Genomic DNA, 56,840 nt, shown 5'->3' with positions numbered 1-56,840 from the left:
TCCGGCGAGCTGCCCGCCGGCCCGGTCGTGGCGGTGGTGTCCGGCGGCAACATCGAGCCCGACCTGCTCGTCAAGCTGCTCGGCTCCTGACGTACGCTGCCAACGTCGTGCGTACCTTCCTCGTCTACACGCTGCTCCGGCTCGTCGTCTTCCTGGCGTGCTTCGGAGTGCTGTACCTGCTGTTCGGCGCCCATGTGTCGGCGTGGCTGATCGCGTTGCCCGCCGTGCTCCTCACGTCCGGTCTGTCCTGGTTGCTGCTGCGTCAGCGCGGCGTCGAGGCCGGTGCGGCGCTCACCTCCGGGCTGCGGTCCGTGCGGGGGCGCCTGGACACGTCCACCCGCCGGGAGGACGTCGACGGCTGACCGGGCCGATCCGATCCGATCTGGTCCCGGCCCGCGCGCGTTCGATCGTTCCTGCCCCGCGTTCACGTGTTCACAATCCTGGTCACTTCGCACCCCGTCCGCTTCGCAAACGTGTACTCTCGTCCAAGTAAAGTTGCACGAACGTACAGATTCGACGTGAGTCCCGGGGAGAGTGTGCGATGGCGTGGCTGGTGCTGGTCGGATCGGGGTTTCTCGAAGCGGGCTGGGCGATCTCGCTGAAGTTGTCCAACGGCTTCACCCGACTGGTGCCGTCGGTGGTGTTCGCCGTCTGCGCGGTAGCCAGCCTGGGTGGACTCGCCTGGGCGATGAAGCAGATCCCGGTCGGTCCGGCGTACGCCGCCTGGACCGGCATCGGCGCGTCGGCGACCGCCGTGATCGGCATGGTGTTCCTGGGTGACGGCTTCTCCGTCCTGAAGCTCGTCTCGCTGGTGCTGATCATCGCCGGGGTGGTCGGGCTCAACCTGTCCGGGGCGGGGCACTGACCGCCCGGCAGGAGCCGCGCCAGCAGCCCCGGCAGGAGCGTGGCCAGCGGCGCCGGGACGCCCTGATCGCCGCGGCCGCCGACCTGCTCCAGGACGCCGGGGTGGACGCGGTGAGCCATCGCGCGGTGGCCCGCCGGGCCGGCGTACCCCTCGGCTCGACGACCTACTACTTCGCCTCGCTGGACGACCTGCGGGCGGCCGCGGCCGGCGCCCTCGCGCAGCGCTGGGTACGCCGGGCCGCCCGCTCCGCCGCCTCCGTCCCGAAGGGAAGTTACAGCGAACGCGAGGCCGCCCGCCGGCTGGCCCGCGCGGTGCTGCCGGGCGGGCGCGCCGCGGTCCTCGCGCAGTACGAGCAACTGCTCGCCGCTGCTCGCCATCCCGCCGTCGCCGCGGTCCTGCGGGGGATGCGGCCGGCGTTCCTCGAGGTGATCGACGACCTGCTCGCCCGCACCGGCCGGTCCGGCCTGGTGAGCGCCGACGTGGTGCTCGCGGTCGTCGACGGCGCCGCGGTGAGCGCGCTGTCGGAGGGCCGCGGTGACGCCCGCGACGTCGCCACCGACCTGCTCGCGCCGCTCCTCGGCGACCGATGACCGGCGGTCTCGTACACGCCGAGTTCCCGTCCGGTCACCTTCTGCTGACCTAGCATCGTCGCCATGGCGGAGGGAAACCGGAGCTCGCCCTACCTCACGGCGGCGGGCCTGGTGGTTCTCATCGCCGCGGCGGCGGGCTTCTTCGCCTGGTCCTACACCTACGCGTTCGCCAACCCCGGCCCGCAGGAGGTTCCGGTCGCCGTCGTCGGCTGGGAAGGGACGCAGCACCGCGCCTTCGTGGCCGGGATGGACCACGCGCTGAACGGTGCGCTGGTGCCCCACTCCTTCGCCACGACCGCGTGGGCCCAGTACGCGATCGAGGAGCAGACGGTCTTCGCGATCTTCGACCTTCGGCAGGAACGGCGGGTGACGGTGGAGGTGTCGTCGGCGTCCGGTGCGTCCGTGGCCCAACTCCTCGAGCAGGCGGCGCCGGCCGTCGGCAGGGCGGTCGGCGTGGAGGTCGTCGTACGCGACCTCAACCCGACCCAGCAGGGCGATCCGCGCGGCCTGGTGATCTTCTACGTCACCCTGGCGGCGGTCGTGGTCGGCTTCGTCGGGGCGACCCAGCTCTGGATGCACGCGAGCGACCTCGGTCCCGGCGTGCGGATCGCGTTCACCGCGGCGTACTCGCTCCTCGGCGCGTTCGCCATCGTGGCGGTCGTGGACTGGCTCCTCGGCGCGCTCCACCTGCCGTTCGTGCCGGTCTGGCTGACGCTGGCGCTCGCGATGTACGTCGCCGGCGCGCTGTTCCTCATGTTCCTGGTCCTGATCGGGCCGTGGGCGATCATCCCGACCTGGGCGATCATCGTCCTGCTCGGAAACCCCGCCTCCGGCGGCGTGGTCTCCTGGCCGCTGCTCCCGTTGTTCCTGCGGGTCATCGGGCCCTGGCTCCCGTCCGGCGCCGCGATCGCGGCGATCCACACCGAGGTCTACTTTCCCGGGCACCTGCACGTCCTGCCGTTCCTCGTGCTGGGCGGGTGGGCGGCGCTGTCGACGCTCGTCTTCTGGCTCGTACGGCGGCGGCAAGGGTGGGTTGACAGGACGTCGACGGCGGATCCTCCGCCGAGACGGGGTTAGGGTGCGGCCATGTCAGCGCCGTCCGACCTGCCCACGCCGCCCGGACTGCCGGTACCGCCGGCACCGCCGGTACTGCCCGTCCCGCCCCGGCCGATGCCCGACCGCGACTGGGTGGCCGAGGCCGTCCGCCGGGTGGAGGCCGACGCCAACCGCAGCGCCGACACCCACCTGCACGTGTTCCCGCTGCCGGCGCGATGGGGCATCGACCTCTACCTCAAGGACGAGTCGGTGCACCCGACCGGCAGCCTCAAGCACCGGCTGGCGCGGTCGCTGTTCCTGTACGCGCTGACCAGCGGCTGGCTGGGCCCGGACACGCCGGTGATCGAGGCGTCCAGCGGCTCCACCGCGGTCAGCGAGGCGTACTTCGCGCGACTGCTCGGGCTGCCGTTCGTGGCGGTGATGCCGGCGTGTACGAGCCCGGAGAAGATCGCGCTGATCGAGTTCTACGGCGGCCGCTGTCACCTGATCGACGACCCGCGCGGGATCTACGCGGAGTCGCACCGGCTCGCCGAGGAGACCGGCGGCCATTTCATGGACCAGTTCACCTACGCCGAGCGCGCCACCGACTGGCGAGGCAACAACAACATCGCCGAGAGCATCTTCGAGCAGCTCCGGCTGGAACGTCACCCGGTGCCCAGGTGGGTCGTGGTCGGCGCCGGGACCGGCGGCACCAGCGCCACCATCGGCCGGTACGTCCGCTACCGCCGGCACGAGACCAGGCTGTGCGTCGTCGACCCGGACGGCTCGGCGTTCTTCGAGGGCTGGACGCGCGGCGACGCCGAGGTGACCGCGGTCGGATCCCGGATCGAGGGCATCGGCCGCCCGCGGGTCGAACCCTCGTTCGTCCCCAGCGTCGTCGACACCATGCTGCGGGTGCCGGACGCGGCGTCGGTGGCGGCGATGCGGCACCTGCTCGGGGTGACCGGCCAGCGCGCCGGCGGCTCCACCGGCACCAACCTGTGGGGTGCACTCACCCTGGTCGGGCGGATGCGCGCGGCAGGGGAGCGGGGGAGCGTGGTGACGCTGATCTGCGACGGCGGCGACCGGTACGCCCACACCTACTACGACGACGCCTGGGTGGCCGCGCAGGGGCTGGACCTCGCGCCGTACGCCCGCCGGCTGGCGGCCTTCACCTCGGCCGGAACGCTCGAGTCCGGCGACGCTCGGTAGCCGCGGCTGGACGGTCGGCCACGCGGCGACTCCGCGTGGGCGGCCCCGGCGTTTCCGGGCGGTGCACCTGGGTAGCGGGCAGTTATGACCGACGAACCGCGCCGCGACTCGCAGGACAAGTCTCGCTGGGCCAAGGAAGGCGCCACGCCAGGCGAGGATCCGCGTGACATCGACGAGGAACAGATCACCCCGGAGTACGTCCGGCGGCTCCAGGAGCGCCGGCAGGTGACCCATCCTCAGCCGGAGTCCGAGGACGAGATGGGTACGTCGTCCAGTACGAACGACCCCACCGAGCGCACCTGACGGCGAGGTCGGAGGCCTGGCGGCCTCAGGCGAGGACGAGCCCGACCGCGAGCAGTACGGCGTAGGCGAGTTCGGCCACTCCGTTGTCGCGGAGTACCGGGATGAGCGCCCGGCCGGTGGTCCCGCGAAGCACCGTGGCCACCGGCCGGATCGCCAGCGGCAGCGAGAGCAGGGCCAGCAGCGTCCACGGCGTCACCGTCACCGCGAGCAGCACCACCACGACGTACGCCACGACCTGCAGCCCGGCGTACAGCAGGCGGGACCCGCGGTCTCCCATCACCACCGCGAGGGTGCGCTTGCCGCTCTCCCGGTCGGTCGGGATGTCGCGCAGGTTGTTGGCCACCAGCAGCGCGCAGGTGAGCGCGCCGACGCCGAACGCGCACGCGACGGCGGGCCAGGTCACCCGGCCGGTCTGGACGTACGTCGTGCCGATCACCGCGACCAGGCCGAAGAACACGAACACGCTGATCTCGCCGAGCGCGTAGTAGCCGTAGGGCCTGCTGCCTCCGGTGTAGAACCACGCGGCGGCCACCGCGGCCACGCCGACCAGCAGCAGCCACCAGGCGGTGGTGAGCGCGAGGACCAGGCCGCAGACCGCGGCGACCGCGAAGCAGCCGAACGCGACGGCCTTCACCGTCTTCGGCCGGGCGGCACCGGAACCGACCAGGCGCTGCGGGCCGACGCGGTTGTCGTCGGTGCCGCGGATGCCGTCGGAGTAGTCGTTGGCGTAGTTGGAGCCGACCTGCAGGGCCACCGCCACGACGAGCGCGAGCACGGCCTTCCAGGCGACGAACGAGCCGGCCGCTGCGGCCGCGCCGGAGCCCACGACGACCGGTGCGATCGACGCGGACAGCGTGCGCGGACGGGCGCCGTCCCACCACTGTGCGGTAGTTGCCACGGCCGGATTCTTTCAACGGCGGTGTGGTTCACCGCGCCCGGGTCGGTCCGGGTTGGTCCGGGTCGGCGGCGCGCAGGGCCGAGCGGTCGACCTTGCCCGAGGGCAGCAGCGGCAGCGCGTCGACCACCACGAGTTCGCGCGGTGCGTAGGCGCGGGGATGCGCCGCGCTCACGTGGTCGCGGACGTCGGCCAGCCCGGGCGCGCCCGCCCCCGGCCGGAGTACGACGTACGCCCGGACCCGGGAACCCCACTCGGCGTCCGGGATCCCCACCGCCGCCGCCTCGGCCACCCCGGGACAGGACGCGACCGCGCGCTCCACCGCGAGCAAGGGCACGTTGACACCGCCGGAGACCACCACGTCGTCGGCCCGGCCGAGGATCTCCAGCGTCCCGTCGGGGCGCAGCCGGCCGAGGTCGCTGGTCACGTGCCGACCGTCCACCAGGGCCTGCGCGGTGAGGTCGGGCCGGCGGCGGTAGCCGGCGAACACGGTCGCGCCGCCGATCCGCACCAGGCCGCTCGCCTCGTCGATGTCCAGGTCCACCCCGGCCAGCGGCCGCCCGTCGTAGACGCACCCGCCGCACGTCTCGGTCATGCCGTACGTCGTGACCACCCGTACCCCGGCCGACCGGGCCCGCTCCAGCAGCGCCGCCGAACTCGCCCCGCCGCCGGCCAGCACCGCGTCGTAGGACCGGAGCGCGTCCACCGCCGCCGGTCCGGCGTCCAGCAGCCGGCCGAGCTGGGTCGGCACCAGCGCGGTGTACCGGCGACCGGACGAGCCCGACGAGCCGGATCCCAGCCGTGACGTCGCCGCCGTGAACGCCTCCACCGTGAACCGGCCCGGCATCACCACTGGCGTCGTACCGGCGACCAGCGACCGGACCAGCACCTGCAGGCCGGCCACCCGGGTCGGCGGCAACGCCAGCAGCCACCGGCCGGGACCGCCGAGAGCGTCCAGCGTCGCCCGGGCCGAGTGCAGCAGCGCCGCCGCGGGCAGCAGCGCGCCCTTCGGCTCTCCGGTGGATCCGGACGTGGGCAGCACGACGGCGATGTCGTCGCGTTCCAGCGGAAGATCGGTGCGGAGTAGGGTCAGGATCTGTTCGCGCTCGGGTCCCGGCGCGAGCGGCGCCAGCGCAGGACCCTCGCCGTCGAGCCGGTCCGCGAGCAGCGCGAGCAGTCCGCCGACACCGGCCCGCACGACGCCGTGGTCGGCATGATCGACTAGGGCCCCAGGTGAGCTGCCGCCCGGATCGGGAGGGGGCTCGTCCACGAGTTCGACGGCGACCAGTCGGCGGTGGGAGTCGGTGGGCACGTGACTAGGCTACGAGCCCGGTCTCGTGACACTGTGTCACCGTGAAGTTCGGGACCTTACCGGGACGCCCTGACGGGGGGACGCGGAAGTTGAGACGGAGGATGCGGCCATGATCATCCGGGCGGACGGCGATCTCCACGTCTTCGCGGTGGCCATGCGCAACCGCTTCCGCCGCATCACCGTCCGCGAGGGGATCCTGGTTCGCGGCCCGGCCGGCTGGGCGGAGTTCAGCCCGTTCCTCGACTACGACGACGCCACCTGCGTCCCCTGGCTGCGCGCGGCCCGCGAGGCCGCCTACGACGTGTGGCCCACCCCCGTCCGCGACGCGATCCCGGTCAACTGCACCGTCCCCGCCGTCGGCCCCGAGCAGGCGCACGCGGTGGTGTGCCGCGGCGCCGGCTGCCGTACCGCCAAGGTGAAGGTCGCCGAACCCGGCCAACCCGAGTCCGACGACCTGGCACGGGTGGAGGCGGTCCGCGACGCCCTCGGCCCCGACGGCCGGATCCGGGTGGACGCCAACGGCGGCTGGGACGTCGACACCGCGGTCCGGATGATCAGCTGGCTGGACAAGGCCGCCGGCGGTCTGGAGTACGCCGAGCAGCCCTGCGCCACGGTCGAGGAGCTCGCCCAGGTACGCCGCCGGGTCGAGGTGCCCATCGCCGCCGACGAGTCGATCCGGCAGGCGGCCGACCCCTACCGCGTGGTCCGGCACGAGGCCGCCGACATCGCCGTGTTGAAGGCCCAGCCGCTCGGCGGGGTGCTCGCCTCGCTGCGGATCGCCGAGCAGATCGGCCTCCCGGTGGTGGTGTCGAGCGCGCTGGAGACCTCGGTCGGGATCGCTGCCGGGGTCGCACTGGCCGCCGCTCTGCCGGAGCTGCCGTACGCCTGCGGCCTGGCCACCGTCTCGATGCTGACCGCCGACGTGGTGGCCGACCCGCTCGTCCCCGTGGACGGCGCGTTGCCCGTCGTACGCCCCGAACCCGAACCCGCCCGGCTGGCAGCGGCGGCCGCCGACGAGGCGACCCGGCAGCGCTGGCTGGAGCGCCTGGACCGGGTGGAGGGCCTGGCGTGAACCCGTCCACCGCACTGGCCCGGGTGATCGTCGACGAGCTGTGGCGGTGTGGCGTACGCGAGGCGGTGCTCGCGCCCGGATCGCGCAACGCCGCGCTCGCGTTCGCCCTGCACGCCGCCGACGCCCAGGGCCGGATCCGGCTGCACGTACGCGTCGACGAGCGGACCGCCGGGTTCCTCGCGCTCGGCCTGGCCAAGGCCGGCCGCCGCCCGGTCCCGGTGGTGTGCACGTCCGGCACCGCCGCGGCCAACCTGCACCCGGCGGTGCTCGAGGCCCACCACGCGGGCGTGGCCCTGCTGGTGCTCACCGCCGACCGGCCGCCGGACCTGCGCGGCGTGGGCGCCAGCCAGACGACGGACCAGATCAAGCTGTACGGCGACGCGGTGCGGCTCTTCCACGAGGTCGGCGTACCCGAGGCCCGGCCCGGCCAGAACGCCTACTGGCGCGAGCTCGTCGGCCGTGCGACCTCGGTGGCCCGCGGGTTCCGCGACCGCAACCCCGGCCCGGTGCACCTCAATCTCGCGTTCCGCGACCCGCTGGTGCCCGACCCGGCCGACCCGGTGGACCTCGACGATCCCCGCCTGCGCGACGTCTGGCCGGAGTCCCTCTCCGGTCGGTCCGGGAACGCCCGGTGGACCCGGATCGAGCGGCTGTCCACCGACCATGTCGCCTGGCTGGAGGAGGGGCCGCGCACGGTGGTGGTCGCCGGCGACGGCGCCGACGCGCAGGCCCGCTGGCTGGCCGAGACGGCCGGCTGGCCGCTGCTCGCCGAGCCCTCCAGCGGCGCGCGGTCCGGCCCGAACGCGCTCGGCCCCTACCGCCTGCTGCTGGACACCCGGCCCGACCTCGAGGCCGGCATCGAACGCGTGGTCGTGCACGGCTGGCCCACCCTGTCCCGTCCGGTGACCCGGCTGCTGGCCCGCCCGGACGTCGAGGTGGTCGTGGTGTCCCGACGGCCGTCCTGGCCCGACGCCGGTCACCAGGCGTACCGCGTCACCACGACCGCGGCGCTGGACGGCACGGTAGAGGGCGCCGGCCGGCGCGAGCCGGACGAGTGGCTGGCCGCCTGGCTGGCCGCGGACCGGGCCGCTCGTGCCGCCGTCGACGATGTCCTGGCAGCTGAGCCCGGGTTCACCGGGCTGCACGTCGCCTGCGAGGTCGCCGGCGTCCTGCCGGGCGGAGGCCTGCTGGTGGCCGGGTCCTCCAACCCGATCCGCGACCTCGACCTCGCCGGCGCGCCGTGGAGCAACCGGCTGGTCGACGAGTCCGGCCGGATCGACCCGCGCGACCACCGGCGGGTGCTGAGCAACCGCGGCCTGGCCGGCATCGACGGCACCCTGTCCACCGCGATCGGGGCGGCGCTGGTGCACCGGTCCGGTCCGGCGTACGCACTGGTCGGCGACCTCACGTTCCTGCACGACGCGAACGCGCTCGTCCGCGGCCCGTACGAAGCCCGGCCCGACCTCACGATCGTGGTCGTCAACGACGACGGCGGCGGCATCTTCTGCACCCTCGAACAGGGCGGGCCCGACCACGCCGACGCGTTCGAGCGGATCTTCGGTACGCCGCACGGCGTCGACCTCGGCTCCCTCGTCGCGGCCACCCACACGCCCTTCGTCCGGGCCACGACGCGGGAGGAACTGCGGGGCGCGCTGTCCCGGTCGCGCGGCCTGCGGGTGGTCGAGGTCCCGGTCGACCGGACGCGGACCCGGGACCTGCACGCCCGGGTACGCGAGGCGGTTTCGGTGGGATGATCGGCCGGTGCACGGCGAACTCACCGACGACCCAGCCACCTTCCTGACCTCGGCCGCGGACTTCCTCGCGGCCGATCCGGTGGTCAACAACGTGCTGGTCACCAACGTCACCGGCCGGGCGGCCGGAGTGATCATCGACCCCGCGCCGGCGACGTACCTCACGGTGCGAACCGACGACGACGAGCGTGGCGCCGACGAGCGTGGCGACGGTGGCGGTGCGGGCGGTGAGGTGGCGGCCGTCGCCATGCGGACCCCACCGCAGCGGGTGTGGCTGTCCGCGGAGTCCGGCCCGGCCGCCGAACTCGCCGCGAAACTCCTGGCCGGCGCCTGCCCGGACGCGGCCGGCGTGGTCGGCACGCATCCGTACGTCGCCGACTTCGTTCGCACCTGGGAACACCTCACCGGTGCGACGGCCGTGCCGGAGATGGCCGAACGCCTGCACGCACTGGACGCGGTGACACCGCCGGCGGCGGCGGTTCCGGGCGAGGCGAGGCCGGCCACCACCGCCGACCGGGACACGCTGCTGGCCTGGTGCCTCGCCTTCGAGGCGGATGCCGCCGACGCCGCCGGACGGCCGGTGAACGCGCTGACCGAGGTGGAGCGCCACCGCGTGACCGAGGCGGTCGACCTGCGGCTGGCCGAACGGCGTTCGTGGGTGTGGGACCACGACGGAGCGGTGTCGCACCTCGGCGTCACCACGCCGGTGCACGGCGTCGTCCGGATCGGCCCCGTCTACACCCCTCGCGACCGGCGCGGTCGTGGGTACGCCAGCGCGCTGGTCGCCGCGGTGAGCCGGCACGAGCTGGCTGCCGGCGCCAGGACGTGCGCGCTGTTCACCGACCTGGCCAACCCGACGTCGAACAAGATCTACGCCGCGGTCGGCTACCGGCCGGTGCGCGACGTCACGGCGTACCGCTTCGAACCGGCAGCCCGGTGAGGCTCCGCGCGAGGGAGACCGGTGTGAGGGCGACCGGTGTGCGGCCACCCGGTGCGGGGCGCGACTGTGGGCGCACGGTGCGATGGCTCAGCGTGTGCTGGCAGGCTGACCCGTCATGACGACGGCGTACGGCGGCCGGACCCGGTTCCCGGTCGTACTCCTCCTGGCTCCGCTCCTCGCGGGGCTGGTGCTGGCCGCCCTCGGCCCGGCCCATCCGGCGCCCGCCCACGCGGCCGCAGCCGGGACCGCCAAGGCAGCCGACGCCACCGAGGGCGACCGCATCCCGGCGTACGACCTCACCGCACGGGTCGGCACCGACGGGTCGGTCACCGTCCGTGAACGGTTCACCTACGACCTGGCGGCAGCCCGGGCCACGCCGCTGAACTGGGCGGTGCCGATCCGGTTCACCTCCGCCGGCGACAGCGCGGACGCCCGCGACCAGGCGACCGGCCAGGTGGTGTCGGTGCAGGACCTGGCGGTACGCATGGACGGCCGTCCGGTGCGTACGTACCACGACCATCAGGCCTGGTGGTACTCCGTGTGGATCGGACCGGACGGCACCACGCCGGCCGGGCGGCACAGCTACGAGGTCAGCTACGTCCTGCGCGGACTGGTCACCGCACCGAATCCCCAGCTGCGCGGCACCAACGTCCCCCGCAGCGCGGAGATGTGGTGGAACGCGATCAGCTCCCACGAGGAGCCGATCGACCGGATGCGGCTGACGCTGACCGCGCCGCAGGAGCCGGCCCGGGCGTCCTGCACCGTCGGCGACAACACCACGCCGTGCAGGGCCAGGGTCAGCGGTTCGACGGTCACCTTCACCGCCGCCGACCTGCCGGGCAGGAGCCCGGTGACCACCTACACCGCACTCCCCGGGGTGCACGCCGAGAACGCCACCGCGATCCTGCCGGGCGTGAGGGCGACGATGCGCAGCAATCTCGCCGGCCCCGGCGCGACGGCCGGCCTGCCCGCCGGTGTCGTGTGGGCGGTTGCAGCGCTGTTGATGGCGGCGGTGGTCGTGGGCCTGGTACTCCTCGCCCGCCGGCCGCGCCTGCCGAGGCCGGCGGTGCGTGACATCGGCGCCCTGGTCGCGATCGGCGGGCTGGTCCTGGCGTACTTCCTGGCGGGGTACGACCTGGTGTGGTGGGCGCTGCCGGTGGTCTGCCTCGGCGCAGCCCTGGCCGTGATGAGCCTGACCCTGCCCTCCCACGAGCCGAGCCGACCGAGCCGGACGAGCCGACCGAGCCGGACGGACCCGGAACCACGCGCACCCAAACCGGTTGCCCCGCCCGGGTAGGGTTGGCCCGTCCCCTCGATCCGGGAGTGATCCGACCGATGCGCAGCTGATCCGCGGGCTTCGTCCGTTGAGTGGAACGCCTTCGTTCCACCCGGGAGTCCGCCGACGTTCGGCCCTCGCGCGCGCTTTCTGCTGAACAGCCCTGCTGAACAGCCGCGCACCATGCCGGCCAGATCTCTGGCCACGTCGCCCCCGGAGCAGCCATGTCCGCCGTGTCGGCTATGTCCACCCTCGTCGTTCGCGACGTTGCGCTTCACCTCGGTCCCCAGCTCGTTCTCGGGGGCATCTCCGCCACCGTCACGCCCGGTGACCGGTACGCCGTCGTCGGGCCCAACGGCGTCGGCAAGACCACGCTGCTGCAGGTGATGCTCGGCGCACTCGCCCCCGACCAGGGGTCGGTCGAACGCCAGCCCGCCGCGGCCACCGTCGGGCTGCTGCCGCAGGAGCGGGACGCCCGCGCGGGTGAGACGCTCGCCGGCTACCTCGGGCGGCGCACCGGCGTCACCGCGGCCGAGGCCGAGCTCACCGGCGCGACCACGGCGCTGGCCGAGGGCGCGAAGGGTGCGGACGACCGGTACGCGCTCGCCCTGGACCGCTACCTCGCCCTCGGCGCCGCGGACCTCGACACCCGCGCGCCCGCCGTCCTCGCCGACCTGGGCCTGCCGCCGGAGCGGCTCGGCGACCCGGTGCTGTCCCTGTCGGGCGGGCAGCTCGCCCGGCTGGCGCTGGCGTCGGTGCTGCTGGCGAAATTCGACGTACTCCTGCTCGACGAACCCACCAACGACCTCGACCTCGCCGGGCTGGCCAGGCTGGAGGAGTTCCTCACCGGCCGGTCCGGTGCGCTGGTGGTGGTCTCCCACGACCGCACGTTCCTGGAGCGGGTGGCGACCGACGTACTGGAGATCGACGAGTTCGCCCGGCTGGGTCGCACGTACGGTGGCGGGTTCGGCTCCTACCTGGCCGAACGCGAGCGCGCTCACGCCGCCGCGCAGGAGGCGTACGACACCTACTCCTCCCAGCGGGACGCCCTGCTGGAACAGGCGAAACGCAAACAGGAATGGGCCCGTTCGGGTGCCCAGCGGTCGGCCCGCAAGCCCGCCGACAACGACAAGTTCGTCCGGCACTTCCACATCCAGAAGGCCCAGGGCACCGGCGCCGGCGCGGCCCGCGCGCAGCGGGCGGCCGACCGGCTGGCCGAGGTCGAGGAGCCGCGCACTCCGTGGGAGCTGCGGCTGAAGCTGGACCAGGGGTCCCGCAGCGGCGCGCGGGTCGCCGGGCTCGCCGGAGTGGTGGTGGAACGGGGGGCGTTCCGGCTGGGGCCGGTCGACCTCGACCTGCGCTACGCCGACCGGATGGTGGTGGTCGGGCCGAACGGCGCCGGCAAGTCCAGCCTGATCTCGGTGCTGCTCGGCCAGTTGGAGCCGACGGCGGGGGAGCGGTGGATCGGGCACGGCGTGGTGCTCGGCCAGATCGACCAGGTGCGCCGGGGTGTGGCCGCCGACGTCGTGCTGCTGGACGCCTTCCGGCAGTCGTCCGGGCAGGACGAGACCGAGGCGCGGACCCTGCTGGCGAAGTTCGGACTCGGCGCGGACGACGTCGTACGGCAGACCGGGTCGCTCTCGCCCGGGGAGCGGACCCGCGCTGACCTGGCACTCCTCGTCGCGCGGCAGGCCAACCTGCTGGTGCTGGACGAGCCGACCAACCACCTCGACCTGCCGGCGGTCGAACAGCTCGAACAGGCGCTCGCGGACTACGACGGTACGCTCGTGCTCGCCAGCCACGACCGGAAGCTGGTCGAAGCCGTCCACCCGACGCACATAGTTCATGTGCTGGACGGGCACATCAGCGTCGAATGCCCGTAAGACTAGAGTTGGTTACTCACCCGTAGCATTTGGACCGGACTTGATCCACCATCGGATCCGCACCGTGGAGGGCCCATGCACGCTCCAGACCTCGGAAGCTCCGTGCAGGAGGCAGTCCACGACGTCGCCCAGACCGTCAAGCCGAAGTTGCGGGGCTGGCTGCATGCCGGGACCTTCCCGCTGTCGGTGGTGGCGGGCATCGTCATCGTCGTCCTGGCGCCGAGCACCGAGGCCAAGATCGCGACCGGGATCTTCGCCCTCACGGCCAGCCTGCTGTTCGGGGTGAGCGCGCTCTATCACCGCGGGCACTGGTCGCCGCGCGCGGCGGGAGTGCTGCGCCGGCTGGACCACGCCAACATCTTCCTGATCATCGCCGGCACCTACACGCCGTTCACCCTGCTGTTGCTGGACAAGCAGAACGCGAAGGTGCTGCTCGCCATCGTGTGGGGCGGCGCCCTGCTCGGGGTGGCGTTCCGGGTGCTGTGGCTGGGCGCACCGCGCTGGCTGTACGTCCCGGTGTACATCGCGGTCGGCTGGGCGGCGGCGTTCTGGCTGCCGGACTTCTTCGACCACGGGCGGGGCGTGGTCTTCGCGATGATCCTCACCGGCGGGCTGCTCTACTCCGCGGGCGCGATCGTGTACGCCACCAAGAGGCCGAACCCGTCGCCGCGCTGGTTCGGGTTCCACGAGGTCTTCCACGCCTTCACGGTGCTGGCGTTCATCGCCCACTACGTCGGTGTGTCACTGACCGTGTACTCCTGAGGGTTTGGCGTACGGTCGCTCGCTGCCGCCGACCCTCCCGGTCGCGACCGGGAGTTTTCGCGAGACGTCAGGCCATCCTGGCGTAGGCATCTCTCACCAGGTCGGACAGGACCCTGGTGTCCACGTCCGCCGGTGTTTTGACGTACAGGCAGCCCTTGCCGGTCTTGTGTTTGCCGAGCTGCTCTGTCGCCGGATCTTCAGGGTCGATTCCGTACACCGCCGGTGCCTGCTTGCGGGCCGAGAACCCCACGCGCAGGCTGTCGCCCTCGCGCCCGGACTCGTACCTGTAGTGGTACCGGCCGAACCCGACGATGCTCGGTCCCCACATCACCGGTGGTTCGCCCGTTGCGCTTCGCATCAGGTCGCACAGTGCCGCCGCGTCCCGGCGCCGGCCGTCGTCGGCGATGCCGGCCAGGTAGTCGCCCACGTCGCTCGCGGTCGGAACGGTCTTCGGCTTGCTCATGGCGGGATCGTATCTTCGGGCACCCGCCCTGACGGCGCACTCGCGACGGCCTCGCTGCGGGCTGAGGAGCCGAGTCACTCACGCACATGGCGAGCTGGGAAGACTCTTGGGTGCTCTAGGCCCTGTAAGTCTTCCCAGCTCGCGGCGTTTGGGTTTCCCGGGCCCGTGCGGGACGCGATTCTTCCGCGGAAGAATCGCTCAGTCGTCGAAAGTCTGCGACCGGACGAGCCACTTCCCGTTGCTCTTCGCGAACTCGATGCGCCCCTTCGCGGACCGGGGGCGGTGTGCTGGTGGGCGTCGGCCTGCCGGACCGGGTCAGCCCGGCTTGACAGCCCGCGTCGCGAAGTAGGCCGACAGGTATTGAGCGGATGCGTCGGAGTGGTGCGGCGCTTCCGCGAAGCCGGTGAGGACGAACCCGGCCGCGAGTTGCCCGCCGATCTGGTCGGTGAGGGTGTGGCTGTACTCGAGAGGGGCATCCGCGCCGAACTTCGCGGCGCGTTCCTCGGCGGAGTACTGCGTGACATCGCTGTAGGGCAGCTTGTGCACCACGATCAGCTCGCCGCGCTCGTCGAGCACCTCGTGGTCGAACAGGTACACATCAGGGTTGAGGAAGCCCGCGAGCAGAGTTCCGCCCGGTCGCAGGACGCGGAAGCACTCACGCCACACCGGTGCCAGGTCTGGTACGAACAGGTTGGAGACCGGATGGAACACGACGTCGAACGTTGCGTCGCCGAAGGCGCTGAGGTAGCGCATGTCGCCCAGGACGGTGCGCAGCTCGAGTCCGTCGCGCGCCGCCACCAGCTGGTCCTGGCCGAGCTGGCCGGGTGAGTTGTCGAACACCGTGACGCGCGCCCCTGCGGCGGCGAGGATCGGACCCTGCTGGCCACCGCCGGAGGCAAGGCACAACACGTCCTTGCCGGTCAGGTCCGCCGGCAGCCAGGAGCGGTCGACCGGCTCATGCCCGATGAGAACGATCGACCAGTCGCCCGTGCGGGCGCGCTCGACAGCCTCGGCGCTCACCGGCGTCGACCACTCGTTGCCCTCTTGGACGTACTTGTCCCAGGCCGCCCGATTGTGGGCAGCCGGGTCGACAATGTCCTGCACGTTCAACTCCCTGCTCCAGCCAAGCGGACGCCTACGGCGCTGACGGTTCGGTGCCGCCGACCACCACGACTGCAGGGTACGAGCCCGACGAAATCGGCCCTGTCCGAGGACAAGCCACTGCCCTTGAAAAGGGGTCTGTCTCGCGGAGAAAGGCCGAGACGCCGCGCCCGGGCCCGTACACCTACGGCTGGTCGAGGGCCGGCGCGGAAGCCGACGTGTCGTTGGGGTCCGGGGTGAGCGCGTCGCGTACGGGCACCAGCTTCGCCTGCGCCTCGGCGAGCTCGGACTCGGGTACGGAGTCGGCCACGATCCCGCACCCGGCGTACAGCCGCAGCCGGCGCGGGTCCTCGGAGTCCACCTGCGCGCACCGCAGCGCGATGCCCCACTCGCCGTTCCCGGCGGCGTCCACCCAGCCGACGGGCCCGGCGTACCGCCCGCGGTCCATGTGCTCCAGCTCCGCGATCAGCGAGAGCGCGACCGGGGTGGGGGTTCCGCAGACCGCCGCGGACGGGTGCAGCGCCGCCGCGAGCTCCAGCGCGCTCGAGCCGTCCGCAAGCACCCCGGCCAGGTCGGTCGCGAGGTGCATGACGTTGGGCAGGTGGAGGACGAACGGCGACTCCGGAACGTTCATGCTCGTGCAGTGCGGCGCCAGCGAGTCGGCCACCGAACGTACGGCGTACTCGTGCTCCTCCAGGTCCTTGCTCGACCGCGCCAGCGAGGCGGCCAGGGCCAGGTCGCGCGCGTCGTCGTTGGTGCGGCGGATCGTCCCGGCGAGCACCCGCGAGGTGACCAGGCCGTTCTCCAGCCGGACCAGCATCTCCGGCGTCGCGCCGATCAGGCCGCGCACGGCGTAGGTCCAGCAGGCCGGGTAGTCCCGCGCGATCCTGGCCAGCGGCCACCGGAAGTCGACCGGCTTCTCCGCGACGGCGAGCAGGTCGCGGGCAAGCACCACCTTGTCCAGGTCGCCGGCGTCGATCCGGCGTACGGCATCGGCGACCGCGCTCGCCCACTGGGCGCCGGTCAGTGCCCCGTCGGCGAACACCACTCCCTGCGGGCGCTCCGGCGGGGGAGGGGTGCCGAACAGCGAGGGCAGCGACGGCACCGTCGGCAGGGCGGGCTCGACGGAGATGGTGGTGAGCCAGCGGCGGTCGCCGCGGCGGCCGAGGACCACCCGGGGTACGACCAGCGCCGAATGGCCCGGATCGTCGGCGAACGCGAAGGAGCCGAACCCCACCAGCCCGGTGCCGGGTTCGCCGATCTCGTCCCGTACGGCGGCGGACTCGGCCAGCTTGTCCCACCATCGCACCGCGATCGCGAACCGGTCGGGGCCCGCGACGTCCAGCCGGGCCGCCTCGCCGTGCCCGACCAGGCCCTCGCCGCGCCGCACCCAGGCGGTCGCCTCCTCGGCGGGCAGGGTCTGCAGGAGATCGAGTCCGGCGTGCACGTCGGGGTCGAGCTCGGTGGTGCGTACGACCAGCCGGGGCACGTCAGGGGCCGCGAACTCGTCCGTGGGGATGGCCGATGATTCCGTCACGGCTCACCAGAGTAGGTGTCGGCCGAGGTTAAGGCGCGGGTGCGGCCGTGAGAGGTTGGACACGTGGCACGTGCATCCCTGGCAAAGCAGCCGGCCGAAGTGGCGGCGATGTTCGACGAGATCGCCGAGCGTTACGACCTGACCAACGACCTTCTGTCACTGGGTCAGGACCGCTGGTGGCGGCGGGCGGTGGTGAAGGCGGTCGACCCGCGGATGGGCGAACGCGTGCTCGACCTCGCGGCCGGCACCGGCACCTCCAGCGAGCCGATGGAACGCGACGGGGCGTTCGTCGTCCCCTGCGACTTCTCGGTCGGAATGCTCGGCCGGGGGAAGCGGCTGCGGCCGGAGCTGCCGTTCGTCGGCGGGGACGCGCTGGCGCTGCCGTTCGCCGACGAGAGCTTCGACGCGGTGACCATCTCCTTCGGCCTGCGCAACCTGGTCGACCCGCGGGCCGGGCTGGCCGAGCTGCTGCGCGTCACCCGGCCAGGTGGGCGGGTCGTGGTGTGTGAGTTCAGCCACCCGGTGTGGCAGCCGTTCCGCCGGGTGTACGTGGAGTACCTCATGCGCGCGGTGCCCGGAATCGCCCGACGGGTGGCGTCCGAACCCGAGTCGTACGTCTATCTCGCCGAGTCGATCCGGGCCTGGCCCGACCAGGCCGGCCTGGCCGCCGAGTTCGCCGCCGCCGGGTGGGACCGGGTCGAGTGGCGCAACCTCAGCGGCGGCATCGTCGCCCTGCACCGGGCCTACCGCCCCTGACGTTCCGTACGCCCTTTCCCGGGGCGTGCCCCTGCGACATCAGCCCAGAACTCCGGCCGCGGCCGGCGCTGACCAGGTGAAGGAGCGACGAGGTGTGGGACCGGATCACGGTCGAGCCCGGGAAGATGGAGGGCCGGCCCTGCATCCGTGGACTGCGGTTCACGGTGGCGCAGTTGATCCGCCTCGTCGCGGCCGGCTGGACGCTGGAGCAGATCCAGGACGAGTACCCCTTCGTCGAGGCGGAGGACCTGCGGCAGGCGCTGCTGTACGCCGCGGCCGCCAGCGACGTGACGACGATGCCGCTGCGGGACTTCGCGTGAGGTTCCTCGCCGACAAGAACATCTCCGTCCGGCTGTGTGATCACCTCCGGGCGGCCGGGCACGACGCGGTGCACGTCGACCACGTGGGCCTGTACGACGCCGGGGACGCCGACCTGCTCGAGCACGCCCGCTTCGACCAGCGGGTGGTCGTCTCCGCGTTCACCGACTTCGGCCTGCTGCTGGCCGCCCAGCGCTCGTACGGCCCGTCGGTGCTGCTGACCAGGGAGATCAGCGTCGCTCCGGCGGCCGTACTCGCCGACTACTTCCTCGCCCACCTGGACCTCGTCGCGCACGACCTGCGGCAGGGGGCGATCGTGGCGTTCGGGGCCCACGGCATCCGGGTGCGGCGGCTCCCGCTGGGCTGAGGGCGGCTCCCGCCGGGCTGAAGGCCGGCTCCGCCGGGCTGAAAGGGCAGGTGAGCGGCGGTGCGATTGTCCGGCACCGGCCAGCAGGTTTTTGACAACCGAAACGTCGCTTAAATCCCCAGGTCAACCCGGGGATGGGGGCTTGCGTGCGGATGGCGAGGAACCTCGTAGACTGTGACCGTCGCGGACTCGTGAAGGTGTTCACAAGTGCGCGCAGCAGACACCTCAGCACCACCGCATCAGGTCCCGAATCTCTCTTCCCAGGCAAGGGCCATGAGCCGCAACAGCGCTGATCACGACGCGGACGTCATCGTCGTCGGAGCCGGTCCGGCGGGCGCTACGACCGCCTACCACCTCGCCCGCACCGGACTCGACGTCCTGATGCTGGAGAAGACGGCGTTCCCGCGCGAGAAGGTCTGCGGCGACGGCCTCACTCCCCGCGCGGTGAAGTCCCTGGTGGCGATGGGCATCGACACCTCGACCGAGGCCGGCTGGCTGCACAACAAGGGCCTGCGCATCTACGGCGGCGGCATGCGGCTGGAGCTGCCCTGGCCCGACCTCGCGGAGTACCCCCCGCACGGCCTGGTCCGCAAGCGCACCGACTTCGACGAGACCCTCGCCCGCCAGGCCCAGAAGGCCGGCGCCCGCCTGCACGAGCGCACCACCGTCACCGGTCCCGTCACCGACGAGCGCACCGGCCGGGTCGTCGGCGTGACCGCGAAGCCGGTCCGCGAGCCCGGCTCCGGCGGCGGCGCCGGGACCGAGGTCACCTACCGCGCGCCGGTGGTGATCGCGGCGGACGGAAACTCCTCCCGGCTGTCGGTCTCGACCGGCCGGATGCGCCGCGAGAACCGCCCGATGGGCGTCGCCGTCCGCACCTACTTCGAGAGCCCCCGGCACGACGACGACTGGCTGGAGTCCTGGCTGGAGCTGTGGGACGGCAAGCCGGGCCAGAGCAACCTGCTTCCCGGCTACGGCTGGATCTTCGGCATGGGCGACGGCACCAGCAACGTCGGCCTGGGCATGCTCAACACCGCCACCGGCTTCCAGAACGCCGACTACCGCGGCCTGCTGAAGGCCTGGCTGTCGTCGGTGCCGCCGGAGTGGGGTTTCGTGGACGACCACCAGGTCGGCCCGATCCGCGGAGCGGCACTCCCGATGGGCTTCAACCGCAAGCCCCACTACGCTTCCGGACTGATGCTCGTCGGCGACGCCGGCGGCATGGTCAACCCCTTCAACGGCGAAGGGATCGCCTACGCCATGGAGTCGGGGGAGATGGCCGCCGAGGTCGTCGCCCAGGCCCTGGCCCGCCCCGACGATGCGCAGCGCGAGCGGGTGCTGGAGAGTTATCCGCGGGCGCTTTCGGCGAGGTACGGCGGCTACTACACAATGGGCCGGATCTTCGTGAAGGCGATCGGAAACCCACAGGTGATGAAGATCGCCACCCGCCACGGCCTGCCGCACCCGGTGCTGATGCGCTTCACGATCAAACTGCTCGCCAACCTGACCGACCCGCGCGGAGGTGACGCCATGGACCGGCTCATCAACGCGCTCGGCAAGGTCGCCCCGGCGGCGTAGTGATCATGCGAGTTCCACACCACGTTCCACCCAGACATCCGGCCGGCCGACCGGCACGGCCGGCCGAAACCCACCGGGCGAGGGAGTCCTAGGATGACCACCCCGGGGGCCGGTACGACAACAGCCAGAAAGGGGAGCAGGTCGGCGTGAACCCCTATGTGCCGATTCTCATTCTGCTTCTGCTCGGCGGCGGCTTCGCGGTTGTCTCCGCCGTGGCCGGCTCCGTCATGGGACCGAAGCGCTACAACCGGGCCAAGGTCGAGTCGTACGAGTGTGGGATCGAACCCACCCCGCAGCCGGCCGGTGGTGGCCGCTTCCCGGTGAAGTACTACATCACCGCGATGCTGTTCATCGTCTTCGACATCGAGATCATCTTCCTCTACCCCTGGGCGGTCGCCTTCGACTCGATGGCGATGTTCGGCCTGGTCGAGATGGTCTTGTTCATCCTGACCGTGTTCGTCGCCTACGCGTACGTCTGGCGCCGCGGAGGCCTGGAATGGGACTGATCCAGGTCACCGGGCCGGTCCGCCGCCGTCGTCGTACGGAAGGAAGCTGAGAGCCATGGGCATCGAAGAGAAGCTGCCCGCCGGGGTCGCCCTGACCACGGTCGAGGGCATCGTGGGCTACTTCCGCAAGGCGTCGGTGTGGCCCGCGACGTTCGGTCTGGCCTGCTGTGCCATCGAGATGATGACCACCGGCGGTCCCCGCTACGACACCGCCCGCTGGGGCATGGAGGTCTTCCGTGCCTCCCCGCGTCAGGCCGACCTGATGATCGTCGCCGGCCGGGTGAGCCAGAAGATGGCCCCGGTGCTGCGCCAGATCTACGACCAGATGCCCGAGCCCAAGTGGGTGCTGGCGATGGGCGTGTGCGCCTCCAGCGGCGGCATGTTCAACAACTACGCGATCGTGCAGGGCGTCGACCACGTCGTCCCGGTCGACATCTACCTGCCCGGCTGCCCGCCGCGGCCGGAGATGCTGCTGGACGCGATCCTCAAGCTGCACGAGAAGATCCAGGCCGGGAAGCTCGGCGTGCACAAGCGGCAGGAGCTCGAGGAGCACGAGAGCCTCGCCCTCGAGGCCGCGCCGACCTCGCAGATGAAGGGGCTGCTTCGGTGAGCGACGAACGACGGCCTGCCGGCGGGCAGCAGCCCGACGACGCGCAGGAGAACCTCCCGAGCCGCAGGGAGCCGACACCTCCGGAGGTGATCGGCGTACGCCACGGCTCGTTCGGTTCGCACGGCACCGGTGACACCTCCGGCTACGGCCGGCTGGTGCGCACGGTCGCGCTGCCCGGCGGAACCGCACCGCCCTACGGCGGCTGGTTCGACGAGCTGGCCGAGCGGCTGGACTCCGCGCTGCCGGACCATGGCGGCCCGGCGTTCGAGGAGGCGATCGAGAAGGTCGTCGTCGACCGGGGCGAGATCACGTTCCACGTCCGGCGCACGCACCTGCTGAGCGTCGTACGCACCCTCCGTGACGACCCCGCGCTGCGGTACGAGTTCTGCAGCGGGGTCTCCGGCGTGCACTACCCGGGCGACACCGGGCGCGAGCTGCACTCCGTCTACCACCTGCTCTCCATGACCCACAACCGCCGGATCCGGCTCGAGGTGAGCTGCCCCGACGCCGACCCGCACGTTCCGTCGGTCGTCGGCGTCTACCCCACCGCCGACTGGCACGAGCGCGAGACGTACGACTTCTTCGGCATCGTCTACGACGGGCACCCGGGGCTGACCCGGATCGAGATGCCCGACGACTGGCCGGGGCACCCGCAGCGCAAGGATTACCCGTTGGGCGGCATTCCCGTCGAGTACAAGGGCGCGACCATTCCGCCTCCGGACGAGCGGAGGTCATACAGCTGATGACTACGCAACAAGAGCACACCCAGCACTCCGAGCAGCAGGACCCCTACGCCGGCAGCCGGGACACCACCGAGGGCCAGGTCTTCACCGTCACCGGTCAGGACTGGGACTCCGTGGTGCAGGGCGCCGCCGAGGCCGACGACGAGCGCGTCGTGGTCAACATGGGCCCGCAGCACCCGTCCACGCACGGCGTCCTCCGGCTGATCCTGGAGCTGGACGGCGAGACCGTGAAGGACATGCGGTGCGGCATCGGCTACCTCCACACCGGTATCGAGAAGAACATGGAATACCGGACGTGGACGCAGGGCGTCACGTTCTGCACCCGGATGGACTACCTCTCGCCGTTCTACAACGAGGCCGCCTACGTCGGCGCGATCGAGAAGCTGCTCGGCATCGAGGACGACATCCCCGAGCGGGCCCAGGTCCTCCGCGTCCTGATGATGGAGCTCAACCGGATCTCCTCCCACCTGGTGGCGATCGCCACCGGCGGCATGGAGATCGGCGCCCTCACGGTGATGACGATCGGCTTCCGCGAGCGGGAGAAGACGCTCGACCTGTTCGAGCTGATCACCGGCCTGCGGATGAACCACGCGTACATCCGTCCCGGCGGTGTGTCCCAGGACCTCCCCGACGGGGCCTTGGACGCCATCCGCGACTACATCGTGTGGATGCGCAAGCACCTGCCCGAGTACGCCGCGCTGTGCAACGAGAACCCCATCTTCAAGGGCCGCCTGGCCGGCAACGGCTACCTCGACCTCACCGGCTGCATGGCGCTCGGCGCCAGCGGTCCGGTGCTGCGGGCGACCGGCTACCCGTGGGACCTGCGCAAGACCCAGCCGTACTGGGGTTACGAGACCTACGACTTCGAGGTGAAGACGTGGGACACCTCCGACTCCTACGGCCGGTTCCGCATCCGGCTGGACGAGATGCACGAGAGCCTGAAGATCGTCGAGCAGTGCGTCGAACGCCTGGAGACGCCCGGCCCGGTGATGATTGCCGACAAGAAGATCGCCTGGCCCAGCCAGCTGGCGATCGGCTCCGACGGCATGGGCAACTCCCTCGAGCACATCAAGCACATCATGGGCGAGTCGATGGAAGCGCTCATCCACCACTTCAAGCTGGTGACCGAGGGCTTCCGCGTGCCGGCCGGCCAGGCCTACTTCGCGGTGGAGTCCCCCCGCGGGGAGCTGGCCTGTCACCTGGTGTCCGACGGTGGAACCCGCCCGTTCCGGGCCCACTTCCGGGACCCGTCCTTCGTCAACCTGCAGACCGCGGCGGCCATGTGTGAGGGCAGCATGGTGGCCGACGTCATCGTCGCGGTCGCGAGCATCGACCCCGTGATGGGTGGAGTGGACCGTTGATCACCGAGAAGACGCGTGCGGAGATGCGGGAGATCATCGCGCGCTACCCCCAGCCGCGTTCGGCGCTGCTGCCGATGCTGCACCTCGTCCAGAGCGAGGAGGGCTTCGTCAGCCCCGACGGCATCGAGGTGTGTGCCGAGCTGCTCGACATCACCGCGGCCGAGGTCGCGGCGGTGGCGACCTTCTACACCATGTACAAGCGCCGCCCGGTCGGTGACTACCACGTCGGCGTGTGCACCAACACGCTGTGCGCGGTGATGGGCGGCGACCAGATCATGGCCGGGCTGAAGGACCACCTCGGGATCGGCAACGACGAGACCACCGAGGACGGCAAGGTCACCCTCGAACACGTCGAGTGCAACGCCGCCTGCGACTTCGCCCCCGTGGTGATGGTCAACTGGGAGTTCTTCGACAACATGACCCCCGACCGGGCCCGCAAGCTCGTCGACGACCTGCGGGCCGGCACCGAGGTGGAGGCCGACCGGGGTGCGCGGGTGTGCACCTGGCGGCAGGCCGAGCGGGTGCTGGCCGGCTTCCCCGACGGCCGTGCGGACGAGGGTCCCTCGGCCGGTGAGGCGTCGCTGGTCGGTCTGCGCCTCGCGCACGAGCGCGGCTGGACCGCCGGCGGCAACGTCGCCACGGCGGCACCCGACCTGACCACCCGGGGTTCCACTCCCGCAGAGGCGACCCGGACCGCCGCCGAGACCGACACGACCCGCGCCGAGAGCGAGTCGCGGGCCGCCGAGGCCGGCGTCGGTGGCGGCGGCAAGGGCCCGGGCAACCGGCCCGAGACGCCCGAGAGCGGTGCGGAGAACGCCGACAACGCGGGCCGTGCCGACGGTGCCGACGGTGAGAGGGGACAGCGATGACCGATCCGCTGACGCCGGTACTCACGGCCAACTGGGGCCGGCAGGGTTCGTGGACCATGCGCGCCTACGCCGACCAGGGCGGGTACGAAGCGCTCAGGCAGGCGTTCGGCCGCGAGCCCGAAGAGGTCGTGGCCATGGTCAAGGACTCCGGCCTGCGCGGCCGGGGCGGCGCCGGCTTCCCCACCGGGATGAAGTGGGGCTTCCTGCCGCCGCTCGGTGACAAGCCGCGCTACCTCGTCGTCAACGCCGACGAGTCCGAGCCGGGCACCTGCAAGGACATCCCGCTGATGATGGCCAGCCCGCACACGCTGGTGGAGGGCGTCATCATCTCGGCGTACGCCATCCGCGCGCGGCAGGCGTTCATCTACGTACGCGGCGAGGTGCTGCACGTCATCCGCCGGCTGCAGCAGGCGGTGCAGGAGGCCTACGCCGCGGGCTACATCGGCCGCAACATCCTCGACACCGGCTACGACCTCGACGTCGTGGTGCACGCGGGCGCGGGCGCCTACATCTGTGGTGAGGAGACCGCCCTGCTCGACTCCCTGGAGGGTCGCCGGGGTCAGCCTCGGCTGCGGCCGCCCTTCCCGGCCGTCGCGGGTCTGTACGCCTCGCCCACTGTCATCAACAACGTCGAGTCCATCGCCTCGGTTCCGGCGATCGTCGCCAACGGACCGGAATGGTTCGCCGGCATGGGGACCGAGAAGAGCAAGGGCCACGTCATCTACTCCCTGTCCGGGCACGTCGAGCGGCCGGGACAGTACGAAGGGCCGCTGGGCATCACCCTGCGCGAGCTGCTGGACCTGGCCGGCGGGATCCGCGCCGGGCACCGGCTGAAGTTCTGGACGCCGGGCGGGTCCTCCACGCCGATGCTCACCGACGAACACCTCGACGTGCCGCTCGACTACGAGGGGATGATGGGCGCCGGCAGCATGCTCGGCACCCGCGCCCTGCAGATGTTCGACGACACCACCTGCGCGGTGCGGGCGGTGCTGCGGTGGACGGAGTTCTACAAGCACGAGTCGTGCGGCAAGTGCACTCCCTGCCGGGAGGGCACCTGGTGGCTGGTGCAGATCCTCGAACGCCTGGAGCGGGGCGAGGGGAGCACCGACGACCTGGAGACGCTGCTCGACCTGTGCGACAACATCGCCGGCCGGTCGTTCTGCGCCCTGGCCGACGGCGCCGTCGCCCCGATCATGTCGTCCATCAAGTTCTTCCGCGACGATTACGTCGCGCACTTCGAACACGGCGGGTGCCCGTTCGACCCGGCCGCCGCCACGTTGTTCGGGGCCGAGACTGCGACCGCAGGAGTTGGCGTATGACAGTGCAGGCGTCCGACCAGACGTCGGCCGAGGTGGAGAACCTCGTCACGCTCACCATCGACGACGTCAAGGTGAGCGTGCCGAAGGGCACCCTGGTGATCCGGGCCGCGGAGATGATCGGGGTGCAGATCCCGAGGTTCTGCGACCACCCGCTGCTGGACCCGGTGGGTGCCTGCCGGCAGTGCCTGGTCGACATCCCCGACGCGGGCAACGGCCGCGGCTTCCCCAAGCCGCAGGCCTCCTGCACGATCGAGGCCGCCGAGGGCATGGTCGTCAAGACCCAGTTGACATCCGGTACGGCGGACAAGGCGCAGCAGGGAATCATGGAGTTCCTGCTGATCAACCACCCGCTGGACTGCCCGGTCTGCGACAAGGGCGGCGAGTGCCCGCTGCAGAACCAGGCGATGAGCAACGGCCGGCCGGAGAGCCGCTTCACCGAGGTGAAGCGCACCTACCCCAAGCCGATCAACATCTCCAGCCAGGTGCTGCTCGACCGCGAGCGCTGCGTCCTGTGCGCGCGGTGCACCCGCTTCTCCAAGCAGGTGGCCGGCGACCCGTTCATCGAGCTGCTCGAGCGCGGCGCGCTGCAGCAGGTCGGCATCTACGAGAAGGAGCCGTTCTCCAGCTACTTCTCCGGCAACACCATCCAGATCTGCCCGGTCGGCGCGCTCACCAGCGCGCAGTACCGCTTCCGCTCGCGTCCGTTCGACCTGGTGTCCACGCCGGGCACCTGCGAGCACTGCTCCAACGGCTGCTCGATCCGTACCGACCACCGGCGCGGCAAGGTGATGCGCCGGCTGGCCGGCGACGACCCCGAGGTCAACGAGGAGTGGATCTGCGACAAGGGCCGGTTCGGTTTCCGGTACGCCGCGACCACCGACCGCCTCACCCACCCGCTGGTCCGCGACGAGGACGACGGTGAGCTGCGCCCGGCCTCGTGGTCGGAGGCGTTCCGGGTGGCCGCCGAGGGGCTGGCCGCCGCCCGCGGCCGCACCGGTGTGCTGACCGGCGGCCGGGTGACGCTGGAGGACGCCTACGCGTACTCCAAGTTCGCCCGGGTGGCGCTGAACACCAACAACGTCGACTTCCGTTCCCGGCCGCACTCCCACGAGGAGGCGGACTTCCTCAGCGCCGCCGTCGCCGGCTCCGGCCTCGGCGTGACCTACCGCGACCTGGAGCGCGCGAGCGCGGTCCTGCTGGTCGGCCTGGAGGTCGAGGAGGAGGCGCCGATCGTCTTCCTGCGGCTGCGCAAGGCGGTCAGCAAGGGCGGCACCACCGTCACCTCGATGGCGCCGTACACCACGTCCGGGCTGGAGAAGCTGTCCGGCTCGCTGCTGCGGGCCGCACCCGGCACGGAGGCGGAGTTCCTGGACGCCCTCAGCGTGAGCGGCACGGACAGCGGTCTGGACGAGGCCGGCCGAGCCGCCGCCGAGGCGCTGCGCGGCCCGAACGCCGTGATCCTGGTCGGGTCCCGCCTGGCCGCGTCCTCCGGTGCCCTGTCGGCCGTACTCCGGCTGGCCGAGGAGACCGGTGCGCGGCTGGCCTGGGTTCCCCGCCGCGCGGGTGAGCGCGGCGCGGTGGACGCGGGCTGCCTCCCGCACCTGCTGCCCGGTGGCCGGCCGAGCTTCGACGCCGCCGCCCGGGTCGACGTGGCCGCGGCGTGGGGCGTCGGCGAGCTGCCGATCGAGCCCGGCCGGGACGCCTCGACCATGCTCACCGAGGCCGCCGACGGCGAGCTGGGTGCGCTGGTGGTCGGCGGCGTGCAGATCGACGACCTGCCCGACCCGGCCGCCGCGCGCGCCGGGCTGGAGCGAGCCGCGTTCGTGGTCAGCCTGGAGCTGTCCCCGACCGAGGTCACGAAGTACGCCGACGTGGTGTTCCCGGTCGCCGCGGTGGCCGAGAAGGCCGGCTCGTTCGTCGACTGGGAGGGCCGCGCCCGCCCGTTCGAGCGGGCACTCGCCGAGGGCGGGCAGCAGCCCGACCTGTGGGTGCTGGCCGGCCTCGCCGACGAGCTCGACGCGCCGCTCGGCTTCACCACCGTCGAGGGCGCCCGCGCCGAGCTGACCGAGCTGGGCGCCTGGGACGGCACCCGCGCGGTGCCGCCGCGGCTGCCCGCACCCGAGCCCGCCCAGCCGAGCGCGGGCGAGGCGGTCCTCGCGACCTGGCCGCAGCTGATCGACGACGGCGCCCTGCTGGCCGGAGAGCCCAACCTCGCCGGCACCGCCCGCCCGGTGCGGGCGCGCCTGTCCGCGACGACCGCGACGGCCCTCGGGGTCGTCGAGGGCGACGCGGTAGAGGTCTCCACGACCCACGGCCGGCTGCACCTGCCGGTCGAGGTCGCCGACCTGCCCGACCAGGTGGTGTGGGTTCCCACCCACTCCACGGGGTCGCACGTGTACGACACGCTCGGCGCCGACGCCGGCGCGCTCGTGGACGTCGCCCGGGCCGAGCGGGCACCTCAGCCGGTCGACAGCACCGCGACGGACCATCAGTCTCCGAACGGGTCGGCCGCCGGCTCGACCGCCAGTCAGGGAGGTACGGCATGACCACCGCTGTGCTGCCACTCGCCGCCGGTGAGCTGGCGGCGTTCGGCAAGGACCCGTGGTGGATCGTCCTCATCAAGGCGCTCGGCATCACGGTGCTGCTGCTGGTGTTCACGATCTTCAACGTGTGGTTCGAGCGCAAGGTCGTGGCCCGGATGCAGCACCGCACCGGGCCCAAGGTGCACGGCCCCTTCGGTCTGCTGCAGAGCCTCGCCGACGGCGTCAAGCTGTCGCTGAAGGAGACGATCAAGCCGAAGAACGTCGACACCGTGATCTACGTGATGGCGCCGGTGATCTCCGCGGCGATGGCGTTCACGGCGTTCTCGGTGATCCCGCTCGGGCCCGAGGTGAGCATCTTCGGACACCGCACGCCGCTGCAGCTGACCGACCTTCCGGTCGGGGTGCTGCTGGTGCTCGCGGTGGCCTCGCTCGGCATCTACGGCATCGTGCTCGGCGGCTGGTCCTCCGGTTCGACGTACCCGCTGCTGGGTGGTCTGCGCTCGTCGGCGCAGATGATCTCCTACGAGGTCGCGATGGGCCTCGCGTTCGTCGCGGTGTTCCTCTACTCCGGCTCGATGTCGACGTCGGAGATCGTGAACGCGCAGGCGCACGGCAGCGCGGCGCACATCTTCGGGCTGACCATCCAGCTGCCCAGCTGGTACGCCATCGTGCTGCTCCCGTCGTTCCTCATCTACCTCGTGTCGATGGTGGGCGAGACCAACCGGGCGCCGTTCGACCTGCCGGAGGCCGAGGGTGAGCTGGTGGCCGGCTTCGCCACCGAGTACGCCTCGATGAAGTACCTCCTGTTCTTCCTCGCCGAGTACGTCAACATGGTGACGGTCTCCGCGCTGGCGACCACGCTGTTCCTCGGCGGCTGGCGGGCGCCGTGGCCGCTGTCGATGTGGTCGGGTGCCAACGAGGGCTGGCTGCCGTTCGTGTGGTTCATCGGCAAGGTGCTGGTCTTCATGTTCGTGTTCATCTGGCTGCGCGGGACCCTGCCGCGGTTCAGGTACGACCAGTTCATGCGACTGGGCTGGAAGTTCCTGATCCCGATCGCGCTGGTGTGGACGGTCTTCGTGGCGACCGCGCGGGCCACCCTGAGCGCGGGCTACCAGCGCCAGTTCTTCTACGGCATCGGCGCGGTGATCCTCGTGGTCCTGGCGCTGTCCTTCGTCTACGACGCGAGGGCGGCCCGCAAGGAGCAGGCGGAGGAGGCCGCGAGGGAGGAAGCCGACCGGGTGGACTTCGACCCGTTCAGCGGTGGATACCCTGTCCCGCCGATGCCCGGACAGAAGGTGCCCGGTCTGCAACCCGCCGCGGTGGCCGTGTCCGCCGACGCGGGCGCCGCCCGCGAGACCGGGCCAGGCGGTTCGGGCACCGCCGGCCGATCGACAGACAGCGCAGGCCAGGAGGACTCCCGTGGCTAGTCTCAAGCAGCAGCTCTGGGACCCGATCGCAGGGTTCGGGGTGACCTTCACGACGATGTTCCGGAAGGTCTTCACCGAGCAGTACCCCTTCGAGAAGAAGCCCACCGCGCCGCGGTTCCACGGCCGGCACCAGCTCAACCGCCACCCGGACGGGCTGGAGAAGTGCGTCGGCTGTGAGCTGTGCGCCTGGGCCTGCCCGGCCGACGCGATCTACGTCGAGGGCGCGGACAACACCGAGGGCGGCAGGTTCTCGCCCGGTGAGCGGTACGGCCGCGTCTACCAGATCAACTACCTGCGCTGCATCCTCTGCGGGCTGTGCATCGAGGCGTGCCCCACCCGGGCGCTCACGATGACCAACGAGTACGAGCTCGCCGACGACAACCGCGCCGACCTGATCTACGAGAAGAAGGACCTGCTCGCACCGCTCCTGCCCGGCATGGAGGAGCCGCCGCACGAGATGCGGCTCGGTGACGACGAGAAGGACTACTACATGGGCGCCGGCCTGCCCGGCTGGTCCGGCCGGGGCGGGTCCGAGCAGGACGAGAAGGACACGAAGGACGGGAACGACACGAACGTGGAGAGCGAGGCGGCGCACTCATGACCGCGACGTTCTGGGTGCTGGCACCGATCGCGGTGCTCGCCGCCCTGGGCATGGTGCTCGTCCGGAAGGCGGTGCACAGCGCGTTGCTCCTGGCGGCGGTGATGATGTGCCTCGCCATCATGTACGCCAGCCTGGACGCGCCGTTCCTGTTCGCCGTCCAGGTGATCGTCTACACCGGCGCCATCCTGATGCTGTTCCTGTTCGTCCTGATGCTGGTCGGCGTGGACGCGTCCGACTCGGTGGTGGAGACCCTGCGCGGGCAGCGGTGGATGGCGGTCGGGGGTTCCCTGCTGTTCGGGATCCTGATCCTGGTCGCACTCGGCCAGGTCACCCTGGGCAAGCCGGTCGGCCTGGCCGCGGCCACGCCCGACGGCAACGTCCCCGGTCTCGCGTCGCTGCTGTTCTCCAAGTACGTCTTCGCGTTCGAGGTCACCAGCGCCCTGCTGATCACCGCGGCCGTGGGTGCGATGATCCTGGCCCACCGCGAGCAGCTCACCGAGAAGGTGACCCAGAAGCAGCTGGCCGAACAGCGGTTCCGGTTGTACGCCGACAAGGGCCGCCACCCCGGTCAGCACCCGGCGCCCGGCACGTTCGCCCGGCACAACGCGGTCGACACCCCGGCCCTGCTGCCGGACGGGACCGCGGCGCAGTCCTCGGTCTCCCGGGTGCTCATCGCCCGGGGCACGGTCCGCGACCCCGAGCGCTACACCAACCAGGTGCCCGGCCTCGAGCCGTACACCGGCACGCCGCAGCCGCGGGCAACCCGCGGCGCCGACGGCCGCCCGACCGACGAGACGGCCGCCGAGAACGGCACCGACTACTCGGGGACGGCGCACAACGGCAACGGCACGGCCGGCTCCCACGAGGGCGGTTCACCCGAAGGCGGTTCCTCCCGAGGCGGTACTTCCCACGGAGGTGACGCATGACCGCCGGTCCCTACATCGTGCTGTCGGCGCTGCTGTTCACGATCGGTGCGCTGGGCGTGCTCGTACGCCGCAACGCGATCGTCGTGTTCATGTGCGTCGAGCTGATGCTGAACGCCGGCAACCTGGCGTTCGTGGCCTTCGCCCGCCAGGTCGGCAACCTCGACGGGCAGGTCGTGGCGTTCTTCGTGATGGTGGTGGCCGCCGCCGAGGTCGTCGTCGGTCTGGCGATCCTGATGACCATCTTCCGGACCCGTCGCTCGGCCTCGGTCGACGACGCGAGCCTGCTGAAGTTCTGATGCGGCCGACACCCGACCACGGCCCCGAGCGGCCCGTTTCGATCCGAGAGGCGAGACTCACGTGACCACCCCTGTGAGCGCCCTGGCGCTGGCCGGCGAGCAAGCGGCCCACGCGAGCGGCGTCTTCTCGCTGCTGTGGCTGATCGTCGCCATCCCGGCGGTCTCGGCAGCGGTGATCCTGCTGAGCGGCCGGGCCGGCAACGCCTGGGGACACCTCCTCGGCTGCGCCGCACCGATCGCGTCGTTCGTGCTCGGCGCGGTCATGTTCTTCTCCATGGTCGGCCGCGGCCCGGAGGACCGGGCGGTCGCCCAGCAGCTGTACACGTTCATCCCGCTGCCCGGCTACCACGTCGAGGCGGGGCTGCTGCTGGACCAGCTGTCGGTGTGCTTCGTCCTGCTGATCACCGGCGTGGGCAGCATCATCCACATCTACTCCCTCGGCTACATGGCCCACGACGAGCGGCGGAAGAGGTTCTTCGGATACCTCAACCTGTTCGTCTCGGCGATGCTGCTGCTGGTGCTGGCCAACGACTTCCTCGTGGTCTTCATCGGCTGGGAGGGTGTCGGCCTGGCGTCGTACCTCCTGATCGGCTTCTGGCAGCACAAGCACTCCGCGGCGACGGCGGCCAAGAAGGCGTTCGTCGTCAACCGCGTCGGTGACGTCGGCCTGTCGCTGGCGGTGATGTTGATGCTGGCGACGTTCGGCACCTCCTCGTTCGCCGGTGTCTTCTCCCACGTGGGCGCCGCCGGCACCGGCATCGCCACCGCGCTGGGATTCCTGCTGCTGCTGGGCGCGTGCGGGAAGTCCGCGCAGTTCCCGCTGCAGTCCTGGCTGCTGGACGCGATGGAGGGCCCGACCCCGGTGTCGGCGCTGATCCACGCCGCGACGATGGTGACCGCGGGCGTCTACCTCGTCACCCGCTCCAACGCGATCTTCGACCAGGCGCCGGTCGCGCAGACCGCGGTCGTCCTCGTCGGCACGATCACGCTGCTGATGGGTGCGGTCATCGGTTGCGCGAAGGACGACATCAAGAAGACGCTGGCCGGCTCCACGATGAGCCAGATCGGCTACATGATGCTGGCTGCCGGGCTCGGGCCGGTGGGGTACGCCTTCGCGATCTTCCACCTGCTGACGCACGGCTTCTTCAAGGCCGACATGTTCCTCGGCGCCGGCTCGGTGATGCACGGCATGAACGACGAGGTGAACATGCGCCGGTACGGCGCCCTGCGGAAGTTCATGCCGATCACCTTCGGCACGTTCTTCGTGGGATACCTCGCGATCATCGGCATCCCGCCGTTCGCCGGGTTCTTCAGCAAGGACAAGATCATCGAGGTGGCGTTCGCCTCGAACTTCTGGATCGGGCTCTGCGCGCTGCTCGGCGCCGGCGTCACCGCGTTCTACATGACCCGGCTGGTCTACATGACCTTCCTCGGTCACAAGCGCTGGGCCAAGGACACGCACCCGCACGAGTCGCCGTCGGTGATGACCGTCCCGCTGATCCTGCTGGCGTTCCTCAGCCTCGTGGGTGGTGCCGGCCTGGCCTACCTCGGCGGCGGGATCGTGAAGTGGCTGGAGCCGGTCGTCGGTGAGAAGGAAGCCCACCTGCCGTTCCCGCTGGTCCTGCTGACCATCGTCACCCTGCTGGTGGTGCTGCTCGGCATCGCGGTCGCCTGGCTGTTCGTGGCCCGCCGCGAGGTGCCGACGGTCGCGCCGGTCAAGGTCTCGCCGATCACCACCGCCGCCCGTCGCGACCTGTACGGCGACGCCGTCAACGAGGTCGTCCTCATGCGTCCCGGTCAGGAGGTGACCCGCGGGATGGTCGGCTTCGACAACCGCGGAGTCGACGGCGTGGTGAACGGCCTCGCCGCCTTCTTCGGTGGCGTGTCCGGCCGGGTCCGGCGGGTCCAGACCGGCTTCGTCCGTTCGTACGCACTCGTCATGATCGGGGGCGCCGCCCTCGTCGTCGTGTCCATGCTGTTGGTGAGGCTGTCGTGAACAACTTCCCTTGGCTGACCGTCATCGGCGTGCTCCCCGCCGTCGGGGCGCTCGTCGTGGCGCTGCTCCCGAAGGGGCGCGACCTGCTCGCGAAGCAGACCGCGCTTGCCTTCTCCACGGTCGCACTCGTGCTCGCCGTGGTGATGGCGGTGCGGTTCGACCCGGCGGCCGCGAGCGGCGGCAGGTTCCAGTTCGCCGAGCAGCACAGCTGGATCCCGCAGTTCGGCGTCCACTACGCCCTCGGCCTGGACGGCATCGGCCTGGTGCTGTTCCTGCTCACCGCGCTGCTCACGCCGGTGGTGATCCTGGCCTCGTGGAACGACGCCGACGCACCGGCCCGGGCGGCGGGCGCGGCGGTCGACGTGACCGGGCAGCCCACCGACGCCGAGCAGCCGGAGCGCGAGCGCAGCAGCGTGAAGACGTTCTTCGCGCTGATGCTGGCGCTGGAGACGCTGGCCCTCGGCGTGTTCGCGGCCACCGACGTGTTCTTGTTCTACGTGCTGTTCGAGGCCACGCTGATCCCGATCTACTTCCTGATCGGCCGGTTCGGCGGTCCGCGCCGCAGCTACGCCGCGGTGAAGTTCCTGATCTACAGCCTCGTCGGCGGCCTGCTGATGCTGGCCTCGGTGATCGGCCTGTACGCCCTGTCGACCGTGCAGACCAAGGGCGACCCGTCGTTCCTGCTGCACTCGCTGACCGAGCTGAACATCGACCCGGCCACCCAGAAGTGGCTGTTCGCCGGGTTCTTCATCGCGTTCGCGATCAAGGCGCCGATGTGGCCGCTGCACACCTGGCTGCCCGACGCCGCCCGGGAGGCGACCCCCGGCACCTCGGTGCTGCTGGTGTCGATCCTGGACAAGATCGGCACGTTCGGGATGATCCGGCTGTGCCTGCAGCTGTTCCCGGAGGCCTCGCAGTGGGCCACCCCGGCGATCATCGTGCTGGCGGTGATCAGCGTGATCTACGGCGCGGTCCTCGCGATCGGGCAGAAGGACATCAAGACGGTGATCGCCTACAGCTCGGTCTCCCACTTCGGGGTGATCGTGCTCGGCATCTTCGCGATGACCAGCCAGGGCCAGACCGGCGCGACGCTCTACATGCTCAACCACGGCCTGTCCACGGCGGCGCTGTTCCTGGTCGGCGGCTACCTCATCAGCCGGCGCGGCTCGTCGCGGATCGCCGACTTCGGCGGGGTGGACAAGGTGGCGCCGGTGCTGTCCGGCACGTTCCTGTTCGCCGCCCTGTCCGGGCTCGCGCTGCCCGGGCTGGCGCCGTTCGTCAGTGAGTTCCTGGCACTGGCGGGCACGTTCAAGCGGTACGAGGTGGCGGCGATCATCGCCACCTGCAGCATCATCCTGGCTGCGCTGTACATGCTGATCCTCTTCCAGCGCACGATGACCGGCCCGACCGCCGCGGCGGTGGCGAAGATGCCCGACCTGCGTGGCCGGGAGAAGCTCGCGATCGCTCCGCTGGTCGTACTGATCATCGCGCTCGGGGTGTTCCCCAAGCCGGCGCTCGATGTCATCTCACCCGCTGTCGACGCGACGATGAAGCGGGTCGGTGTCACCGACCCGGCACCCAAGGTCCCCGTCACGGCTCCTTCGGAAGGTACGAAGTGACTCCGATCATCCTGGCCCAGGAGTTCAAGAGCCCGACGATCGAGTACGCCAAGATCGCGCCGCTGCTCATCATCTTCGGCGTGGCGATCGTCGGCATTCTCATCGAGGCGTTCCTTCCGCGCAGGCTGCGCTACGCCGCCCAGGTGACGGTGACGCTGCTCGCCCTGGTGGCGGCACTCGCCACCACCATCGGGCTGGCCGGCACGTCGCAGGTGGCCGCCGAGGGGGCGGTCGCGGTCGACGGCTTCACGCTGTTCCTGTGGGGCACCGTGCTGGTGATGGCGATCATCTCGGTGCTGCTGCTGGCCGAACGCGCCGTCGACGGCGGCGTGACCGCGTTCGCCGCGCAGGCCTCGGCACTGCCCGGGACGGAGGCCGAGCGGGAGTCGCTGGGCCGCCGGCTGGAGCAGACCGAGGTGTTCCCGCTGTTCCTGTTCGCGGTCAGCGGCATGCTGCTGTTCCCGGCTGCCAACGACCTGTTGACGATGTTCGTCGCGCTCGAGGTGCTGTCGCTGCCGCTGTACCTGCTGTGCGGGCTGGCCCGCCGGCGCCGGCTGCTGTCGCAGGAAGCCGCGATGAAGTACTTCCTGCTCGGCGCGTTCGCCTCGGCGTTCTTCCTCTACGGCATGGCGATGCTGTACGGCTTCGCCGGCACCATCAGCTTCGGCGGCATCGCCACCGCGGTGGGCGCCAAGGTCGGCACGGACGGCCTGCTGCTGGCCGGGACCGCGCTGGTCGCGGTGGGGCTGTTGTTCAAGATCGGCGCCGCGCCGTTCCACATGTGGACGCCGGACGTCTACCAGGGTGCGCCGACCGCGATCACCGCGTTCATGGCGGCCTGCACGAAGATCGCCGCGTTCGGCGCCCTGCTGCGGCTGTTCTACGTCGCTCTCGGCGCCGCCCGCTGGGACTGGCAGCCGATGATCTGGGTCGTCGCCATCCTCACGATGGCGGTCGGCGCGGTGCTGGCTCTCACCCAGACCGACATCAAGCGGATGCTGGCGTACTCCTCGATCGCCCACGCCGGCTTCCTGCTGGTCGGGTTCGTCGGGGTACGCGAGGCGATCTCGGCCAACCTGTCCGGCGTGCTGTTCTACCTCGCCGCGTACGGCTTCGCCACGATCGGCGCGTTCGGCCTGGTGACGCTGGTCCGCGACGCGAGTGGCGAGGCGACCCACCTGTCCCGCTGGGCCGGGCTCGGCCGGCGGTCCCCGCTGCTGGCCAGTGCGATGGCGCTGTTCCTGCTCGCGTTCGCCGGAATCCCGCTGACCAGCGGTTTCATGGGTAAGTGGGCAGTGTTCAGCGCCGCGTGGCAGGGTGGTGCGTGGCCGCTGGTCGTGTTCGGCGTGCTGGCCAGTGTCGTGGCCGCGTTCTTCTACGTCCGGGTGATCGTGGTGATGTTCTTCTCCACGCCGGCCGCGGAGGGACCGACCATCGCGGTGCCCAGCATCTTCACGTCCGTCGCGGTCGCGGTCGGTGTCGCCGCCACGCTCGTGCTCGGCCTGCTGCCGGGTCCGCTGCTGGACCTCGCGGCGCGCGCCGCCCACCTGGTGGGCTGAGCCGGGCGGCCAACCCGTTCGGTCTGGAGCAGTGCGACACTCGGAGGGAGGGGACGTCGATGAGCATGGCCGGTCTCACGTTGCCTTCGGTCGACGGCGACCTCGACCTTCGGGTACGCCGCCGGCTGGCCGAGGTCGAGGACGAGCTGGACCGGGTGGCGGCCAGCGAGTTCGGCTTCGTCACCGAGGCGGCCCAGCACCTGATCCACGCAGGTGGCAAGCGGTTCCGGCCGCTGCTGGTGGTGCTGGGGGCGGAGTTCGGCAAGCCCTCCTCCTCGGCCGGCGACGTGGTGGCGGTGGCCACCGCGCTGGAGCTGATCCACCTGGCGACGCTGCACCACGACGACGTGATGGACGAGGCGGCGCTGCGCCGCGGCGCCCCGAGCGCGAACGCCCGGTGGGACAACACCGTCGCGATCCTCACCGGCGACTACCTCTTCGCCCGGGCCTCGGACCGGATGGTCGACCTCGGCCTGGAGGCGGTCCGCATCCAGTCGCAGACGTTCGCCCGGCTGGTCGAGGGGCAGATCCGGGAGACGCTCGGGCCGACCGAGGACGAGGACCGGCTCGAGCACTACCTCGCCGTACTCGCCGACAAGACCGGCTCGCTGATCGCCACCTCGGCGCGGCTCGGGGCCAAGGTCGCCGGCGCCCCGGGCGACATCGAACGCGTGGTGACGGAGTTTGGCGAGAAGATCGGGATCGCGTTCCAGCTCTCCGACGACGTGATCGACATCGCCAGCGACGCGGACCAGTCCGGCAAGACACCCGGCACCGACCTGCGCGAGGGCATCCCGACGCTGCCGATGCTGCTGGCGCAGCGGTCCACCGACCCGGCCGACGCGCGGCTGCTGGAGTTGCTGTCCGGCCCGCTGCCCGACGACGCCCGGCACGCCGAGGCGCTGTCCCTGCTGCGGGCGCACCCGGCGATGGACCAGGCCCGGGCGATCGTGCAGCAGTGGGCCGACGAGGCCCGGGCGACGCTGGGCTACCTGCCCGACCTTCCCGCCCGGGACGCGCTGGCCGGGCTGTGCGACCTCGTGGTCTCGCGTACCGGCTGAGGGTCTCCCGCCGAGCTCACACCGCCGAGGCCGGGTCGCGCCGCGCGAACGTACCTTCCCGCCGCATCGCGTGCCAGCGCAGCGGGGCACCCGCCACCGCCGTGACCACCGACTGGATCACCACGAGGTACATCAGCTGGCGGTAGACGAACTGCTGCAGCGGCAGCGTCCACAGGGGCGTGAGGCGTTCCCCGTCCAGCCGGAGCGCGTACGCCCCCACCAGCGCCTGCACCGCCACGAACGCGGCCCACACCCCGACCACCCGCACCGCCTCGCCGAAGAACAGGCCGTACAGCGCGAACACGTCGACGGCCGGAGCCAGCAGCGGCAGCGCGACCTGGAAGACCGCGAGGTAGGGAAGCGCCCGGCGGCCGAACCGTCCCGAGGGTCCGCGTTCGACGAGCGCGCGGCGGTGCTTCCACATCGACTGCAACGTCCCGTAGCACCAGCGGTAGCGCTGCCGCCACAGCTGCCGCAGCGAGCTGGGCGCCTCCGTCCAGGCCACCGCGGTCTCCTCGTAGACCACCCGCCAGCCGGCCCGGCACACCGCCATCGTCAGGTCGGTGTCCTCGGCCAGGGTGTCGACGCTCACCGGGCCGGTCATGGCGTACGTGCTCCCCGGCCCGGCGGGGTCGGCCGCGTCGGCCAGCGCCTGCCGGCGGAACGCACCGATCGCGCCCGGCACGGTCGGCATGCACTCCAGCACGTCGTACATCCGCCGGTCGAGGTTGAAGCCGACGACGTACTCGATCTGCTGCCAGCGACCCAGGATCCCGCCCGTGTTGCCCACCTTGGTGTTGCCGCTGACCGCTCCGACGGTGGGGTTGGCGAACGCGGCGACCAGGTGGGCGATGGTGTCCGGCTGGAACACCGTGTCGCCGTCGACCAGGACCAGGATCTCGTGCCGGGCGTACGCGATGCCGGTGTTGAGCGCGGCCGGCTTGCCGGCGTTGGCCTGGGAGAGGACCGTCACCCCGGGCAGGTCGAGCTCACGGGCGATCCGGGCGGTGTCGTCGGTCGAGCCGTCGTCGACCACGACCACCTCCACCGGACCCGGGTAGGTGGTCCGCACGAGTGAGCCGACCGTCGCGGCGATGCCGGCCGCCTCGTTGTACGCGGGCACGACGACCGAGACCGGCGGGTAGTACCACTCCGGTTCGTTGGCCGGTGGCCGGCGACGGTTGCGGCGGGCCCGGCCCACGTGCAGCCGGGCGATGGCGGCCAGGATCACCACTCGGCCCACGGTGAGCACGCCGGCGGCGGCCAGTGCGTAGGTGAGCCCGACCGCCGCGATCCGGCCGGCCTGCTGGGCGGCGACGACGGTGCCTCCCGCGATGCGTTCCGGGAGGCTCACCGGCACGGCCGTGTGCCGCAGGTGCAGCGCGTCGGAGACGGTGGTGACGCGGTATCCGCGCTCGTCCAGGCGGGTCAGCAGGGTGTCCAGGGCGGCGACGGTCCTGGACCGGTCACCGCCGCCGTCGTGCATCAGAACGATCGCGCCCCGCTGTCCGGACGGCGTTGCCCGCGCCACGATCTGGCCCTCGGTCAGGCCGGACCAGTCCTTGGTGTCGCGGTCGGCGAGCACCACGAGGTAGCCGGCCCGCCCGGCGTCTCGCGCCGCGGCGTAGTCGGCGCCGGTGAGCTCGGTGGGCTTGGCGGAGTACGGCGGCCGCAGCAGGTGCGTGTGCAGGCCGAGCGAGCCGGCGAGGGCCTTCTGGGTCAGGCCGAGTTCCAGCCCGCGCTGCCAGGTGGGCGTACGGGCGAGGTCGACGTGGGTGTACGTGTGCGACCCGACCTCGTGCCCCTCGGCCACGATCCGCCGGGCCAGCGCCGGGTGGGCGGCGACCTTGGAGCCGAGGACGAAGAACGTCGCCCTGGCCCGGTGGCGGCGCAGCACCTCCAGGATCCGCGGCGTCCATCGCGGGTCCGGCCCGTCGTCGAAGGTGAGGGCGACGGTGCGGTCGGGCATCGCCGCGGCGTTCGGACGGTCACCGCTGAGGTCGAGGACCGGCCGGTCGTCCCGCAGGACCTCCCGCGGGGCCCGATCGCCGCCGGCCGTCGTCCGTGGCGCGCCGGTGACGTCGTTCCAGCTGCGCTGGACGTACCCCTGCACCAGCAGGACGCCGACCAGGGTGGCCAGCAGCAGTCCCACCAGGAGCCAGTGGTGGCGGGGTTCGCGGATCCGTAGGTGCCTGGCCACGTCAGCGGGGGGCTACGGCTTGGGCCGAGGCGTGGGGGAGTGTGACTCTCGCCCGCGCGGCTTCGAGGTCGGCGTCGGCGTGTTGCTGCGGCGTGGCGTCGCGGTCGGCGTGGGAGTCGGTGTGGGCGCGGACGTGCGGGTGGGCACCGGCGTCGGCGCGGGTCGCGTGGTCGGCGCCCTCGTGACGGTGGGCGTGGGCCGGGGAACCGGCCGGGTCGCTGTCGGGAGGGGCGACGGCGTGGCCTTGTCGGTGGTGCGGGCGTCCGGCGCCGGGGACCGCGTCTTCCGGGTGCGTTCGGACACCTGCGAACTCGTGGAAGGGGACGGCGTGGGCGTCGCCGTGCGTTCCGGCACCGAGGCGGGCCGGCCGAGGCTCCACGGCGTCGACGGCAGCCCCGACCCGCTGATCAGGCTGATGCACAGCAGCGCCAGCGACACCACCACGACCCCGCCGAGGATCAGCCCCGCCCTGCGGACACGACGATGTCGGCGTCCGGAGTCGTCCACGAACACCGCGTGTTTTCCGCCTGGTCGGTTTGGCACGGCGGCCCAGTGTAGGAGTGGTTGGACCGGTTTGGCACGGTCGGACTCCCGGAGTTGGTCAAGGGCGACTCTGAGCCAACAGGCGTCGCCGTAGCGTGGCCAGTTCCTCGGGCGTGTCCACGTCGTCGGGCGCGCCGGCGCCGTCGCAGGGAACCCTCGTGACGATCCCCTGGTGCGCGCGAAGGTAGGCCCGGGCGCCGGTGTCCCCGGACGCCTTTGCGGCGACGTCGGCCCAGCTGGCCCGGGCGAGCAGCACGGGATTGCGGGGCTTTCCGTCGTACGTCGCGACGGCGGCGACCGCCTCTGCTGAGCCGACTGAGTCGGCTGAGCTGCTGTCGTACACCTGCCGCAGCCGGCGAACAACCTCGGGGGTGACCAGCGGCTGGTCCACCAGGGCGACCACGACCGCCTCGGCCTCCGGCGGCAGGGAGGCGAGGCCCGCACGCAGGGACGACGCGAGGCCGGTACGCCAGTCCCGGTTGTGTACGACGGTCGCGCCGGTCAGGTCGGCGGTGGCGAGCACCTCGTCGTGGGCCGCGCCCAGGACGACGTGGACCGGCGCGCAGCCGCCGGCGGTCAGGGTGCCGAGCCCGCGCTCGACGAGCAGCCGCTCGCCGAGGTCGACCAGCGCCTTGGGACGGCCCAGCCGCTTCCCGGCGCCGGCGGCGAGGAGCAGCCCGGCCACAGTCATGACGTCACCGTAGCCGCAGCGGGTCCTCCGACTGCGCCGCCGACTGTGCCGCCGACTGTGCCGCCGACCGTGGGTCGAGCAGGACCTCGGTGACCGACCGGCCGGGCACGAACGACCGCGCGTCGTCACACAGCGGGACCCAGGTGTCCGTACCGGGCCGGCCGGCGGACAACGTGCCGTGGTCGAGCAGGGCCATGTTGTGGCGGTGCTCGGCGGCGGTGGTGCCGCCCCGCACGCGATCACGGGACACGAACCGGTAGCGCGCGCCGTCCGGGTCGGCGATGCCGATCGAGTCGGCGGTGCCGGCCGTGCCTGTCATGTCGACCATGTCGACCACGACCCGGCCGTCCGCGGTGAGCGAGATCGCCACCCGGTCCCGTTCGAACCGCCCCAGCATGGTGCGCTTGCGCGGCGTCGCGTCCGGGTCGTAGGGGTCGAGTTCGACCAGCCAGCCGAACCGGTGGGCCTCGTGCGGGTCCACGTCGGCGCCGGTGTGGATGGCCCGCTCACCGTGCAGCGTCGTACCCCAGTGCGTCACGGCCAGGCACCGGCGAGCCGACGTGCCCACCACGCGGCGGCCGGAGGGGTCGGCGACGGTACGCAGCAGCCGGTGCCCGGCGGCCGGCCCGGTGAGGACGAACGGCGCCGTCTCGGTGAACCGGCGGTTGTACGGCCGGTCGCCGGAGGTGACCTCCTGCCACTGCCCGGCCGGGTCGTCGGGGCCGGCCCGCCGGACCGCCACCACGGACAGCTCGCAGAGTCCGGTCAGGGCGCCGGCGGACGCACCGGCCGCCTCGCGCCCCACCACCATCAGGGCCTGGCCGGCGCCGCGGTGGCAGCTTCGGCCGCTCGACCACTCCAGCGGCAGTACGGCCGTGCCGTCACCGGCGGAGCCGGGCACCGAGGCCCGCGAGAACTGCCGCGGCAGCAGGGACGACAGGGGGTTCATCCGGGCGCCTCCAGGTCGGATCGGGGTGACACCGATCGCGACGGTAGGCGCCCGTGGCAGCCGGCCAACGGCGCGAAGCTGAACGGACGGGGTCGTGCCGGCGTACCCCTAAAGACGTACCCCTACTGGCGTACCCCGTCGACGTAGGTCTGGACCGCCTCGGCGTAGAACGACAGGTGATCCCTGATCTGCGCCACGTCCTCGATCGGCTCGGGGTAGGCCCAGGCCACGTCCCCGGCCGACTCGTCGTCGGCGAACGCCCAGTACGACGCGACCCCCTTGAACGGGCAGGTCGTGTGCGAGTCGGTGGCCGCCATCAGGTCCGCCCGTACGTCCTCGGCGGGGATGTAGAGGCGGTCGGCCAGCCCGGTCTCGGTCAGCACCAGCGCCCGGTCGGTCTCCGCGACGACCTGGCCGTCGCGTTCGATCCGCACGTGCCGGTTGCTCGGGGCGACGCTGACCTGGTGGAAGTTGCGTACGGCCACGGTGATCTCCGTCCTGGCTATGGGGCTGTGGGGCTGTGGGGTTGTGGGGTGCGCTTCCCCCTCCACCGTACGGGCGGGTGCGAGCAGGCGTGGTGGGGAGCGGAGGTCGGACCGGATGTCCGCGACCGGTCCGATTCGCCCCACTGTGTGGGCACCCACGCCGGGGTCGGTCTCGTTGTCCGGACGGAAGCAGACCGCGAACCAGGCAGGCACGGGGAAGGTGGGCGATGCTGAAAGTCATCGGTGCGGGGTTCCCGCGGACCGGCACCACGTCGATGAAGGCCGCGCTGGAGCAGTTGGGCCTGGGCCCCTGCCACCACATGTTCGAGGTGATCCAGTCTCCGGCGCAGCAGGGGAAGTGGCGGCAGGTCATCGAGAGCGACGGCCGGGCCGACTGGGGCTGGGCGCTGGAGGGCTACCAGTCGTCGGTGGACTGGCCGAGTTCGTACTACTGGCGGGAGCTGATGGCCGCCTACCCGGACGCCAAGGTGCTGTTGACGGTGCGCGACCCGCACCGGTGGTATGCCAGCGTGCGCGACACGATCTTCACCTTCACCCGCGAGGGCGCGCGCGCCGAGCAGGCGGGGCAGCGGCCGCCGAACCCGATCGCGCCGGTGCTCGGCCGCCTGTGGGCCGGGACGTTCGGTGAGCAGATGGGGGAGGAGATGCCGGCCGAGGACCACGCGGTGGACGTGTTCGAACGCCACATCGCGACCGTACGGGAGACCGTGCCCGCCGACCGGCTGCTCGTGCACGAGGCACGCGACGGGTGGGAGCCGCTGTGCGACTTCCTCGGCGTGCCCGAGCCGGACTCGGGCTACCCGCACCTGAACGACGGCGACACGATGCGGCGGATGGCCGAACGCGCGCGCACCGGCGACATCCCCGACGGCCTCACCCTGGAGGACCTGCGCAAGTCCGGCTCCTGAGGCGTCAGACGCGTTCGAGCGGGTGGTGGGGTGGCGGCGGAAGGGTGACCACGATCGGGTCGCCCGGCGCCACCTCGCCGCCGGTCCGCACGATGCCCATGATGCCGGCGCGGCGGACGATCGAACCGTCCTCGGCGCGGCCCACCATCCGGGCGAGCAGTCCGGTGCGGAAGTTCTCGATCTGCACGCAGGGGTTGCGCAGGCCGGTCACCTCGACCTCGGCCTCGTCGCCGAGCCGGAGCAGCGTGCCGGTCGGCAGGCCGAGCAGGTCGACGCCCTCGGTGGTGACGTTCTCCCCGAGCTGACCCGGCGCCACGTCGTACCCCTCCGCGTTGACCTCGGCGAGGAGTTCGGCGTGGATGAGGTGGACCTGGCGGAGGTTCGGCTGGGTCGGGTCCTGGGCCACCCGAGAGCGGTGCTTCACGGTCGTACCCAGGTGCGCGTCGCCTTCCACGCCGAGTCCGGCGAGCAGCCGGATGCGGTCGCGGCCCGGCTTGTTGAACGTGTGCTTCCCGCTGCTGCTGACCGCTCGTACGACACCGTTACCGATGCTCGCCTCACCGGGCGCACCCGTCGCGTTCAGGTCCATGCGTTCCGCCCCTCGTCGCGGTTCTTCCATCAGTCCGGCTCGGTGACCGGCACCGGAACGGCGGATCGTACGGCCTTCCCGGCGGCCGTACGGCGCCGCCGGCGCAGCCCGTCCCAGGTGAAGACGATCACTGCCAACCATACGAAACCGAAGCCCACCAGCCGGTCCGGCGGCATCGGCTCGTGGAACACGACGACGCCGAGCAGGAACTGCAGCGTCGGCGCGAGGTACTGCAGGATGCCGAGCAGCGTCATCGGCACCCGGGTGGCCGCACCGGCGAACAGCAGCAGCGGAATCGCCGTCACCACTCCGGCTCCGGCCAGCAGCACCGCCTGCCCGGCGCCGTGGTGCCCGAACGCCGCGGTCCCCTGCACCTGCAGCCAGAGCAGGTAGCCGAGGGCGAGCGGCGTCACCACCGAGGTCTCCACCATCAGGCTCTCGATGGCGGCGACGTTCGCCTTCTTCTTGCAGTAGGCGTACGTCGTGAAGCTCAGCGCGAGGATGAACGCCACCCAGGGCGGCCGGCCGTGCGACACGGTGAGGATGACGACCGCGATGCCGGCCAGGCCGATCGCCGTCCACTGCACGCGGTTGAGGCGTTCGCCGAACAGCGCCACGCCGACCAGCACGATCACCAGCGGGTTGATGTAGTAGCCGAGCGCGGTCTCCACCACGTGGTTGTGGTTGACCGCCCAGATGTAGGTGCCCCAGTTGACCGTGATGACCAGGCCGGCGACGGCGAGGTAGCCGACGGTCGCCGGGCTTCTCCGCAGCCGGGCCCACCAGCCCCGGCGGGGCCGGACGAGGAGGACGACCACCGCGAACAGCAGCGACCACACCATCCGGTGGGCGAGGATCTCCAGCGACCCGGCGGGCTGCAGCAGTGGCCAGTACAGCGGGAAGAGGCCCCACGCGGCGTAGGCCGCAGCCCCGAAGACCAGCCCCCGCCGGTTCTCGTCGACGGGGGCCTGGCCTTGGACTTGCGTGGGTGACGCGGTGCGGTGGGAGGGCGAGCCGGCGGACTCCTCCGACAGGCCCGTACTCACGCGTCCGCGCCGACGGTCCAGGTGTCGGACCCGCGCAGAAGCTGGTCGAGGTCGGCGTTGCCGACCTCGGAGCCGGTGTCGGTGGTGGTGCCGTGCTGGTCCTGGGCCAGCCGGACCTGCTCGCGGGCGAGGTCGTCGTAGGACGGCCGGTCCACGTCGCGGAAGATGCCGATCGGCGTACGCGCCAACGTCTGCGCGTCGGACAGCCGGGACAGCGCGAACGCGGTCGCCGGGTCGTCGGAATGCGCGTCGTGGACGAGGAGCGCGTCGGTCCCGACCTCGGCGACCGGCACCACCCGCAGCGCCCCGGAGGCCGGGTCGCGGACCACGCCGAGCTCGCCGCCGGCGCCGAACCGGATCGGCTGCCCGTGCTTGAGCCGGATCACCGCCTCGTCCTGGGTGTCCTTGTCCTTGAGCAGGTCGAACGCGCCGTCGTTGTAGATGTTGCAGTTCTGGTAGATCTCCACCAGCGACGTGCCCCGGTGGGCTACGGCCGAGCGCAGCACCGAGGTGAGGTGCTTGCGGTCGGTGTCCAGCGTCCGCCCCACGAACGTCGCCTCCGCGCCGAGCGCCAGCGAGACGGGGTTGAACGGCGCGTCCAGCGAACCCATCGGCGTCGACTTGGTGATCTTGCCGCGTTCGGACGTGGGGGAGTACTGCCCCTTGGTGAGTCCGTAGATGCGGTTGTTGAACAGCAGGATGTTGAGGTTGACGTTGCGGCGCAGGGCGTGGATCAGGTGGTTGCCGCCGATGGACAGCCCGTCGCCGTCACCGGTGATCACCCACACCGACAGGTCGGGCCGCGACGTCGCCAGACCGGTGGCGATCGCGGGCGCCCGGCCGTGGATGCTGTGCATGCCGTAGGTGTTCAGGTAGTACGGAAACCGGCTGGAGCAGCCGATCCCGGACACGAACACGATGTTCTCGCGCGGAACGCCCAGCTCGGGCAGGAAACCCTGCACCGCGGCGAGGATCGCGTAGTCGCCGCAGCCGGGGCACCAGCGCACCTCCTGGTCGGAGGTGAAGTCCTTGCGGTTCTGCGGCAGGTCGGTGGTGGTGACGCCGCGCAGACCGGGAACGGGCAGGTCGGTTGCGCTCATCGGGGGGACTCCTCCGTCTGCTCGAGGTCGAGCGATCCCGCGAGTTCGGTGATGGCGCCGGTGAGCTCGCTCGCGCTGAACGGCATGCCGCGCACGCGGTTGTAGCTCACGACGTCGACCAGGTAGCGGGAGCGCAGCAGCATCGACAGCTGGCCGAGGTTCATCTCCGGGACCAGCACGCGGTCGTAGCTGCGCAGGACCTCACCGAGGTCGGGCGGGAACGGGTTGAGGTGGCGCAGGTGGGCCTGGGCGACCGGGATGCCGTGCTCGCGCACCGCCCGGCAGGCGGCGCCGATCGGGCCGTACGTCGAACCCCAGCCGAGCACCAGGATCCGCGCGTCGGAGGTGGGGTCGTCCACCTCCAGCGGCGCGATCGAGCGGGTCACGGCGTCCACCTTGGCCTGCCGGGTGCGCACCATCAGCTCGTGGTTGGCCGCGTCGTAGGAGATGTTGCCGTGGCCGTCGGCCTTCTCCAGTCCGCCGACGCGGTGTTCGAGGCCGGGCGTGCCGGGCACCGCCCACGGACGGGCGAGGGTCTCCGGGTCGCGCTTGTACGGCCAGAACGTGCTGTCGCCGTCCTCGGTCTGGTGGTTGGGCTCGGTGGCGAAGTCGGCCCGGATCTCCGGCAGCTCCGCGGTCTTCGGGATCCGCCACGGCTCGGAGCCGTTGGCGAGGTAGCCGTCGGACAGCAGGATCACCGGGGTGCGGTAGGTGACCGCGATCCGGACGGCCTCGATCGCGGCGTCGAAGCAGTCCGCCGGCGACTGGGGCGCGACGATCGGCAGCGGCGCCTCGCCGTTGCGGCCGTACATCGCCTGCAGCAGGTCGGCCTGCTCGGTCTTGGTCGGCATGCCGGTGGACGGGCCGGCGCGCTGGATGTCGCAGACGACCAGCGGCAGCTCCAGCGCCACCGCGAGGCCGATCGTCTCCGCCTTCAGCGCCATGCCCGGCCCGGACGTCGTGGTGACGCCGAGGGCGCCGCCGAACGCCGCACCGAGTGCCGCGGTCACGCCGGCGATCTCGTCCTCGGCCTGGAACGTCGTGACGCCGAACCGCTTGTGCTTGCTCAGCTCGTGCAGGACGTCGCTGGCCGGGGTGATCGGGTAGGAGCCGAGGAACATCGGCAGGTCGGCGCGCCGGGCGCCGGCGATCAGGCCGTACGCCAGGGCGAGGTTGCCGGAGATGTTGCGGTAGCGGCCGGCCTTCATCTCCGCCGGCTTGACCTGGTAGGAGACGGCGAACGCCTCCGCGGTCTCGCCGAAGTTCCACCCCGCCCGGAAGGCCGCGACGTTCGCGTCCCGGACGGCGGGATTGCGGGCGAACTTCGCGTGCAGGAACGACAGGGTCGAGTCGGTCGGGCGGTTGTAGAGCCAGGACACCAGGCCCAGGGCGTACATGTTCTTGGACCGCGAGGCGTCCTTGCGGGTCAGCCCGAACTCCTTGACCGCCTCGGCGGTCGCGCCGGTCAGCGGGAAGGAGTGCGTTTGGTACGCGTCCAGCGAGCCGTCCTCGAGCGGGTTGGCGTCGTAGCCGACCCGGGCGAGGTTGCGCTTGGTGAACTCGTCGGAGTCGACGATCAGGGTGGCTCCGCGCGGCAGCTCCGGCAGGTTGGCCTTGAGCGCCGCGGGGTTCATCGCCACCAGCACGTCCGGGGCGTCGCCCGGCGTCAGGATGTCGTGGTCCGCGAAGTGGATCTGGAAGGAAGAGACTCCCGGCAGGGTGCCGGCAGGAGCCCGGATCTCGGCCGGGAAGTTGGGGAGCGTCGAAAGATCGTTTCCGAACGACGCGGTTTCCTGGGTGAACCGATCACCGGCCAGTTGCATCCCATCTCCGGAGTCCCCGGCAAATCGGATGATGACACGGTCGACCTGCAGGACCTGTTTGGTCACTGGGTGAACGACCTCCTCGACGCCCGCGCAGGAATGTTCTCCGCCGTCCTGTGCGGCGCAATCCCATTTGGTACTTCTATGCTACGTCCGGGCCGTGGTGTGCCGTGGGGGCGACCGCACTGTGGAACATCGTTGCAGTGCGCTTGTCGACTGTAGCTCTCGGTGTTCGAGAAGAGGTGCCGGATCGGCAACCTCGGGTGTTCTCGCCGGCTCACCCTCGGTCTGCCACAGGGAGGACCCCTCGATGCGACGACCCAGCCGACCCAGCCGACCCGCACGTCGACCAATGTCCGGATTCGGTCGGCCACGCCGGTTCGGGGTCTGCGCGGCCTCGGTCGCCGCGGTGGCGATGGCGTCGGCGATGTCCGCGTGCAGCCTGCTGCCCGGCGGGTCCTCCGACGATTCGTCGGCGCCCCGGAACGTGTCGACCTACGACGAGGCGCAGGACGCGAAGGCGAAGGCGCCCGCAGCGGCGGTGCAGGACGCGCGCAGCGGCGGGACACTGCACGTGCTGTCCTCGGCGACGCCGCACACGTTCGACCCGACGCGGGTCTATCACCTGGACACGCTCGCCATCATGCGGATGGTCACCCGTGGCCTCACCCAGACGAAGTACGTCAAGGGCAAGCCGGTGCTGGTGCCCGACCTCGCCACCGACCTCGGGCGGCCGAACGCCGACTTCACCCGGTGGGAGTTCACCCTGCGGGACGGGGTGAAGTACGAGGACGGGTCGCCGGTGAAGGCGGCCGACGTGGCGTACGCGATCAAACGCCAACTGGCGCAGGACGAGCTGTCCGGCGGTCCGACGTACGGTCTGGACTACTACCTCGGCGGCGACTCCTACAAGGGCCCCTACAAGAGCGGCGACGACTTCGAAGGGGTGGACACCCCCGACGAGAAGACCGTCGTCGTGAAGATGCGAAAGCCCTTTCCGTCGATGCGCTACTACACCTCGCTGCCGACGTTCACGCCGATCCCTAAGGCCAAGGACACCCGAGACGACTACGGCAACCACCCGCTGGCCACCGGTCCCTACAAGTTCGGCAGCTACGACCCGGGCAAGAAGCTCGTGCTGGTGAAGAACCCCGAGTGGGACCCGAAGACCGACCCGAACCGTCACCAGTACGTCGACCAGATGGTGTTCGACTTCGGTCTGGACACCAACGAGGTGCAGCGCCGCGTCATCGCCGACAAGGCTGAGGACCAGACCGCGCTGACCTACGCCGACATCCTGGCTTCGAACTACGACGAGATCCGGGGCACCGACGCCCGCAGGCGGCTGGTGACCGGACCCAGCCCGTGCAGCAACTACATGTGGATGGACACCCGGAAGATCCCGCTGGAGGTACGCCGCGCGGTGGCCAGGGCGTGGCCGCTGACCTCGGAGAACCGCGCCGGCGGCGAGATCCCCGGGCTGACCTGGCGCCCGGCCACGACGATCATGCCGTCGGCCACGCCCGGCTGGCAGGACTTCGACGTGATCGGCAACAAGGGCGAGGGCGACGGCGACCCCGCGGCCGCGAAGAAGCTGCTCACCGACGCGGGCCAGCTCGGCTTCGAGTTGTCGTTCTACTACTCCTCCGACGACGAACTCGAGGCCAAGATCGCGGCCGTACGCAAGAAGGCGCTCACCCGGGCGGGCTTCACCGTCAAGACGATGGCGGCGCCGTCGTCGCTGGCGCGGGACCTGTCCGACGACTCGATCCGCCCGGCCAACCTGCGCCAGGGCAGCTGGTGCATGGACTGGGCCAGCGGCGACTCGGTGCTGCCGGCGATCCTGGACGGCAAGAAGGCCGACCTGCCGGGCGCGCCGGTTCCGTCGTTCCTCGACGTGAGTGCGGTCAACGACGAGATCGACCGAATCAGCGACCTGCCGGCGCAGAAGGCGCTGACCGCGTGGGGCCAACTGGACAAGACCATCATGGAGAAGTACCTCCCGGCGGTTCCCCTCGGCGAGGGCGGTACGACGGTGCTGCACGGTTCGCGGGTGGGCAACGTGATCATCGACTCGGTGGGTGGCATGCCGGACTTCAGCCAGGTCTACGTGCGATAGGTCCCGCGCAAGCACGGGTTGACACGCCGGCGGCGAGGCAAGGTCGGCTTGCGCCGGTGTGGCGGCACGCGACGTCCGAATCCCGCCGGTGGTCGCGGCCGTGCCGGGACACGATTGTCGGCATGAGCACATACGAGATCGTTCCGATCGCCCCCGAAAAGCTGGACGCGATGCGCGCCAAGGGGGAGGACGAGTTCGGCAACCCCTGGAAGCCCTATCCGGCGGGGGGCTGGGAGCCGCTGCGGTGTTGCCTGAACGAGTCCGTACCAGGTGAGGCCGTCGCCCTGATCTGCTACACCCCGTGGACCGAGCCGAGCCCGTGGATGGAGGCGGGTCCGGTGTTCGTGCACGCCGAGCGGTGCGCGGGCTACCTGACGCGGGACCGTTATCCGGAGAACATGGGCCGCGGGAAGTGCATGTTCAACACGTTCGACGCAGACGGCAACCGGGCTTACGAGCACATCACGTTCGTCTCGCCCGGTGACGCGTACGAGGACACGCTGGCCGAACTCCTGGGCCGGCCGGAGGTGGCGTTCGTGCACGTGCGCAGCGTCGAGGCGGGATGCCTGGCCTTCGAGGCACACCCGGCGCGGTAGGACTTCCGCCGTACGATCGCGAGCATGCTTCCCACGCTCGACGGGTTCACGCTGGACCTGGTGCCGCACTGTTCCTCGGTGCCCCGGGAGGGCTGGACCGGTGCGCACCGGGTCCGCCCTCTCAGCGAGGGAGGCCATGCGCAGGCACGTGCCCTGGTGGCTGCGTTCGGTACCGACGTCGACGGGGTCTACAGCAGCCCGGCAGTGCGGTGCCGGCAGACGGTGTCGCCGTTGGCCGGCGCCGTCGGCCTTGCGGTCACCGAACTCCCCGAACTCGACGAGGCGGCCGGGTTCGGGGAGCCGGGTGAATGGACCGAAGGTGTTTACGCGCCGATGGGTGCCGCGATCGGAGCGGCGTGGGCGGCCGGCCGGGTGACGCGGGCCCTTGCCGTGATGGCCCGCGAGCATCCCGGCGGGCGGGTCGTCGCGTGCTCGCACGGAGACGTCATCCCGGTCTTCCTGACTCTGCTGTCCGGGATGTACGACCGGCCGCTGCCGGAGGTGGTCGGCCGCGGCGGCTGGTATCGGCTGCGGTTCGCTACCGGCACCGTGACGATGGCCGGCCACCCAGGCGCCGGCGACCTCCAGCAGCGGTGAGCCGTTCATATACTGCGCCAATGGCCGAACGGACGATCAGCTTTGCCCGCGGCGCGCCGAGTGCCGACATCCTCCCGCACGAGGCCGTACGCGAGGCGGCCGCGCATGCCCTCGAGAAGGACTGGGAGAACGCGCTCAGCTACGGAACAGGGCGAGGGCATCCGGGGCTGTGCGAGTGGATCGCCGAGCGACACGGCGTCGGCCCCGAGCAGGTGATGATCACCAACGGCTCGATGGAAGGAGCGGCGCTCCTCTTCCGCCACCTCGTCTCCGCCGGCGATCGTGTCGTGGTCGAACAGCCCACCTACGACCGCACGCTGCTGCTGCTCAAGCAGGCCGGCGCCGAACTCGTGGGCGCGCCGCTGGAGTCCGACGGCATCGACCCGGCCACGATCGAGGCTGCCTGCGCGCAGGGCGAGGTCCGACTGGCCCACGTGATCCCGAACTTCCACAACCCGGCCGGCTGCACCCTCTCGATGGACAAGCGCTCCAGGCTGGTGAAGCTCGCGGCCGACAACGGCTTCACCCTCTTCGAGGACGACCCGTACCGGCTGATCTCCTTCGACGAGGCCCCGGGGCCGACGATGCTCGACCTGGACAGCGCGGACCGGGTGATCCACGCCTCCTCCTTCTCGAAGTCGATCAGCCCCGGCGTGCGGGTGGGCTACCTGGTCGGGCCGGCTGCGCGGATCGCGACCCTCGCCAAGAGTGCCAACGAGCAGTACATCTCGCCGAACATGCTGGCGGAGTCGATCGTCTTCGAACTCTGCCGATCGGGTGGCCTCGACGAGAACCTCAACGTGGTGAACACCGCGCTTCGCGAGCGCCGGGACGCGCTGGTGGAGGCGCTGCGCACGCACATCCCCGGGGCGGAGTTCGTCATCCCGGCAGGCGGCTACTTCCTCTGGCTCGACCTCAAGGACGTCGACTCGAAGGCGCTGCTCGGCCACGCGAAGAAGCTGGGCGTCACCTTCGTGGCGGGCCCCGACTTCATGCTCGAGGGCGGTTCCTCGAGCCTGCGCCTGTCGTTCGCGCCGGTGCCGGCGAGTGAGGTCGCGGAGGGAGTACGCCGGCTCGCCCAGGCACTGGAGCACGCGGCCGAGGACGCGCCTGGTTCGGGACGCTGACGGGAATGACGACCGCGCTTCGAATTCCGGATCGGTTGGCGCACATCGTCGTTTCGGAGTTCGGTGATGTCGGACGCGACTGGCTGGCGCGACTACCGAGGCTGGTCGCTGACGCGGCGGGTGCCTGGCAGCTGCAGGTGGGCGCCCCGTTCGAGCCGGGCGGCAACGTCGGGTGGGTTGCTCCCGTACGTCGAGCGGACGGCAGCGACGCGGCGTTGAAGGTGGAGTGTCCGGGACATCGCAATCCCTGGGCGGCAAGGGGCCTGCACCACTGGGCTGGTCGCGGAGCGGCGCGACTTCTCGACTCCGACGAGGCGAGTCAGGTCCTGCTGCTCGAGCGGTGCGTGCCCGGCACGAACGGTGATGAGCTCGACGTCGCGACCGGGAACGAGGTCGTTGCGTCGGTACTCGCCGAGTTGCATGCGGTCGAACCCCCTGCAGAGGACGAGTTCGAGCCACTCGCGATGTTGGTGGAGCGCTTCCGCGAGACGATGTGGGACAGGTTCGATCGGTGTGAGCGGCCGGTGGATCGAGGTGTCGTCGCGCAGGCGGACGAGCTGTTCACGTCCCTGACCTCATCCTCTACGGACATCGTGTTGCTACACGGCGATCTTGGGCCGGGGAACGTGGTGCTCTCCCAGCGTGGATGGTTGGCGATCGATCCGTATCCGATGTTGGGTGATCGCGCGTTCGACGTGAAGCAGGTTCTGTCGCTGCGTGATCTCCGAGACGCGCGGGAGCAGGTCGCCTTCTTTGCCGATCGTCTGGATCTTGATGCGCGACGCATCGCCGGCTGGACCTTCGCGTGCTGTGTGAAGGAGGCGCTGCGGTGCAGGTCGGTCGGAGACGCGAGGGGATTCCGCAAATTCCTCGACCGTACGGAACAGCTCTCGTCGCAGCGCCTGGTGTAGCCAAGCTCAGGGATCCGGAAAGTGCGGGGCCCGGTCGGCGTCGCCCCGGCCACGATCGAGGCTACCTGCGCCCAGGAGGGGATCCCCTCTCGGTGGGACGGGAGAACGCCCCGGCCGGCGGTCAGGCGGATGCGCGGTAGCGTTGCCGGGCCGCCTCACCCGAGGTGCCCAGCGCCGAACCGATCGCCGCCCAACTCAGGCCCTGTCGGCGGGCCGCCTGGACCGCCTCGGCCAGGACCGCTTCTGCCTGGTACCGGGCCAGAGCGCTTCGCCGCAACACCGCCAACGCCTCCGCGTGTTCGATGTTGGCAGCGTCTGGTTCGAAGTCCTCGAACCGCCGGGCGAACTCGTCGGCCTGCTCGATGATCTGCCGAATACTGCGAGGCATTGCACTACCTCCGGAACTTCAGCCGAGCCGACATCGCGTGCTGACGCTACCTCGCACTCACAGTCGACGACAAGTTAACTTGCCAGTTCTGCAGGTCCAGCCGCCCACCGAAAACGGGTCAGGGCTGGTCGGCGTCGACCAGGCGGTGCAGGAACTGCCGGGTGCGCGGTTGCACCGGGTCGTCCAGCACCTGCTCGGGCGGTCCCTGCTCGGCGATGACGCCGCGGTCGAGGAAGCACACCCGGTCCGCGACCCGGCGGGCGAAGCCCATCTCGTGGGTGGCGATCACCATCGTCATCCCGTCCCGGCGCAGGTCGGAGACCAGGGCGAGCACCTCGCCGACGAGTTCGGGGTCGAGGGCGGATGTCACCTCGTCGAACAGCATCAGCCGGGGCGAGTTGACCAGCGCCCGCACGATCGCGGCCCGCTGCTGCTGCCCGCCGGACAGCCGGTCGGGATACTCGCGGGCCTTGTCGGCAAGCCCCACCCGGGCGAGGAGTTCGAGGGCGGACTGCTCGGCTTCCTCCTTCGACCGGCGGTGCACCCGGCGGGGCGCCAGGGTCACGTTGTCCAGCACGGTCAGATGCGGGAACAGGTTGTACGACTGGAACACCATCCCGATCCGCTGCCGGAACGCGTCGGCGTCCACTCGCGGGTCGGTGATGTCGGTGCCGTCGAGGTGGATCGTGCCGTCGCTGACGCGTTCGAGCAGGTTGACGCAGCGCAGCAACGTCGACTTGCCCGAACCGGACGCACCGATCAGGACGACGACCTCGTGCTCGGCGACGGTCAGGTCGATGCCGCGCAGCACCTCCACCGTGGCCGACCGGCGGCCGAACACCTTCCACAGGTCGCGGCACTCCAGCACCGCGCTCACGCCGATCCCTCCGCGGACTGCCGGCGGGCGGCGCGTACGGTCACCGCGTCGGTGACGGCAACCAGCGGGATGGCCAGTGCGACGAACAACGCGCCCGCCACGACGTACGGCGTGAAGTTGTACGTCGTGCCGACCGAGATCTCCGCCGCGCGCACCGCGTCGATCGGGCCGGCGAGCGAGATCAGCCCGACGTCCTTCTGCATCGCCACCAGGTCGTTCAGCAGCGGCGGGCTGACCCGGCGCACGGCCTGCGGGAGTACGACGTACCGCATCGTCTGCCGGTAGCTCAGCCCGAGCGAACGCGCGGCCGCCCGCTGGCTCGGGTGCACCGACTCGATGCCGGCGCGGAACACCTCGGCGAGGTAGGCGCTGTAGGTGAGGATGATCGCGGCCGCGCCGAGCACGATGACGCCGGGCGTGCCGTGCAGGCGGAGTCCGGGGACGCCGAGCGCCATGACGTAGATGACGATGATGAGGGGTACGCCGCGGAACGCGTAGGTGTAGCCAGTCGACAGTGCCCGGATCGGGAACGCGACCGGGCCGCGGAGCGTACGCAGGAAGGCGATCAGCAACCCGAGCAGCAGCGAGCACGCCGCGCAGGCGAGCAGTAGGCGGAGGTTGAGCCACAGTCCGGACAGGATGTGCGGCAGCGCCTGCCGGGCAACCTGCGGGTCGAGGAACGACGACCGCACCCGCTCCCAGCCGGGCGCGCCGGTGAGGGCGAGGTAGAGGACCAGGCCGAGCACCGCGGTGGAGCCGGCCGCGACCAGCACCGACCGGACGGTCTGCCGGGTGCGGTAGCGGTCGCGAGAGACCTGCAGCGGGCTGGGCGTGTGGCCGCCGTCGCGGCGCGGATCCGGGTCGGCGCCAGGTGGGCGGCCGGGGGCGGTGGTGGACGACATCGGCGCGTCGGTCCCGTCAGCTCAGTTGAGGACCGGCGCGCCGGCGACGTCGGCCAGCCAGGTCTTGGCCAGTTCGTCCAGGGTGCCGTCGGTCCGCAGCGCGTCCACGGCGCGGGTGACGCAGGCGGTCAGCGGGGAGCCCTTGTCCAGCACGAGTCCGAACTGCTCCGGGGTGCCCGACTTCTGCTTCAGCTGGCCCACGATCGTGGCGTTCTCCAGTTGCGCGGCGGTCATGTAGAAGGCGGTGGGCAGGTCGACCACCAGTCCGTCGATCGAGCCGTTGGACAGCGCCTGGCGGGCGTCGTCGTTGCTGCGGAACACCTGCGCCTGCTTGCTTGGCTGCACGACGTCGTTGATCACGTCGTAGCTCGTGGTGTTGACCTGCGCGCCGAGCTTGGCGTCCTTCAGGTCGGGGACGGACTTCGCCTTCGCGATCGGAGCGGACTTCAGCGCGACCACGGCCTGGGTGGCGTCGTAGTAGGAGGAGCTGAAGTCGACGGCCTTCTTCCGCTGGTCGGTGATGGTGAACTCGTTGATGTCGAAGTCGAAGTCCTTCGGCCCGGGCTGGATGGCGTTGTTGAACCGCACCCGGGTCCAGGTCACCTCCGACGCGGCGAACCCGAGCTTCCTGGCCACGGCGTAGGCGACGGCCGACTCGAACCCCTTGCCGCTGGTGGGGTTGTCGTCGGCGAACCAGGGCTCGTACGCCGGTTGGTCGGTCGCCACGGTGAGGGTGCCGGGCGTGTGCAGGTCGAGGTCGCTCTTCGCGCATCCGTCCGCCGTGGGGGTGGCGGACCCGGTGGCCTTCGCCGACTTCGTGGGCGTGCCGCCGGCCTGGCCTCCGGTGGCGCTGTCCTCGGGTGCGCACGCGGTGAGCGCGGCGAGCACCGCGCAGGCCAGCGCGGAAACCAGCACGGCGAGCCGGTGGCGCGGGCCGCGGCGGGACGTGTGGGCGGGGGACCAGGTGGCAGTGGGCATGCGCGGGCTCCGGGGAGGCGGGGGGACGGCACGGTCGTCCGGAGTCGCGGTCGCGATCACCTGGACGTGATCACCCTAAACGGGCCCGGGGACAACGGTCTGTCTAACCTTGAGGCGTTTCGTTCGGCAGGAGAGACAGGGGAGTCCGATGGGTTGGTTCGAGGTGCCGCTGGACGACGAACGTACCCAGCTCGACGCGGCCGTCGAGGACTACCGCGTTGCCATCGAGGCGACTCTCGACTCCCTCACCGAGGACCAGGCCCGCCGCCGGCTCGTCTCGTCGGCGACGACCTTGCTCGGGCTGGTCAAGCACGTCACGTGGATGCAGCGGGTGTGGTTCGAGGAGTGCGTCGGGGGTTCGTCCCGCGGGGAGCTCGGCCTGGTCCAGGGTCCGGACGACTCCTTCCGGCTCGCCGACGACGACACCATCGCCTCGGTCACGGCAGCCCACCGGGAGGCCTGCGCCACCGCCCGGACCAAGGTCGCGGACCTGCCGCTGGACGCCGTCGTGACCGGCCACCGGTCCGGACCGCGCACG

The 56,840-nt window shown here is 71.3% G+C and carries 56 protein-coding genes and 1 pseudogene (2 of these 57 only partly in view); 39 read left to right on the top strand and 18 right to left on the bottom strand.

Annotation, left to right across the window (positions count from 1 at the left end):
- The 7 genes from FHR37_RS21535 to FHR37_RS21500 all read left to right on the top strand — a co-directional run.
- On the top strand, window positions 1-90 hold the final stretch of the coding sequence (locus FHR37_RS21535; protein WP_092882367.1) for a threonine ammonia-lyase. The gene continues 873 nt to the left of window position 1, outside the view; only the last 90 of its 963 coding nucleotides appear in the window; its start codon lies off the left edge, out of view; its stop codon occupies window positions 88-90.
- A 17-nt stretch (window positions 91-107) separates the two neighbouring features.
- Complete coding sequence (locus FHR37_RS21530) at window positions 108-362, top strand: DUF4229 domain-containing protein (RefSeq protein ID WP_092882368.1); 255 nt, start codon at window positions 108-110, stop codon at window positions 360-362.
- 179 nt (window positions 363-541) lie between these two features.
- Window positions 542-865 carry a DMT family transporter gene (locus FHR37_RS21525; RefSeq protein WP_092882369.1) on the top strand — a complete coding sequence of 108 codons (324 nt, stop codon included), beginning with the start codon at window positions 542-544 and terminating at the stop codon, window positions 863-865.
- Complete coding sequence (locus FHR37_RS21515) at window positions 862-1,455, top strand: TetR/AcrR family transcriptional regulator (RefSeq protein WP_092882370.1); 594 nt, start codon at window positions 862-864, stop codon at window positions 1,453-1,455. Before FHR37_RS21525 ends, FHR37_RS21515 begins: the two co-directional genes overlap by 4 nt.
- A 63-nt stretch (window positions 1,456-1,518) precedes the next feature.
- On the top strand, window positions 1,519-2,532 hold the full coding sequence (locus FHR37_RS21510; RefSeq protein WP_092882371.1) for an ABC transporter permease: 1,014 nt from the start codon (window positions 1,519-1,521) through the stop codon (window positions 2,530-2,532).
- 93 nt (window positions 2,533-2,625) lie between these two features.
- Window positions 2,626-3,702 carry an L-cysteine desulfhydrase Cds1 gene (cds1, locus tag FHR37_RS21505; protein ID WP_092882490.1) on the top strand — a complete coding sequence of 359 codons (1,077 nt, stop codon included), beginning with the start codon at window positions 2,626-2,628 and terminating at the stop codon, window positions 3,700-3,702.
- 84 nt (window positions 3,703-3,786) lie between these two features.
- Window positions 3,787-4,005, top strand: a complete 219-nt coding sequence (locus FHR37_RS21500) for a hypothetical protein (RefSeq protein WP_092882372.1) — start codon at window positions 3,787-3,789, stop codon at window positions 4,003-4,005.
- Between the two features lie 25 nt (window positions 4,006-4,030).
- Here the strand turns inward: FHR37_RS21500 and FHR37_RS21495 are convergent, their stop codons facing one another.
- Window positions 4,031-4,903, bottom strand: coding sequence for a 1,4-dihydroxy-2-naphthoate polyprenyltransferase (locus FHR37_RS21495; protein ID WP_092882373.1), 873 nt, complete (start codon window positions 4,901-4,903; stop codon window positions 4,031-4,033).
- A gap of 28 nt (window positions 4,904-4,931) precedes the next feature.
- Entirely contained in the window at window positions 4,932-6,212 is a 1,281-nt protein-coding gene (locus tag FHR37_RS21490) for an AMP-binding protein (RefSeq protein WP_237768667.1), read from the bottom strand.
- Between the two features lie 109 nt (window positions 6,213-6,321).
- Here FHR37_RS21490 and FHR37_RS21485 point away from each other — a divergent pair, with 109 nt between their 5' ends.
- The 6 genes from FHR37_RS21485 to trhA all read left to right on the top strand — a co-directional run bounded on the left by FHR37_RS21485 (window position 6,322) and on the right by trhA (window position 13,896).
- Window positions 6,322-7,284, top strand: coding sequence for an o-succinylbenzoate synthase (locus FHR37_RS21485; RefSeq protein WP_092882374.1), 963 nt, complete (start codon window positions 6,322-6,324; stop codon window positions 7,282-7,284).
- Window positions 7,281-9,038: a 2-succinyl-5-enolpyruvyl-6-hydroxy-3-cyclohexene-1-carboxylic-acid synthase gene (gene menD / locus FHR37_RS21480; RefSeq protein ID WP_092882375.1), complete on the top strand. Its 1,758-nt coding sequence runs from the start codon at window positions 7,281-7,283 to the stop codon at window positions 9,036-9,038. The genes FHR37_RS21485 and menD overlap by 4 nt, the downstream gene beginning before the upstream one ends.
- A 7-nt stretch (window positions 9,039-9,045) precedes the next feature.
- A complete protein-coding gene (locus FHR37_RS33250) occupies window positions 9,046-9,975 on the top strand; it encodes a GNAT family N-acetyltransferase (protein ID WP_092882376.1) in 930 nt (309 codons plus the stop codon).
- 115 nt (window positions 9,976-10,090) lie between these two features.
- Window positions 10,091-11,272 (top strand): DUF2207 domain-containing protein, encoded by a 1,182-nt coding sequence (locus FHR37_RS21470; RefSeq protein WP_092882377.1) that lies wholly within the window; start codon window positions 10,091-10,093, stop codon window positions 11,270-11,272.
- 203 nt (window positions 11,273-11,475) lie between these two features.
- On the top strand, window positions 11,476-13,134 hold the full coding sequence (locus tag FHR37_RS21465; protein ID WP_237768668.1) for an ABC-F family ATP-binding cassette domain-containing protein: 1,659 nt from the start codon (window positions 11,476-11,478) through the stop codon (window positions 13,132-13,134).
- Window positions 13,135-13,209: 75 nt separating this feature from the next.
- Window positions 13,210-13,896, top strand: a complete 687-nt coding sequence (gene trhA / locus FHR37_RS21460; protein WP_092882379.1) for a PAQR family membrane homeostasis protein TrhA — start codon at window positions 13,210-13,212, stop codon at window positions 13,894-13,896.
- A 67-nt stretch (window positions 13,897-13,963) separates the two neighbouring features.
- On the opposite strand, the gene FHR37_RS21455 is transcribed toward trhA, so the two are convergent.
- From FHR37_RS21455 to FHR37_RS21445, 3 genes are all read right to left on the bottom strand, one after another.
- A complete protein-coding gene (locus FHR37_RS21455) occupies window positions 13,964-14,359 on the bottom strand; it encodes a DUF1801 domain-containing protein (protein WP_092882380.1) in 396 nt (131 codons plus the stop codon).
- Window positions 14,360-14,674: 315 nt separating this feature from the next.
- Window positions 14,675-15,463, bottom strand: coding sequence for a class I SAM-dependent methyltransferase (locus tag FHR37_RS21450; RefSeq protein WP_092882381.1), 789 nt, complete (start codon window positions 15,461-15,463; stop codon window positions 14,675-14,677).
- 181 nt (window positions 15,464-15,644) lie between these two features.
- Window positions 15,645-16,997 carry an isochorismate synthase gene (locus tag FHR37_RS21445; protein WP_092882382.1) on the bottom strand — a complete coding sequence of 451 codons (1,353 nt, stop codon included), beginning with the start codon at window positions 16,995-16,997 and terminating at the stop codon, window positions 15,645-15,647.
- A 63-nt stretch (window positions 16,998-17,060) separates the two neighbouring features.
- On the opposite strand from FHR37_RS21445, the gene FHR37_RS21440 reads away from it, so the two are divergent.
- From FHR37_RS21440 to FHR37_RS21350, 19 genes and pseudogenes are all read left to right on the top strand, one after another.
- Window positions 17,061-17,753 (top strand): demethylmenaquinone methyltransferase, encoded by a 693-nt coding sequence (locus FHR37_RS21440; RefSeq protein WP_092882383.1) that lies wholly within the window; start codon window positions 17,061-17,063, stop codon window positions 17,751-17,753.
- Between the two features lie 92 nt (window positions 17,754-17,845).
- Window positions 17,846-18,073: a DUF433 domain-containing protein gene (locus FHR37_RS33245; protein ID WP_092882384.1), complete on the top strand. Its 228-nt coding sequence runs from the start codon at window positions 17,846-17,848 to the stop codon at window positions 18,071-18,073.
- Window positions 18,070-18,438, top strand: a complete 369-nt coding sequence (locus FHR37_RS21430) for a DUF5615 family PIN-like protein (protein ID WP_092882385.1) — start codon at window positions 18,070-18,072, stop codon at window positions 18,436-18,438. The genes FHR37_RS33245 and FHR37_RS21430 overlap by 4 nt, the downstream gene beginning before the upstream one ends.
- A 273-nt stretch (window positions 18,439-18,711) precedes the next feature.
- Window positions 18,712-20,016, top strand: coding sequence for a geranylgeranyl reductase family protein (locus FHR37_RS21425; protein ID WP_092882386.1), 1,305 nt, complete (start codon window positions 18,712-18,714; stop codon window positions 20,014-20,016).
- 146 nt (window positions 20,017-20,162) lie between these two features.
- Entirely contained in the window at window positions 20,163-20,522 is a 360-nt protein-coding gene (locus tag FHR37_RS21420; protein WP_092882387.1) for an NADH-quinone oxidoreductase subunit A, read from the top strand.
- A gap of 55 nt (window positions 20,523-20,577) precedes the next feature.
- Window positions 20,578-21,132, top strand: coding sequence for a NuoB/complex I 20 kDa subunit family protein (locus FHR37_RS21415; protein ID WP_092882388.1), 555 nt, complete (start codon window positions 20,578-20,580; stop codon window positions 21,130-21,132).
- The gene (locus FHR37_RS21410; RefSeq protein ID WP_092882389.1) at window positions 21,129-21,875 is read left to right on the top strand and encodes an NADH-quinone oxidoreductase subunit C; all 747 of its coding nucleotides are present in this window, start codon (window positions 21,129-21,131) and stop codon (window positions 21,873-21,875) included. The genes FHR37_RS21415 and FHR37_RS21410 overlap by 4 nt, the downstream gene beginning before the upstream one ends.
- Window positions 21,875-23,236: an NADH-quinone oxidoreductase subunit D gene (locus FHR37_RS21405; RefSeq protein WP_092882390.1), complete on the top strand. Its 1,362-nt coding sequence runs from the start codon at window positions 21,875-21,877 to the stop codon at window positions 23,234-23,236. The genes FHR37_RS21410 and FHR37_RS21405 overlap by 1 nt, the downstream gene beginning before the upstream one ends.
- Window positions 23,237-23,259: 23 nt before the next feature.
- Window positions 23,260-23,928 (top strand): annotated as a pseudogene (nuoE, locus tag FHR37_RS21400) (NADH-quinone oxidoreductase subunit NuoE); the annotation flags it as partial.
- 173 nt (window positions 23,929-24,101) lie between these two features.
- Complete coding sequence (gene nuoF / locus FHR37_RS21395; protein WP_092882391.1) at window positions 24,102-25,424, top strand: NADH-quinone oxidoreductase subunit NuoF; 1,323 nt, start codon at window positions 24,102-24,104, stop codon at window positions 25,422-25,424.
- The gene (locus FHR37_RS21390; RefSeq protein ID WP_092882392.1) at window positions 25,421-27,970 is read left to right on the top strand and encodes an NADH-quinone oxidoreductase subunit G; all 2,550 of its coding nucleotides are present in this window, start codon (window positions 25,421-25,423) and stop codon (window positions 27,968-27,970) included. The genes nuoF and FHR37_RS21390 overlap by 4 nt, the downstream gene beginning before the upstream one ends.
- Window positions 27,967-29,394: an NADH-quinone oxidoreductase subunit NuoH gene (gene nuoH, locus FHR37_RS21385; RefSeq protein WP_092882393.1), complete on the top strand. Its 1,428-nt coding sequence runs from the start codon at window positions 27,967-27,969 to the stop codon at window positions 29,392-29,394. Before FHR37_RS21390 ends, nuoH begins: the two co-directional genes overlap by 4 nt.
- Window positions 29,387-29,995 (top strand): NADH-quinone oxidoreductase subunit NuoI, encoded by a 609-nt coding sequence (nuoI, locus tag FHR37_RS21380; protein WP_202817967.1) that lies wholly within the window; start codon window positions 29,387-29,389, stop codon window positions 29,993-29,995. The genes nuoH and nuoI overlap by 8 nt, the downstream gene beginning before the upstream one ends.
- Entirely contained in the window at window positions 29,992-30,921 is a 930-nt protein-coding gene (locus tag FHR37_RS21375; protein WP_092882394.1) for an NADH-quinone oxidoreductase subunit J, read from the top strand. Before nuoI ends, FHR37_RS21375 begins: the two co-directional genes overlap by 4 nt.
- Complete coding sequence (gene nuoK / locus FHR37_RS21370; protein WP_092882395.1) at window positions 30,918-31,217, top strand: NADH-quinone oxidoreductase subunit NuoK; 300 nt, start codon at window positions 30,918-30,920, stop codon at window positions 31,215-31,217. The genes FHR37_RS21375 and nuoK overlap by 4 nt, the downstream gene beginning before the upstream one ends.
- An 82-nt stretch (window positions 31,218-31,299) precedes the next feature.
- A complete protein-coding gene (gene nuoL, locus FHR37_RS21365; RefSeq protein ID WP_092882493.1) occupies window positions 31,300-33,213 on the top strand; it encodes an NADH-quinone oxidoreductase subunit L in 1,914 nt (637 codons plus the stop codon).
- On the top strand, window positions 33,210-34,832 hold the full coding sequence (locus tag FHR37_RS21360) for an NADH-quinone oxidoreductase subunit M (protein WP_092882396.1): 1,623 nt from the start codon (window positions 33,210-33,212) through the stop codon (window positions 34,830-34,832). Before nuoL ends, FHR37_RS21360 begins: the two co-directional genes overlap by 4 nt.
- On the top strand, window positions 34,829-36,391 hold the full coding sequence (nuoN, locus tag FHR37_RS21355) for an NADH-quinone oxidoreductase subunit NuoN (protein WP_092882397.1): 1,563 nt from the start codon (window positions 34,829-34,831) through the stop codon (window positions 36,389-36,391). The genes FHR37_RS21360 and nuoN overlap by 4 nt, the downstream gene beginning before the upstream one ends.
- 59 nt (window positions 36,392-36,450) lie before the next feature.
- Complete coding sequence (locus FHR37_RS21350; protein WP_092882398.1) at window positions 36,451-37,452, top strand: polyprenyl synthetase family protein; 1,002 nt, start codon at window positions 36,451-36,453, stop codon at window positions 37,450-37,452.
- Window positions 37,453-37,468: 16 nt separating this feature from the next.
- On the opposite strand, the gene FHR37_RS21345 is transcribed toward FHR37_RS21350, so the two are convergent.
- From FHR37_RS21345 to FHR37_RS32640, 5 genes are all read right to left on the bottom strand, one after another.
- Window positions 37,469-39,652 (bottom strand): bifunctional polysaccharide deacetylase/glycosyltransferase family 2 protein, encoded by a 2,184-nt coding sequence (locus tag FHR37_RS21345; RefSeq protein WP_092882399.1) that lies wholly within the window; start codon window positions 39,650-39,652, stop codon window positions 37,469-37,471.
- A gap of 12 nt (window positions 39,653-39,664) precedes the next feature.
- Window positions 39,665-40,195 carry a hypothetical protein gene (locus FHR37_RS21340; protein WP_139238865.1) on the bottom strand — a complete coding sequence of 177 codons (531 nt, stop codon included), beginning with the start codon at window positions 40,193-40,195 and terminating at the stop codon, window positions 39,665-39,667.
- A gap of 58 nt (window positions 40,196-40,253) precedes the next feature.
- Complete coding sequence (locus FHR37_RS21335; protein WP_175542413.1) at window positions 40,254-40,886, bottom strand: nucleotidyltransferase family protein; 633 nt, start codon at window positions 40,884-40,886, stop codon at window positions 40,254-40,256.
- Window positions 40,887-40,890: 4 nt separating this feature from the next.
- Complete coding sequence (locus tag FHR37_RS21330; protein WP_092882401.1) at window positions 40,891-41,835, bottom strand: PhoX family protein; 945 nt, start codon at window positions 41,833-41,835, stop codon at window positions 40,891-40,893.
- A gap of 122 nt (window positions 41,836-41,957) precedes the next feature.
- Window positions 41,958-42,533, bottom strand: a complete 576-nt coding sequence (locus FHR37_RS32640) for a DUF427 domain-containing protein (RefSeq protein ID WP_202817968.1) — start codon at window positions 42,531-42,533, stop codon at window positions 41,958-41,960.
- A gap of 14 nt (window positions 42,534-42,547) precedes the next feature.
- On the opposite strand from FHR37_RS32640, the gene FHR37_RS21320 reads away from it, so the two are divergent.
- Window positions 42,548-43,249, top strand: a complete 702-nt coding sequence (locus FHR37_RS21320; protein WP_175542414.1) for a sulfotransferase family protein — start codon at window positions 42,548-42,550, stop codon at window positions 43,247-43,249.
- A 4-nt stretch (window positions 43,250-43,253) separates the two neighbouring features.
- On the opposite strand, the gene FHR37_RS21315 is transcribed toward FHR37_RS21320, so the two are convergent.
- From FHR37_RS21315 to FHR37_RS21300, 4 genes are read right to left on the bottom strand one after another with little or no spacing between them, the layout of a single operon-like run.
- Complete coding sequence (locus FHR37_RS21315; protein ID WP_092882403.1) at window positions 43,254-43,838, bottom strand: MOSC domain-containing protein; 585 nt, start codon at window positions 43,836-43,838, stop codon at window positions 43,254-43,256.
- Window positions 43,839-43,867: 29 nt separating this feature from the next.
- Entirely contained in the window at window positions 43,868-44,884 is a 1,017-nt protein-coding gene (gene rarD / locus FHR37_RS21310; protein ID WP_237768669.1) for an EamA family transporter RarD, read from the bottom strand.
- Complete coding sequence (locus FHR37_RS21305) at window positions 44,881-45,984, bottom strand: 2-oxoacid:ferredoxin oxidoreductase subunit beta (RefSeq protein WP_092882404.1); 1,104 nt, start codon at window positions 45,982-45,984, stop codon at window positions 44,881-44,883. The genes rarD and FHR37_RS21305 overlap by 4 nt, the downstream gene beginning before the upstream one ends.
- Entirely contained in the window at window positions 45,981-47,873 is a 1,893-nt protein-coding gene (locus FHR37_RS21300) for a 2-oxoacid:acceptor oxidoreductase subunit alpha (RefSeq protein WP_092882405.1), read from the bottom strand. The genes FHR37_RS21305 and FHR37_RS21300 overlap by 4 nt, the downstream gene beginning before the upstream one ends.
- A 286-nt stretch (window positions 47,874-48,159) precedes the next feature.
- Here FHR37_RS21300 and FHR37_RS21295 point away from each other — a divergent pair, with 286 nt between their 5' ends.
- The 5 genes from FHR37_RS21295 (at window position 48,160) to FHR37_RS21275 (ending at window position 53,157) form a co-directional block, all read left to right on the top strand.
- Window positions 48,160-49,926, top strand: coding sequence for an ABC transporter substrate-binding protein (locus FHR37_RS21295; RefSeq protein ID WP_175542415.1), 1,767 nt, complete (start codon window positions 48,160-48,162; stop codon window positions 49,924-49,926).
- Window positions 49,927-50,048: 122 nt separating this feature from the next.
- Window positions 50,049-50,522 (top strand): DUF1203 domain-containing protein, encoded by a 474-nt coding sequence (locus FHR37_RS21290; RefSeq protein ID WP_092882407.1) that lies wholly within the window; start codon window positions 50,049-50,051, stop codon window positions 50,520-50,522.
- 24 nt (window positions 50,523-50,546) lie between these two features.
- The gene (locus FHR37_RS21285) at window positions 50,547-51,119 is read left to right on the top strand and encodes a histidine phosphatase family protein (protein ID WP_092882408.1); all 573 of its coding nucleotides are present in this window, start codon (window positions 50,547-50,549) and stop codon (window positions 51,117-51,119) included.
- A gap of 20 nt (window positions 51,120-51,139) precedes the next feature.
- Window positions 51,140-52,246, top strand: coding sequence for an aminotransferase-like domain-containing protein (locus FHR37_RS21280; protein ID WP_092882409.1), 1,107 nt, complete (start codon window positions 51,140-51,142; stop codon window positions 52,244-52,246).
- A 5-nt stretch (window positions 52,247-52,251) separates the two neighbouring features.
- Complete coding sequence (locus FHR37_RS21275) at window positions 52,252-53,157, top strand: aminoglycoside phosphotransferase family protein (protein WP_092882410.1); 906 nt, start codon at window positions 52,252-52,254, stop codon at window positions 53,155-53,157.
- Between the two features lie 121 nt (window positions 53,158-53,278).
- Here FHR37_RS21275 and FHR37_RS21270 read toward each other — a convergent pair whose 3' ends face one another.
- The 4 genes from FHR37_RS21270 to FHR37_RS21255 all read right to left on the bottom strand — a co-directional run bounded on the left by FHR37_RS21270 (window position 53,279) and on the right by FHR37_RS21255 (window position 56,302).
- Entirely contained in the window at window positions 53,279-53,545 is a 267-nt protein-coding gene (locus tag FHR37_RS21270; RefSeq protein ID WP_092882411.1) for a hypothetical protein, read from the bottom strand.
- A gap of 118 nt (window positions 53,546-53,663) precedes the next feature.
- Window positions 53,664-54,422, bottom strand: a complete 759-nt coding sequence (locus FHR37_RS21265; protein ID WP_092882412.1) for an amino acid ABC transporter ATP-binding protein — start codon at window positions 54,420-54,422, stop codon at window positions 53,664-53,666.
- Window positions 54,419-55,324 carry an amino acid ABC transporter permease gene (locus FHR37_RS21260; RefSeq protein WP_092882413.1) on the bottom strand — a complete coding sequence of 302 codons (906 nt, stop codon included), beginning with the start codon at window positions 55,322-55,324 and terminating at the stop codon, window positions 54,419-54,421. The genes FHR37_RS21265 and FHR37_RS21260 overlap by 4 nt, the downstream gene beginning before the upstream one ends.
- A 21-nt stretch (window positions 55,325-55,345) precedes the next feature.
- Window positions 55,346-56,302: an ABC transporter substrate-binding protein gene (locus FHR37_RS21255; protein WP_092882414.1), complete on the bottom strand. Its 957-nt coding sequence runs from the start codon at window positions 56,300-56,302 to the stop codon at window positions 55,346-55,348.
- Window positions 56,303-56,450: 148 nt separating this feature from the next.
- Between FHR37_RS21255 and FHR37_RS21250 the strand changes: the two genes are divergently transcribed.
- Window positions 56,451-56,840: the 5' portion of a DinB family protein gene (locus tag FHR37_RS21250; RefSeq protein ID WP_092882415.1), read on the top strand. 90 nt of this gene lie beyond the right edge of the window; the window shows 390 of its 480 coding nt (coding positions 1-390); its start codon is at window positions 56,451-56,453; the stop codon falls past the right edge of the window.

This window comes from Actinopolymorpha cephalotaxi, from assembly GCF_013408535.1.
GTDB classification, from domain to species: Bacteria; Actinomycetota; Actinomycetes; order Propionibacteriales; family Actinopolymorphaceae; genus Actinopolymorpha; species Actinopolymorpha cephalotaxi.
This window is presented reverse-complemented; position numbering and strand designations above follow the sequence as displayed.

Coding starts and splice junctions, on each gene's coding strand:
- FHR37_RS21390 (WP_092882392.1), top strand. CDS start 25,421: ATGACAGTGCAGGCGTCCGACCAGACGTCGGCCGAGGTGGAGAACCTC.
- FHR37_RS21470 (WP_092882377.1), top strand. CDS start 10,091: ATGACGACGGCGTACGGCGGCCGGACCCGGTTCCCGGTCGTACTCCTC.
- FHR37_RS21270 (WP_092882411.1), bottom strand. CDS start 53,545: ATGCCTCGCAGTATTCGGCAGATCATCGAGCAGGCCGACGAGTTCGCC.
- FHR37_RS21465 (WP_237768668.1), top strand. CDS start 11,476: ATGTCCGCCGTGTCGGCTATGTCCACCCTCGTCGTTCGCGACGTTGCG.
- FHR37_RS21375 (WP_092882394.1), top strand. CDS start 29,992: ATGACCGCGACGTTCTGGGTGCTGGCACCGATCGCGGTGCTCGCCGCC.
- FHR37_RS21260 (WP_092882413.1), bottom strand. CDS start 55,324: ATGTCGTCCACCACCGCCCCCGGCCGCCCACCTGGCGCCGACCCGGAT.
- FHR37_RS21335 (WP_175542413.1), bottom strand. CDS start 40,886: ATGACTGTGGCCGGGCTGCTCCTCGCCGCCGGCGCCGGGAAGCGGCTG.
- trhA (WP_092882379.1), top strand. CDS start 13,210: ATGCACGCTCCAGACCTCGGAAGCTCCGTGCAGGAGGCAGTCCACGAC.
- FHR37_RS21315 (WP_092882403.1), bottom strand. CDS start 43,838: ATGGACCTGAACGCGACGGGTGCGCCCGGTGAGGCGAGCATCGGTAAC.
- FHR37_RS21285 (WP_092882408.1), top strand. CDS start 50,547: ATGCTTCCCACGCTCGACGGGTTCACGCTGGACCTGGTGCCGCACTGT.
- nuoK (WP_092882395.1), top strand. CDS start 30,918: ATGACCGCCGGTCCCTACATCGTGCTGTCGGCGCTGCTGTTCACGATC.
- FHR37_RS21330 (WP_092882401.1), bottom strand. CDS start 41,835: ATGAACCCCCTGTCGTCCCTGCTGCCGCGGCAGTTCTCGCGGGCCTCG.
- FHR37_RS21510 (WP_092882371.1), top strand. CDS start 1,519: ATGGCGGAGGGAAACCGGAGCTCGCCCTACCTCACGGCGGCGGGCCTG.
- FHR37_RS21500 (WP_092882372.1), top strand. CDS start 3,787: ATGACCGACGAACCGCGCCGCGACTCGCAGGACAAGTCTCGCTGGGCC.
- cds1 (WP_092882490.1), top strand. CDS start 2,626: ATGCCCGACCGCGACTGGGTGGCCGAGGCCGTCCGCCGGGTGGAGGCC.
- FHR37_RS21305 (WP_092882404.1), bottom strand. CDS start 45,984: ATGAGCGCAACCGACCTGCCCGTTCCCGGTCTGCGCGGCGTCACCACC.
- FHR37_RS21275 (WP_092882410.1), top strand. CDS start 52,252: ATGACGACCGCGCTTCGAATTCCGGATCGGTTGGCGCACATCGTCGTT.
- FHR37_RS21320 (WP_175542414.1), top strand. CDS start 42,548: ATGCTGAAAGTCATCGGTGCGGGGTTCCCGCGGACCGGCACCACGTCG.
- FHR37_RS21280 (WP_092882409.1), top strand. CDS start 51,140: ATGGCCGAACGGACGATCAGCTTTGCCCGCGGCGCGCCGAGTGCCGAC.
- FHR37_RS21455 (WP_092882380.1), bottom strand. CDS start 14,359: ATGAGCAAGCCGAAGACCGTTCCGACCGCGAGCGACGTGGGCGACTAC.
- FHR37_RS21290 (WP_092882407.1), top strand. CDS start 50,049: ATGAGCACATACGAGATCGTTCCGATCGCCCCCGAAAAGCTGGACGCG.
- FHR37_RS21405 (WP_092882390.1), top strand. CDS start 21,875: ATGACTACGCAACAAGAGCACACCCAGCACTCCGAGCAGCAGGACCCC.
- FHR37_RS21525 (WP_092882369.1), top strand. CDS start 542: ATGGCGTGGCTGGTGCTGGTCGGATCGGGGTTTCTCGAAGCGGGCTGG.
- FHR37_RS21350 (WP_092882398.1), top strand. CDS start 36,451: ATGAGCATGGCCGGTCTCACGTTGCCTTCGGTCGACGGCGACCTCGAC.
- FHR37_RS21425 (WP_092882386.1), top strand. CDS start 18,712: ATGAGCCGCAACAGCGCTGATCACGACGCGGACGTCATCGTCGTCGGA.
- FHR37_RS21415 (WP_092882388.1), top strand. CDS start 20,578: ATGGGCATCGAAGAGAAGCTGCCCGCCGGGGTCGCCCTGACCACGGTC.
- FHR37_RS21295 (WP_175542415.1), top strand. CDS start 48,160: ATGTCCGGATTCGGTCGGCCACGCCGGTTCGGGGTCTGCGCGGCCTCG.
- FHR37_RS21255 (WP_092882414.1), bottom strand. CDS start 56,302: ATGCCCACTGCCACCTGGTCCCCCGCCCACACGTCCCGCCGCGGCCCG.
- nuoH (WP_092882393.1), top strand. CDS start 27,967: ATGACCACCGCTGTGCTGCCACTCGCCGCCGGTGAGCTGGCGGCGTTC.
- nuoF (WP_092882391.1), top strand. CDS start 24,102: ATGACCGATCCGCTGACGCCGGTACTCACGGCCAACTGGGGCCGGCAG.
- FHR37_RS21485 (WP_092882374.1), top strand. CDS start 6,322: ATGATCATCCGGGCGGACGGCGATCTCCACGTCTTCGCGGTGGCCATG.